A 47,611-nucleotide genomic window follows, 5' to 3' on the forward strand; every position below is an offset into this window, starting at 1 on the left:
CGACGGGGTCCTGGTCGGCGGCGGGCGGCTCGGCTGGCCCGAAGGAACGCGCGACGACGAGACGCCGGCCTGGCTCGTCTTCTCGGCCATGATCCGCACCACGGCCGGTCGCACCGGCGAACCGGGCCTGCGTCCGTTGTCTGGCGCGCTCGATGAGCTGGGCTTCGGCGCTGTGGATGCCGGCGAGGTCCTCGCCGGCTTTTCGCGCCACCTGATGGCCGGCTTCGACGAATGGAAAGAGGTCGGCTTCGCGCCGCTGGCCAGGCGATGGCTGGACCGCGTGTCGCCGAAAGGCGACGATGCACGCATCGCCGATAATGGCGACCTGCTGGTTGAGGCGAGGTCCGGCCAGGCTCCCTCCACGAGGCGGGAACTGGCCGGGGCACTCGCATCCTGCTCCTGGCTCGATCCCGCGACGGAAATGCCATGGCTCTGAAGCTGCCGCGCACCATTCGCCTCGACCCTTCCGACACGTTCGTCTATGCGCGCGCGGCCGAGCCGGGCGAATGGGCGGTGACGGGCACCTTCCTTTTCTTCGGCATCGATCCCGAAACCCTCGCCGGCAAGGAGCGGCAGGCCTTTCGCGCCGGCTTCCTCGGCATCGACAGTTTCGGCTGGTCGACCCTCGCGGTCGTGACCGAAGCAAGCGCGGAAGAACGCGCCGCGGCCGTCGAGCGGCTGGCCAAGCAACTGGTCGCGCATTGCGGGGCACCCGATCTGCAAGCCGCGCGCCCGGCCGCCGAGGAAGAGATCGCTTTTGCGCAATCGCTTTGCGATCATCCGCCCAACACCCTGCTTGCCCTGCACCGCGCCGGCGAGCAAAGTGGCATCAGGGAGTCGTTTCGCACCCTGCACCAGAAAGTGGGCCGCCTCGATACGGCAACGGCATTCCGCATCATCGAGGTCGACGACGAGGAGGACGGCCCGGCGGAAGAACTCGATATCCGGACATTGGCGGGAAAGCGTTAAGTGAAAGATTTCTGGATTTCCTGCGGCCACCACTTGCTCGACCGGGACGAGGCGGGGCGCCTGACGGTGACCGACGCGTTCCTCAAGGCCTATCTCGCGCGCCCCGAACTGGTCCCGCCGCAGGAGGCGTGCGAAACGGAATTGCGGCTGCACCACGAACTTCTCATGCATCATCCGCGCCGCCCGGTCGGGCCGGACGAGATCGCCGCGATAAGCGATGCGGATGCACGCGAAAACTGGACCTTCATGATCGCCTTCCGCGACCGCCTGCTGGCCGCGCCGTCGCTGGAGGCCGCCTATCTGCAGTTGGCGCGCGGCTCGGCCGCCGACACACCGCCCCTGTTCATGAACCAGCTTGCGCAGGTGGTGCTGCGCAATGCGCTCGACGCCGAGGCCGACCCGGCCGTCTTGCGCGCGGCCGAACTGTTCTATCGTCCGCAGCGGGCGAGCTTCCACGAGGGAACGCTGCTGCTGGCCGACGCCGAGACCATCGAGGTGCATGAGCAGAACCGTCACTCTTCGCCGCTCTTGAACATGCTTGGCGGGCCGGCCGTCACTGAACTCGAAATCCTCGACGAGGAAAACGCCAGCGCCTATTTCGACAGGAGCGACGCCTTCGACATGGTGCTTCGTCTCGGCCCGGTCGACAGCCCTGCAAGGCGCGGCTTGGCCGCCGCGATGGAGGCATGGATACGCCATCTGCTTGCGGTCAAGGTCAGGATCGAGTCGGTCGAGCGGATCGAAGAGGAGAACTGGGCGTGGTTCGTCGGCCTGGATGCGGAGGCCACGCGCATCGGCAATGCGCTGTGGCGGGGGGATGGCCTTGACGCCGAGACGGCGGAGCGTATCGTCGCCCTGTTCCGGCTCGACTTCTCCGACGCCGGCGACGTCAGGCTGGACGTGGGTGCGCAGCCGGTCTGGCTGATCATGGCGATGACGCCGGACCGCATGATCCGCATGAAGCCGCAGAATCTCGTCGCCGGGCTGCCGCTGCGCGCCACGGCGCCGGCGAGCTAGGAGCGCCCGCGATGGTACGCGAAACGGCAGAGGTCGGCGTCGTCGTGGAACGGCGGGTTCTCGACAACCCATGGGTCGACCACGCCTGGGTGCCCGTCGCCGTTCTTGCCGGGGCGCCCGTCGCGACGCCATGGACGATCCTGGAACAGACGGCCAGGCTGGTACGGTATTATGCGGGGACGTTCGAGGTCGAATTCTTCGGGACGGACACGACGATGTACAGGGAGAACCTGCGCTCGGGGCAACCCAGCCTCTGGATCGCCCTGCGGCAGACGGCTGCGCCCCCCGGGATCGCGGTGCAACTGGTGACGGCGGATTCTTCCGAAGCCGAGGCGATGACCGGAACCAACTCGGACATCATAGATGTCGTACCCATGCCGGCCGAGATACAGCACAAGCTCGCCGCATTTGTGGAAGCGCATCACGTCGAACATCCGTTCGTCAAGCGCAAGCGCGACCGTGCCGACCCCGAGGCCATGGCCCGGCGCGCGCTTCACGCGCAGCCGAGGGACGATAAAAAATGAGCGACGACGGCATCCTTGCCCGGTGGTCGCGCCGCAAGCTTGCGGCACGGCTGGAGGAAGCGCCAGCGGCCCCTGAAGCCGAAACCGGCGAAACCGCCGCAATGGACGATACTGCGGTTCCAGAGCCCTGCTCGCCCGAGGCGGAGGCAGCGGAGACCGACGAAGCGGAACTGGTGGCGTCCCTGCCGCCGATCGAGGACCTCACTGCCGAAAGCGACATCACCGCCTTCCTGAAGAAGGGGGTCCCAGCGGCGTTAAAGCACGCGGCGTTGCGCAAGGTATGGTCGCTCGATCCCAAGATTCGCGATTATATCGGCCCTTCGGAATATGCTTGGGACTTCAACCAGCCGGGCTCGATGGCGGGGTTCGGTCCACTCGATGCAGGGAAAGCCGTCGTCGGCTTCCTGTCGAAGGCAGCGCGCGCCGTCGATAACATCATCGAATCCGCTGAAGAGGCGCATAAACGGCCCGCTGCCGCCCCCGCCGCCGAGGAACAGGGCGCGCCACCGGAAGGATCACCTGAAGGCGAGCCACCGGAGACGGCCGCGGCGGATTCCGCAGCCGCAACGACGGTGGCCCTGACGGACGCAATGCCCCCTGTCACGCAGCAAGCCCGCGCTTCTTCTGTGCCTGCCGAGCGTACCGCGCGTCCCCGCCATGGCACGGCGATGCCACGCTGACCTGCACGCGCCGTCGCCCTTTCCTTACGAGCGCAAACAGCAAAAGCGTTATATGCAGCAATATGCAACAGATTGCAGGCTGTACTCTTGCATTCATTCTCTGCGGGGTTACTATGGGTCACCCAATCTCAGGCAATACGGTCAAGGTCAGATAATGAACCCAGACTTGCCTCAAGGTCAGGCACAAGAACGGCCAGACGAAGTGGCAGCTTCGATCTTGGGTGTGGATACGCCTGCTCTCGACGAGATCGACAAGGCCCGGGCCGACGAATACGCGCTTCTTGCTTCGTTGCTGGTCACGCCGCCCGATAGCGACTTGCTTCTCCGGCTTTCAAATCTGCACAGCGATGGCGACACACCGCTCGACCGCGCCCATGCGGGGCTGGCACATGCGGCAATATCCTGCACGGCAGAAGCGGTCGACCGCGAATATTTCGAGCTGTTCATCGGCGTCGGGCGTGGAGAGCTTCTTCCCTATGCCTCTTATTATCTTACCGGTTTCCTCAACGAGAGGCCGCTCGCGCGCCTGCGCACCGACATGATCCACCTTGGCATCGCCCGCGCCGAGGGTCGTTGCGAACCCGAGGACCACCTCGGCAGCCTGTGCGAAATGATGAGCGGCTTTGCCGGCAACCATTTTACGGTTCGACATAGCGAAGAGCGCGATTTCTTCGAACGCCATCTCGAGCCGTGGGCCGGACGTTTCTTCACTGACCTGGAAAGCGCCAAGGCCGCGAAGTTCTATCGGTCGGTGGGCACGGTCGGACGACTTTTCATGAACATCGAAAGCGAAGCCTTCACGATGGAGGCTCGGCTGGGCGCCTAGACGCAGGCCCGGGCGTGAAGCCCGCAGGGAGGAGGATGGAAGATGCAGGACAAGCAACAGGCGGCTTTCAGCCGACGCAACTTCCTTCGTGCCTTCGGCGGCGCGTCCACCACCGCCGTCGCTGCCGTCGCGCTCAATCCCACCGAGGCGCTGGCCTATGACCCCGGCAAGGAAGAGGACCGGGCCCGCTATCAGGAAACGGACCACATCAAGGCCTACTATAGCGTCAATCGCTACCCAAAGCATAAGTGAGGTTGCCATGCTGACGAAGCGCAAGGGTGGACAGGCGAACCGCACGCGATTGCAGGCCTTCGCCGATGGCCTGGCAGCAGGCTCCGTGGACCGGCGAACATTCCTGCGCCGTTCGGGCCTCGTCGCCGGCGGACTGGCGGCAGCGGGCACTTTCCAGCTCGGGACGGTCCGCAAGGCGGCGGCGATCAGCCATCCGGAACCGGGCGTCCCGATCGAACTGAAGAAGAGCATCTGCACCCATTGTTCAGTGGGATGCACCGTGACCGCCGAGGTCCAGAACGGCGTATGGACCGGCCAGGAGCCCTCCTGGGACAGCCCCTTCAACCGGGGCTCGCATTGCGCCAAGGGCGCCAGCGTGCGCGAACTGGTGCACAGCGACCGGCGCCTGAAATATCCGATGAAGCTCGTCGATGGCCAGTGGGAGCGCACCACCTGGGACGAGGCAATCAACAGCATCGGCGACAAGCTGCTTGAAATCCGCAAGAAATCCGGACCGGAATCGACCTACTGGATGGGGTCGGCCAAGTTCTCCAACGAAGGCACCTATCTGTTCCGTAAATTCGCCGCCCTGTGGGGAACCAACAACCAGGACCATCAGGCGCGTATCTGCCATTCGACGACGGTTGCCGGCGTAGCCAATACCTGGGGCTACGGGGCCATGACGAATTCCTACAACGACATCCGAAACTCCAAGACCATGCTGGTGCTCGGCGGGAATCCGGCCGAGGCGCATCCGGTGGCGATGCAGCACCTGCTCGAAGGCAAGGAACTCAATAACGGCAACCTCATCGTCATGGACCCGCGCTTCACGCGCACGGCGGCCCATGCCACGGAATATGTCCGTTTCCGCTCCGGCACCGACATTGCGCTGCTGTGGGGCATGCTCTGGCATATTTTCGAGAACGGCTGGGAGGACAAGGAATTCATCGCCCAGCGCGTCTACGGGATGGACGAGGTGCGCAAGGAGGTCGCCAAATACACGCCCGAGGAGGTGGAGACGATTACCGGCGTGCCCGGCGAGCAGTTGAAGCGCGTCGCCCAAACGTTCGCGACGCAGAAGCCGTCGACGATCATCTGGTGCATGGGCCAGACCCACCACACGGTCGGAACGGCCAATACCCGCGCAAGCTGCATCCTGTGCCTCGCGACCGGAAATGTCGGCAAGCCGGGCACCGGCGCCAACATCTTCCGCGGCCATGACAACGTCCAGGGCGCGACGGATATCGGGCTCGATGTGGTGACCCTGCCCTTCTACTACGGGTTGACGGAAGGCGCCTGGAAACACTGGGCGCGCGTCTGGGAAATCCCTTATAACGACCTGGTGGGCCAGTTCTCCTCCAAGGAACTGATGGAAACGCCCGGCATCCCGCTGACCCGGTGGTTCGATTCGGTTTCGCTGCCGAAGGGCGACGTCGCCCAGCCCGACACCATGCGCTCCATGTTCGTACAGGGCCATGCCAGCAACTCGATCACGCGCATCCCCGAATCGATCAAGGGCCTGGCCGGGCTCGAACTGCTCGTCGTGGCCGATCCGCACCCCACGACCTGGGCCTCGCTGGCTGTCGAGGCAGGGCGCAAGGACAACACCTACCTGCTGCCGGTCTGCACGCAATTCGAGACCTCGGGATCGCGGGTCGCTTCCAATCGCGCGCTGCAGTGGGGCGAGCAGATCGTCCCGCCAAGTTTCGAGCAGAAGGACGATTACCAGGTCATCTACCTGCTTTCGAAGAAACTCGGCCTTGCCGACTGGATGTTCAAGAAAATCAAGGTGGAAGGCGACCGGCCGGTGCCGGAAGACGTGTTGCGAGAGATGAACCGCGGCAGCTGGTCGACGGGCTATTGCGGCCAGTCGCCGGAGCGGCTCAAGGCGCATATGCGCAACCAGCACAAGTTCGATCTGGTCACGCTGCGCGCGCCGAAGGACGACCCGGAGGTCGGCGGCGATTATTACGGCCTGCCCTGGCCCTGCTGGGGCAAGCCGGAAATCCGTCATCCGGGAACCTCGAACCTCTACAGCACCGGCCTGAACGTCATGGACGGCGGCAGCCCGTTCCGCGCCCGTTTCGGCGTCGAGCGCAATGGCGAGACGCTGCTTGCTGAAGGGTCCTACACGAAGGGTTCCGAGCTCACCGACGGCTATCCGGAGTTCACCATGGCGGTGCTCCAGAAGCTCGGCTGGGACCGGGACCTGACGCCGGAGGAACTCAGCGTCATCCAGACGATCGGCGACGACATGGGCGATATCGGCAAGGTGTCGTGGTCGACCGACCTGTCGGGCGGCATCCAGCGGGTGGCGCTCAGCCATGGCTGCCATCCCTACGGCAACGGCAAGGCCAGGGCGCTTGCCTGGAACCTGCCCGATCCGGTGCCGGTGCATCGCGAGCCGATCTACACGCCCAAGGTGGACCTGGTGGCGAAATATCCGACCTATCCGGACGCCCAGCAGTTCCGCCTGCCGAACATCGGCTTCACCGTACAGAAGGAAGCCGTCGACAAGGGTATCGCCAAGTCGTTCCCGATCATCCTGACGACTGGCCGTCTCGTGGAATATGAAGGCGGCGGCGAGGAAACGCGCTCCAACCGCTGGCTTGCCGAGTTGCAGCAGGACATGTTCATCGAGATCAACCCCGACGACGCGGCCGCGCGCGGCATCGGCGACGGCGGCTGGGTCTGGGTCACCGGTGCCGAAAACAACGTCAAGGCGAGGGTCAAGGCGCTGGTCACCGAGCGGGTGGGCAAGGGGGTCGCGTTCATGCCCTTCCATTTCGGCGGCTGGTTCCAGGGCAAGGACCTGCGGGCCAACTATCCCGAAGGGGCAGATCCCTACGTGCTTGGCGAGAGCGCCAACAGCATCACTACCTATGGCTACGACCCGGCGACGGGCATGCAGGAGCCGAAGGTCACGCTCTGCCAGATCGCGGCGGTGTAGGGAGGAACGACGATGGCCCGGATGAAATTCCTTTGCGATGCCGAACGCTGCATCGAGTGCAACGCCTGCGTCACCGCCTGCAAGAACGAGAACGACGTGCCGTGGGGCATCAACCGGCGCCGCGTCGTCACCATCAACGACGGCAAGGCCGGGGAGCGCTCCGTCTCCATGGCCTGTATGCATTGCACCGACGCGCCCTGCGCGGCGGTCTGCCCCGTCGATTGCTTTTATACCACGGCGGACGCGGTGGTCCTGCATTCCAAGGATCTGTGCATCGGCTGCGGCTACTGCTTCTACGCCTGCCCGTTCGGCGCACCGCAATATCCGCGCACCGGCAATTTCGGCTCGCGCGGCAAGATGGACAAATGCACCTTCTGCGCGGGCGGACCGGACCCCGACTCGAGCGAGACGGAGTATGACAAATACGGCGGCAACCGGCTGGCCGAAGGCAAGCTTCCGCTCTGCGCGGAAATGTGCTCGACAAAATCGCTTCTCGCGGGAGACGGCGAGATCATCGCCGAAATCTACAAGGAGCGGGTAACGCAGCGCGGTTACGGCTCCGGTGCGTGGGGCTGGCAGACGGCCTATCGGGAGACGGTCAGCGTATAGACTACCACGCGTCCTTGCGGACGCACGAAGCGCACATGCTTCGATCGAGCATCGGGACGCCGGAACCTCGTCTGAAAATTTCGGTCCGATGCGACAGCAACTCGAGACGGCAGGCGGTGGTCAGCCTGCAGCGAAATAAGTTCGGGAGGACGGAGCAAATGCGGATCTGGAGCCTTGATCGACTGATTTCGCCGGCTGTCGCAGCCTTGGCTTTGGTGCTCTGCCTGCTGACGGTCCCTGCCGGAGCGCAGGAGAACGCAGCCGCCGGCGACCCTGCCGCACAGGCCGTGAGCGAGCAGCAGCTTCTCGACGAGTTCGGCAAGATTCGGGGCCGCATCACCATACCGGACAACAAGGCCGCGACGTTGCAACAGCCTCAGGGGCGCGACTATCAAAGCTTCCAGCGAAGCACGCTACCGTGGGTCGGCGCCATCGCCATTATCGGCATGCTGGTCGCGATTGCGCTTTTCTTCTTCGTCAGGGGCCGCGTTCGCACCCAGGCAGGTGAATCGGGGCAGAAAATCCTTCGCTTCAATACGCTGGAGCGACTTATGCACTGGATGACGGCTACCGCTTTCATCATCCTTGCTATCACCGGCCTGAACCTGATCTTCGGCCGGCGTCTGGTGTTGCCGCTGATCGGGCCGGAGGCATTTTCGACCTGGTCGAGCTGGGCCAAGAGCGCGCACCATTTCGTGTCCTGGGCATTCATGCTCGGCGTGCTGGCGATGCTTGTCGTATGGGTCTGGCACAACCTGCCGGATCGCTACGATGCGAACTGGCTGAAGTCCGGCGGCGGTCTTTTCGACAAGTCGAACCGCACACATCCCCCTGCCGGGCGATTCAACACCGGGCAGAAGCTCATCTTCTGGTCCGTCGTGCTGGGCGGAGGGGCGCTGTCGGTCTCGGGCTTGTACATGCTGTTTCCATTCGCCTTCACCGACATCACCGGCATGCAGACGGCGCAATATGTCCACGCCATCGTCGGCGTGCTGATGGTCGCGGTCATCATAGCGCATATCTATATCGGCACGCTCGGCATGGAAGGCGCATACGAGGCCATGGGATCCGGATCGGTGGACATCAACTGGGCCAGGGAACACCACAGCGCCTGGGTGGAGAAGCAGCAAGCCAAACTCGATGGTCCAGCGCCGCCGCATGCTGCGGCCGAACCCGCGGAGTAGCGCAAGCAGCGGCTGCCATCGGCACGTCAAAGCGGTGGGAAATGCCTGCAATCAGGCTGCGCAGGACCGGGAAAACACAGGCCTCGTAGGCGCGGCGTGGCTTGGCGTGAGGCCTTCAAGAACCGGGGTGAGAGCTGCGTTGCTGCGCAGCCGGGCGAGCGCGAGGGTCAGCTTGGCAGTCAGCTTGAGCGGTCGGCCCAATGCATCGACCGCCATGATCTTCCGGCATTGCACAAACGCAGCCAGAGCGAAGAGGCAGAACGGGCGGCCTTGGCTATTCGATCGCCGCCCGTCGCTTTAGGAAGAGGCCTTTTCCCCGGTGCCTGCCGCAGCGTTGCCGGGATTTCCTGACCAATTCTGGCCGACGAGATTGTGGCCTGGGTCGCCCACCCGCGTGCTTTCCGTACTGAAGGTCTGCCAGGCGGTTTTCACCGGCTGTACATTCAAAAGATAATAGCCGCTACCGAAAGCGATCGCCGCTGTAACGACAATCCCCGTCAAGATCATGCCCATCCTGGTCTCCCTTCCTGCTGCCTGTCGAAACTGTCTCTAGCCGGTCTGCCGCCACGATATCCCCGGGCTACTCGTTACCGGCCGGGGCCGCAGTTCCGGCCGGTGCGACACCCGCACCTGATTTTTGCTGGTACTGCAAATCCAGCGCCGCCAGTGCGATGAGCGGTGGCGGCATGGCGACGCCGGCAACTCTCATCTGGCGGGCAGCCTTCTGGCACTGCGCGGTATCGTTTGCGTCGGCAAGCTTCTGAGCGGCCTCCATGGTCAGTACCGATTCCCTCGGCGTACTGGTCACGTCGGCCGGAGGAACCGGCGCTGCCCTCGACTCCTTCTGGGGCGCGTTGGCGACCGTGCCGGAATCCGCCTTGTCCTTGCCCGGCTTGGGAGCGTCGGTGGCAACACCGTCCTGTCCGGTGGCCGCCTGCGCCGAACCGGCGTCACCGTTTGGCGAGGCTTTCTTGTCGGTGGCGGACGTCCCCGCCAGCTTGGACGCGTCCTGCTGGGCCGGCTCTGACTTTGCAGGCGCTGCCTGTTTTTCGGCCGCCGGTTTCGCCGCGGCGGATGCCGCAGTCGCCTCCGGCGGAGGCGCCTTCATGAAGCCGAGGAGTTCCTGGCAAAGATTAGCCGCGCCCGGTTGCGAGGCGGCCGGTTGACTGGTTCCGGAAGGCGCCGGTTGCGACGGCTGGGTGGCCTGGGCGAAGCAGGTCGAGGTCGAGAGCACAAGCACTCCCGCAAGGACGATTTCTCTCATCGCTAGCTCCTTGTCTTGTTGCTCAGGCAGCGATCGCAGAATTCTCTGTGCAAGGTGCAGGATCACCGCGTTACTTGCAAGCCAGAACATAACAAGCAGGGCCGGGTTCCGTTCCGTTGCAGACCGAACCTTTGGCTCCGGCCGGCATTTTTTTGCTCGCCGCAGCCTCGCCTACAGTCCGAACGACCCGTAGGGAAGGAAGCGAACGGGATCCCCCGGGACAACCTCGCGCGCGCCGTCGGCGAGTTCGACGAGGCCGGTCGCCCACGAAAGCCCGCTGATCCGCCCCGATCCTTCCGAACGGAAAGTTTCCGCATGGCCTTCCGGCGTCAGCCGGGCGCGCAGATATTCGCGCCGGCCGGGCAGTTTGTTCTTCCTGAAGGCCGCTGGGACCAAATAGCCGGCCGGTTCTTCCCACCCGGAACCGCCCAGCATCGAGAGGGCCGGACGGCCGAATATCAGCGTACAGACGAAGGCCGCAACCGGATTGCCCGGCAGGCCGAATACCGGAACGCCCCGCCACAGGCCAAGCGCCAGCGGACGGCCCGGTTTCACCGCGATGCGCCAGCTATGCATCGTGCCTGCCTCCCGCAGCAGGGCCGAGACATGGTCCTCGTCGCCCGCCGAAGCTCCGCCCGAGGTAAAGATCACGTCCGCTTCCGCAACTCCCCCGTCAAGCCTGGCGGCAAGAGCGGCCCGGTCGTCGCCGACATGGCCGAGGTCCACGGGCACGTGGTTCCAGCACCGCGCCATCGCCAGAAGCATCGGCCGGTTGGCGTCATAGATGCGGCCGGCCTCCAGCACGGCCTCGTCGACCTCGGGCACGATCTCGTCACCCGTGGACAAGACGCCTACGCGCAACGGCCGGAAAACCATGACCCTTGCCACGCCGACGGCCGACAGAAGCGCCAAGTCGGGCGGACGCAAGCGATGGCCGGCCGGCAACCCGACATCGCCTGCGGTGACGTCCTCACCCGCCTTGCGGGTATTGGACCGCGCTTTGATCGGGCCGTGGAAGGCAACGCGCCGGCCGTCGCTGGTCGTATCTTCCTCCAGAACCACGGTGTCGACGCCTTCAGGCAGGATTGCGCCAGTCAGGATGCGGATCGCCATTCCTTCGGGCACGCGCCCCGCAAAAGGCACGCCGGCTGCCGCACGGCCTTCGAGCAGCGGCAGCATTTGCGGTCCCTCGCCTGTCGCCGCGTGGGCGAAACCATAGCCGTCGACCGCCGAATTCGCGGCGGGCGGATTCGAGCGGCGCGCCACAGTGTCCTGTGCCAGGACGCGGCCGAGCGCCTGGGAAACGGCCAGTTCCTCGGTGCCGACGACCGGCGACAGTTTCGTCCGCAGCAGGTCGAGCGCGGTGTCCACCGGGGTCCAGTCGATGCCCGCCGGCAAGGCGAAGCAATCGTTCCTAAGGCGGGGCGGCTCAAGCGGCGGCAGGTCTACCGGCACGAGTTGGCCCTGCCCGGAGTAGAAACCGCAACGCCGGTCTTTCCAGCACCGCTTTCGATCGCGCCGCAAGGATTCATGCCGCTCCTCCGTTCAGGATTGCTTCGGCGCGCATCATATCCTGTGGCGTATTGACGTTGAAGAACGGATCGAATGGCGAGGCCGCAAACAGCGCCGTCGCATAGCCGTGCCGCTCCGTCCACAAGACGATCTTGCGCAAGCCTCCGGACAGTTCGGCGCGCAGATCCTCGCGCAGGCTCACCGGCCACAGGCCGAAGGTGGGGTGGCGGCGCGGCGCCCCCGTCTCGTCCGGCGAGGCCGCCAGCGCGATCGGAACCCTCTTTTGCGCCGCCGCATCGGCAAGGCGCGCCACCAGATCGCGCGGAAGGAAGGGCGTGTCGGCCGCCGCCGTCACGATCGCATCCGCTCCGTTTTCCGCCGCCCAGTCAAGGCCGGCAAGGACACCCGCCAGGGGGCCCGGGAAATCCGGCAGCGTGTCGGCAAGCACGGGAAGCCCGAAGGCCGAAAAGCGGTCGGGATCGCCATTGGCGCTGATTGCAAGCTCTCCACATTGAGGACCAAGCCGCGCAAGCACGTGGTCGAGCAGCTTCGCGCCGCCCAGTTGCAGCATGCCCTTGTCGCCGCCGCCCATGCGGGTGGCCCGGCCGCCGGCCAGTATGACGCCTGGAATTCTAGTCAATCAACGCGCCCTTGCGACGATGGCGCTTCTCGTCTTCCGGCACGGTTTCGGGATCCGCATCCCGAATCAGGCGGTCCTCGCCCGAAAGGCAGACAAAGCGTTTGCCGCGCATCCGCCCGATCAGCGTCAGCCCTACCTGGCGCGCGATCTCCACACCCCAGGCCGTAAAGCCCGAGCGCGAGGCAAGGACCGGAATGCCCATCATCGCGGTCTTGATCACCATCTCCGAGGTGAGCCGCCCGGTGGTGTACAGGATCTTGTCCTCCGGACTTGCCTTTTCGAGAAACATCCACCCGGCAATCTTGTCCACCGCGTTATGGCGTCCGACGTCTTCCATGTAGACCAGCGGCTTGTCCTCCTTGCACAGCACCGTGCCATGCACTGCGCCCGCTTCGAGATAGAGGCTCGGCGTCATGTTGATCGCACGGGCCAGCGCATAAAGCCACGAGGTCCGCACGGGTGCCGCCGGCAGCGTCAATCCCTGCAAACCCTCCATCATATCGCCGAATACCGTGCCTACGGCGCAACCGCTGGTGCGGGTCTTCTTCCTCACCTTTTCCTCATAGGTCGTGCGGCTTTCGGTACGCACCACGACAACCTCGAGTTCCTCGTCATAGTCGATGCCGGTAACCGTTTCCGCCGGGTCCAGCATGCCCTGATTGCGCAGGAAACCCAGGGCCAGATATTCCGGATAATCGCCGATCGTCATGGCAGTGACGACTTCCTGCGAGTTAAGGTAGATGGTGAGCGGCCGTTCCTCGACAACCGAAAGCACAACAGGTTCGCCATTGTAGTCGACGCCGGTGACGGACCGCGTCAGCCGCCGGTTTTCTATGTTCGGACCTATGAGATAGTCGACCGCCATGGACCACCATCGGGAAAGCGCGTTTCGGGAATCCGGCAAAGATGCAGCAGCGCTCTCCTGTTGTCCAGCCAATCGGAAGCCGATGGATGCGCCTCTTCCTTTCAATTGAATCGAACGCGGGCAAGCGTATGGTGGCGCACATTCGCGCTCCGCCGGCTAGAGGCCCCTCTTGACCCTACCCGAGCGCACATTGCGAGAGGCAAAATGACCGGACACGGCGATCTAGTGGCGGAACTGCGCAGGTCGGTCAGTGGGGCTGTCATCTGGGACCGGAACGAACTGGCCGGCCGCGACCCGGGGTTCGACGACCGCAATTTCGGCGCCGCCGCCCTGGTGCGCCCCAGGGATGCCGAGGGCGTCTCTGCGCTGGTGCGCTTCTGCGCCGGGAAGGGACTTTCGCTGGTAGCCCAGGGCGGTCGCACCGGCCTCGCCGGAGGCGCGGCGACAACCGCCGGCCAGATCATCTGCGACCTCGGCGCGATGAACCGGATCGAAGAGATCGATCCTCGCGCACGGGTCGCCATCGTGCAGGCCGGGACGACACTTGCCGCATTGCAGGAAGCCGCGGCCGTTCATGGGCTTGATCCCGGCATCGACCTCGCCGCCCGAGGCAGTTGCACCATCGGCGGCATGATCTCTACCAACGCCGGCGGCATCATGGCGTTTCGCAACGGCACCATGCGCCACAGGCTGCTCGGACTTGAGGTCGTCCTGCCGGATGGCCGCTTGCTGCGCGACCTTACCCGCGTGCTCAAGACCAGCGCGGGCTACGACCTCAAGCACCTGTTCGTCGGTGCGGAAGGCACGCTGGGCATCGTCACACGCGCGGCGATCCGGCTCGATCCCATCGGCGGATCTTCGGCGACAGCGATAATCGGGACAAAGGACGCTGCCAGCGCCCTGCATGTCGTCGGCCATTTCCTTGGTCGGGCCGGCACAAGCCTGAGGGCCGCGGAGATCATGTGGCATGGTTTCGCTTCCGCAGTGGCCCGGACGCTGGGCATAGATTCCGGTGAACTGCCGCTCGATGCCCCATGCCTGCTGGTTCTCGAACTCGCCGCTCCGACGGCCGAGGAGGCAACCCAGGCGCTTGAGCAGGGCCTTTCCGCCCTGTGGGCGGAAGCCGACATAATCGATGGCGCCGTTGCCATGTCGCTCGAGCAGGCCCGAACCATATGGCGGCTGCGCGAGGAAAGCGAGGTGATCGAGCGCCTGCACGACCATCCACCCTCGTTCGACGTGTCGGTTCCGGGCGGGGCGATCGATGCCTACGTCACCCGCATCACCGAAGGCCTCAAGGCGATCGACGCGGACTATTCGCCGTATGTCTTCGGCCATCTGGCTGACGGAAATTTGCACATCTCGATCAATACCGACAATCCGCCACGCGAGCGCTACAGGGCGATCGAGGACGTGCTCTATGCCGGCCTGCAGGAGATCGGGGGATCGTTCTCGGCGGAACATGGCGTGGGCCTCGACAAGCGTGACGCCTATGAACGCCATGCCGATCCGGTCAAACAACAGCTTTCGCGTGCCATCAAGGCGCTTCTGGACCCTTCGGACATGCTCAATCCCGGCAAGATCGTAGGACCCGGTCCAGAAACGCGTTAAGGATTGAAACCTGTTCGCGGCCGACGATTTATGGAAAAGGTTCAGGCAAACTGGAAAGTTTCTATCCGCAGGCATGCGTGACGTTCGCAGCGACGGGTGAAGGCAAAGCTGCGCGAAGATCGACAAAGACTGCAAACCTCGGGTGGAAAGCCCAGCCGAGAGTCAGGACCAGGCCCCGAGGGTATCCGACACCGTAGAAGGCACCCGGCCGCTACTTACCCAGGACGAATTCGATCAGCCGGCTATAGATGTCGTTGTGATCGTCGCGGAGTTTGCGCCCGACACTGTGCCCGTAGCCTTCGTAGGTTTCCACGGGGAAGCCTGCCGAGATGAAGACCTGGCGCTGCCATTCATCTTCATCCGCTCCGAATATGATTTTGATCCCTGCGTTTCCTGCAGGGAGCGCGAAATTCGGCCACCGATGTTCCTGGATACGGATGCGATAATTCATCCATCGATCATCTTCTGCCGACAGGCTTACATCCGCTTGCGGCGCGATAGCGAGGCATCGATCAATCCTGTGCTCGATATGAGCCGCGACAAGCGCTCCGCTCCCACCCATCGAATTACCGATCGCTCCGAAAGTGGCGTCGGGCCTGCGATCAAGCGCATGCCGGATCGCAGCCTGGATGGCGTCTTCGATCCGTCCGTCGTTCCACCAGGAACGCTTGAGATCGGCGATGAAGTAGGTGGAACAGTTCTCGCCAAGTGACGTGCGAAATTCCTCGGTTTGGAGGCCGCCAAGGCTCAACTGGGCTCCGCAAAAGGCAAGTACCACACGCTGGCCGCGCCCGGGCCTGAACGAAATACGGTAATCCGATGTGGAGTAGATAATTTCGCCAAGGGACGACGTCGGGTCGGTCTTTTTTCTCGCCAGCAATCTTCCAAACATTACACCGAATCCCGACTTCCGCAGCGTAGCAAGTGTGATCAGCGTGCGGGAAGTCGACCAGATCGTCCATGCCGCCGACATCGCGACCGTTCCAACGATTCCCAGCGAGACAAACAGGCCAGGACTCTCATGAACAGGACGCCCGCTGCAACGCATAAACAGTACGGATCTCCCAACGTCAACGACAGGGTCGGCATCATCCACGGAGGGATCGTTCGCAGTGGCTCGGACCATAGGCTGCAGCGGCCGCGGTTCCCTTTAGCCATATCGTCGACGTGATCGTCGGCAACCGCGAGGCCAAGCGCAACAGCGGGCAAAGCGCGGTCGAATGCATATTGCGCTTTTCCGCGGAAGCCGAGCCACGACACGCGCAAAATTGATCCGCTCCGGCTCCGTCGGTGATCCGTCGAGATCGATCCATATGCCCTCGGATCCAATGGAGCCGCTAGGCGATTATTTCTCGCGGAAGGCCTGGTCGAAGGATTGCACCAGCGGGCCCACGAGATAGTCGAGGGCGCTTCTCGCATGCGTGGTGACCGTGATTCTCGCCGGCATGCCCGGATACAGCTTGATCTCGGGATTGGCCTTCAGGTCGTCCTGGTCCACGTCGACGGAAACAACGTAATAGGATTGCCCCGTGCGTTCTTCGGTCAGCCGATCGGCTGAAATATGCGCGACGGTTCCGTGGATCGATGGCGTCGTGCGTTGCTTGTAGGACGTGAAATGCACCTCCGCAGCCATGCCCGGCTGCAGGTCGCTGATGTCTTCCACCCGCACGCGTGCTTCGACGACCAGCGCCGTCTGGTCGGGCACGACGTCGAGGATTTTTTCCCCGCGGCCGATGACGGCGCCGACCGAGAACACCCCGAGACCAACCACTTCGCCCGCATAGGGGGAGCGGATTTCCGAGCGCGCCAGCGTCACCTTCGCATTGTGGAGGCGCGGCAGCACGTCGAGAAGCCTCGACTGCGTTTCACTAAGCTCCTTGGTGATATCCGCCGTGCGCATCTTTCGAACCTGCGCGATCTGCTGCGAATATTCGCCCATGCTCTGCAAGGCGGCGGCCGTGCTTGCCTGGCTGGCGGCGATCTGGCCCTGGAGCCCCGACATGGTGCGATCGAGTTGCAGGATGCGCGGCTTCGTCACCAGCCCGTTTTTCACCAAGTCGGAAAGGCTTTCCTTTTCGCCGCTCACCGAGGCAAGCTGCTCCATATAGGCCTTCTCCTGCGCCTGGTTTCCGGCGATCTGCTCCCGAAGCTGCGAAACCCGATAGGTGAGTATCTGCTCTTCGCCGAGCAGGGCTTCCCGCCTGCTTTCGAATTCGTGCCTCTGGGCTTCGATCGCCGCTTTCGCGTAAGGCTCGGCGCTGTCGGCCAGTTCGGCCGGGAACGCGACGCTGTCGCTGTTCGACAATTCGGCGCCCAGGCGCGCCTCGATCGCCCGCAGCATCGCATATTGCTGCGACAGGATATCGAACTCGGCGCGCGACTGGGTGTCGTCGAGCACGATCAGGACATCGCCTTCCTTCACGCGGTCTCCGTCCCTGACGCGCAATTCCTTGACGACGCCTCCGTCCAGATGCTGCACGCTCTTGCGGTTTCCCTCGACCTTGACGATGGCTTCCCCCACCACTGCGCCGTTCAAAGGCGCGAGGATTGCCCATCCGCCGCAAACGACGAAGAATACGATGAGGACAATCCAGCCCGCCAGGATGGCGCCGCGCGCGGAATCGCTCGGCAATTCGACCTGGTGGCCTGCCAGCCCGACCCGGCCCTCATATGGCGCGACCGCAGACTGGTTCACATCACCCTCCGGCAGCCGCCGGTTCGGCCTGGGGAATGCTCGGGACGGCGCGCACATGCGGATGAGGGCCAAGCTTGGCCAGCACCTCGGCGCGGTCCCCGAAAATGTCGACGGCGCCGTCGCGCAGGATGAGTATCTTGTCCATGGCGGCGATGGTCGCCGGCCGGTGGGAAATGATGACCACCGTGGTTCCCTGCTGCTTCAGCTGGAGGATGCAGTCGGTCAGCGCCTGATCGCCTGTGGCATCCAGGTTGGAGCTGGGTTCGTCAAGCACGACCAGGGCCGGCCTGTCGAACACCGCCCGCGCCAGGGCGATGCGTTGGCGGTAACCGCCCGATAGGGCAGCGCCGCCCTCGCCGACCTGGGTTTCGTAGCCATCGGGCAGCCGCAGGATCATTTCATGGACGCCGGCCATGCGCGCCGCGCGAATGACTTCCGCATCCATGCCGGTGCGAAAGCGGCTGATGTTGGCGGCGACCGTGTCGGCGAAGAGTTCGATGTCCTGCGGCAGGTAGCCGATGTAGCGGCCGGCCGATTCACGCGGCCACGTCCAGATGTCGGCGCCGTCGAGCCGGACGACGCCGCCGCTCGGCCGGCATACGCCGACGATCAACCGCGCCAGGGTGGATTTTCCGGCTCCCGAAACTCCGATGACGCCCAGCGTGTCGCCGGCCTCCAGCCGGAACGACACGTTGCGCAACAGCAGCTTCGAGTTGCCGGGCGCCATGAAATGGAGATTTTCGGCCGACAGGCTCCCCTTCGGCCGCGGCAATATCAGGCTGCGCTCGGCGGGCGGGCTGGCGAGAAGCAGGTCGCGGACCCGAAAATATGCCGAGCGCGCGGACACCAGGGCGCGCCATTGCCCTACCGTCTGTTCGACCGGCTGCAGCGCCCGCCCGAGCAGCAGGCTGGCCGCGAACATGGCGCCGGCGCTGGCCATGCGATTGATCACCAGATAGGCGCCGAGGCCGAGGATCAGCGACTGCATCGCCATCCGCAGGAACTTGATGACGCTGTGCATGGTCGCGGCGCGGTCGCTTGCCGTCGCCTGGCGCTCCACCATGCGCGCACGGTCGCGCCCCCAACGCTGCAGCAGGCCCTCGGTCATGCCCATGGCCTGGATGACCTCGGCGTTGCGCAGGCTCATGTCGGTGAAGCCATAGGTCTTGGATGTCGCCGTGCCCGCCTCGGCCTGCGGCTCGCGCACCAGCCATTCATTGGCCAGCATCATGACGACCAGGACAACCACCGATCCGAGGGCGAAGAAGCCGAGCAGCGGATGAAGAAGGAAGATGACGAGGATGTAGATCGGCGCCCATGGCAGGTCGAAGATCGCGTGGATGCCGGTGCCGGTTATGAACTGGCGGAACGCGTCGAAATCCCGCAGAAGCTGGGCGCCGAAGGCCATGCCGCCGAATTTCTCGACCATGGCCGAAACCACCCGCCCGGCGAGCAGCCGGTCCAGGCGGACGCCGACGCGGTTCAGGACGCGGGCACGAACCGTGTCCAGCCCCGCGAGCGCGGCCAAGGCGGCAAGAAGGGCGACCGTCAGCATGACCAGCGTCGTCTCGCTGCCCGAAGACACCACCCGGTCATAGACCTGCAGCATGTAGATCGGGGCGGCGAGGTAGAGCAGGTTCATCGCCAGGCTGAACAGCGCCGCGACGACGAAATAACCCCGGCACGCTCCGGAGACGTGCCGGAGTTCATCGGATTTTTGTTTCTGGGCCATGTCTTGTGCCTCAGCAGGGGCTCATGCCCGACGGCACGAGCCCCACCTGGGATACGATCAGGCCTCGTGGCTGAGTTCGAGGATGCCCTTCAGAGCCTCCAGGCTGTAAGCACCTGCAGTCCCCTCGAAAGCGTCGTGAACCTGCTGGACGAGGTCGGCCATGACGCTGTCGGCATCGAACGGATTGTCGGCCAGCGTGCCGTTGTTGTCCTTGATTGCCCGCTGGTAGATGTAGGCCGCCACGAAGTCCGCCTGGTGATCGTTGTCGTACCAGTCCGCCACTGCGGCGGCGGCCTGCTGAATGAGAGCATTTTCATTGCCAGGCAGGTCCGGGGTCGACAGAGTGTTGCCGGTCTGGGCCACGGCCTGCGCCAGGGTAATGTCCTGGACGGTTTGACCGCCGACGGTCCAGGTCCGGTTGGTAACCGGCCCTACGCCGTCGTCCAGGTTGAAGAAGTCGTCAAGGGTTTGTACCCCGGACTTGAGATCGGACGGCAGCCTTTCGGACCCGTCGAAGCCGTGCGTCTTCCAGTAGCCGGGAGAGAAGGCATCGCCGCGCCCCGGATTCTCCAGCGGATCAAGGCAGAGCGTAACCGTCGCCGTATCGGTGCCGCCATGCCCGTCCGAGATCGTGTAGGTGAATGTCGGCGACGTGTGATCCGCATTGTAGGCGCCCGTGTATTTGAAGGTGTAGTCGCCGCTTTCATTTATCTCCAGCGTGCCGATGGCGTTGTCGGCTGCGTCATGCAGGACGATGCTGGCCTTGCCGTCGACGAGTTCGGTGCCGTTCACCATCGTCACGGCGATCGCGTTGCCATCGGGATCGCTGTCGTTTTCCAGGACATTGCCCGACACGCCCGTGATCGCCGCTGCCAATTCGGTGACGCAGGCCGCGGCGTCATCATTAGCTTCCGGCGGCTGGTTAACCGGAGCAGCGACGTCGTTATCGAGAATGGTGGCGCTGCCGTCGATACACAGGAGATGTACCTCGATGACGCTGTCGCCCTGGCCCGCGATATCCGGAATGTCCGCCGTCGCGCCGGTCAGGTGCAGCGTGAAATTTTCGCTATCTTCCACAAGGGTGTCATCGACGGTCGCGATCTTGACGAGCGCGCTGAGATCGCCGGCGTGGATCGTGACCGACCCGGCCTGTTCCGCGAAATCGTCGCCGCCGGCTGTTCCCGTGACGGTCGTGTAGGTGATCGTGACGTCGTATTCGTAGGCATGCTCGAGCGTGATCGTGAACACCGCATCGTTGCCCTCGACGACCGGGGCCGCGTCCTCGACGCAAACGGTCGGTGCCGGCGTAATCTCGGCACCGGTGTCGACGCCCTTGATGCTCCCACCCGAGGTGCTCGTGCTGGTCGCGCGAACGCCAAGGGTATCGAGCGAATCCCAGTTGAGCTTGGCGTCCAGTACATAGCTCTCGCCGCTGTGCAGGTAGGTGGGCTTGGTAGCCCCGCCTTTCGCGCCAAGGCCGGTGTCCGAAAGCTTGATGCCGCCGTCCCAATCCACGCCCGAACCATTCATGTTCAGGCTGTTGTCTTTCTTGGTCCCGAGATCGAAGTTGTTTCCGTCGGGAACACCGTCGCTCCAGTAGAGCGCATTGATGTCGGCATAACCCTGCAGGCAGGTTACTTCGAAACGGACTTGCCCGTCGCCCATATCGATTGCATTGATCTGCAGGCTGAGGCCGCTGTAGACGAAGTCAAAAGTCTTGATGTCACCAATTGCCATTTTTTATTCCCCTCATGATCTATAGATCGCCCAGGAATCCCCTGGGTCGCCTATTCACACTTGCAATAAGGGGTAATCCGCCCTTCCCCAGCTCGAATTAGTATGAGGGCAGAATGTTAGAGTCAATTATGCGTTAACGGATATTTCAGATTTACGTTAATCTGAGTTTCCTGCTCAATAATGCTTCGTTGATCTACCTCTTTAGAGGTAGCGACGAAAGTTGGGCCGCCATAAAGTGCAAAAAGCCGCTACCCGGACACGTGCGACAGCCCCAGGCGGGCGCGGGCGGATTCGACCGGGGCACAGCCTGCCGATGAGCGACGGTGGAGGCGAAGTTGCACCTCGCCTGTCGTATGAACGGGCCGTCAAGAATCAGGACCGGGGTTTCCGCCAGAAGAAGGTCAGGGCATATCCCCCGACGCGGACGAGTTCCCTTTCACCGGACCTGATGGCGAAAGCAGGCTTGATCTTCAGCCGTCCCAGAAACGGTATCCAAAGCTCCAAAGGTGTTCCTTCCACGGAACCCCCCGGCCACATTAATGCATAGCCCGGCCCGCAAGGCCACCCCCCCCGCGACAGCGCAAGTCGGGAAGCGCGGCCAAGGCCACGCTACCATGGCCCTCAGGCGACAAGCACAATGGCGATTACCGTCCCGCCTGATGCGGCAATCGTTCAGTAGCCACCACCACCCATGCCGCCACCGCTGCTGTTGCCGCCGCTTGTCGTCTGTTCCGGTGGGCGCTGCGATCCGGCCGGAGTGTTGCAAGCTGCAATCCCCGTCAGGATCATCAACAGGATCGCGACTGTCGTATGTCTGCGCATCGGGTCGTCTCCTTGAGCAATCCACCCCGCCTTCGGATAACGACACGCCGCCCCGGTTTATTCCATCACAGTCGATTAACGGCATCCTCGGTTGCTTCTCACCAGCGCGAAGGCAAAAAGGGGCCGGCCCGCGAAGGTAGACGGGGGTGGGGCCAGCCCTTCTGTTCAACTCATTCCGTCACTGGTGGTTATGGGACTGCTGGAAACCGGCCACGTCGTACTGGGATACGCTTTTCGGGTTCTTCGAATTCTGCGGTTGCGTACCCGCGTAGTGGGTTCCTGCATTCCCGTCCGGGTTGAATGCCGACCCCGGAGCGGAGCTGGCATGCCCCGGCGTGGCATTCCCCGTCTGCGGCGAACCGATCGTCTGGCTGGGCTGTCCTTTCCCGTCACGGAATGCACATTGGTGGCGGAAGCCATGCCGATGGAAATTCCCAGCAAGGCCATTCCAAGCGTCATCGGCGCGATGAGATGTTTCATGGCGTTTCTCCCGGATGAGTTTGACTTCACCAGGCACTCCACCTCGGCAGCGCCCGGCGAACCGACAAGCTTGCCACCTGGCGCCCCGCGGGACCACTACCCATTGCGCGCATCGCGAAGCTGTGATCGATCGACCTGTCGGCTCCGTTTCGCGAGGACGGGCAGAAGCATCGAACTCGATTAAAATCCGCCAGTGGATATTTACGGTTTCCACCCTCCGCCGGTCTAGCCTTCCGGCGGGCGGCTTCATCGGAGAGAACATTGACCAGTGACTTCGCCGCCGCTCGCCTGCACCTGCAACGCGCCTACGACTATCTGCATGGCAACGACGAAATCAGCCACAAAACGCGCGAGGCGGTCGATCTCCTGATCGAAGCGGTGGCCGTGGCAGAGCACCGGCGCCCACCGGCGCGGGTGCTGGAATTCAAAACCGGCGCCGGAAAAAACCGCTCCCTGAAAGACGCGCCATCAATCGGCGCGCAGCAATGACCATATCCGCACTTCGCGGGGCCGCTCGAGAATCTCGTCGAGCGCCGCGTGCCACTCGGACCGGTAAGGCCGCTTGAGCTGGACCTCCAGCACGTCCTGCCGGTCCTTCCATGTCTCGTGCAACTGGAAGCGGTTCTCGTCGTCCGGATCGACATGCAGCGACGCCCCCTCGAAGGTCGCCTCATGGCGCATCGCGTCCAGGACCGGATCGAGAAGCGCCCTGAACCGGTCCCTCTGATCCGGGCGCACCTGAAAGGTGATGACGTAGGTCTCGCTCATCTCTGAAACTCCCATAAATTTGTCGGTCCTGTCCGCAGACTGGCCTCGCCCCATCGGTCCGGCCGGGGAACAGGACGACGGGATCGCCTGCTCCCCGGCCGCGGACATCCGATCGATGCCCGCCGGCCGTTTCCACGAAGGGTCGCTCACGACCCGTCTCAATTCAGGAAGCCGATGACCTCGGCGATCCGGCCGTGACTATCGACGCGCACGACGTCGGTTCCGTGCGCCACGGCTTTCGTGTCCGGCGCCGCCAGAGTCCAGTTGAAGCGCACGTAGGGGCCGTGGCCATCGACGGCTCCCGACAGCACGAAGGCGTGGCCGGGAAAGTTGACGACGGCCTGGTCCATCATCGATCCGATGGCGTCGCGGCCGCTTGCCGACATCAGCGGATCCACATAGGTGGCATCCTCGCTCCACGCCGAAAGGGTGCGGCTACGCTGCGCCGGCACGGCGTTCCAGCTTGCCAGATACTGTTCTGCAATGCGTTGCATATCGGTCATGTCCGTTCTCCTTTGAAGTTTGACGGGACGACGATGGCACGCGGCGACGGGCGTTGCGATTACGTGCGAGGTAATTGCCGATCGGGCGACCGGGCTGCTAGCCTCGGGCATGCTGAACGAAAACCAATCCGCCGGGGACCTGTTGCGCGAATGGCGGCAGCGCCGCCGGCTCAGCCAGCTGGCGCTGGCCGTCGATGCGGAAATTTCGCAGCGGCATCTGAGCTTCCTGGAATCGGGACGTTCGCAACCGAGCCGGGAGATGGTGCTGCACCTGACCGAGCGGCTCTCCGTTCCGCTGCGCGAGCGCAACATGATCCTGACCGCCGCGGGCTTCGCGCCGATCTATCGCGAACGGCCGCTCGACGCGCCGGAACTCGGCGCCGCGCGCGCCGCAATCGACCAGATTCTGAAAGGCCACGAGCCGCACCCGGCGCTTGCGGTCGACCGCAACTGGACGCTGCTGGCGGCGAACGCGGCCGTCGGCGTGCTGATGACCGGGGTGGCCGGGCATCTGGTCACCGGCGAGATCAATGTGTTGCGGCTCAGCCTGCATCCCCAGGGGCTCGCCGGCCGTATCGTCAATTTCCGCGAATGGCGCGCCCACATCCTCGCGCGCCTTGCGCATGAGATCGATGTTTCAGCCGCGCCCCGGCTGGTCGCCTTGCTGGAGGAACTGAAATCCTACCCTGTACCTCCGCAAGCCGCCTCTTCGCGAGCGGTCCCGGTCGCCGATGGCGGCATCGCCGTGCCGCTCACGCTGGCGAGCGACGAAGGGCCGCTCTCCTTCATCAGCACCACGACCGTTTTCGGCACGGCCGTCGACGTTACCCTGTCGGAGGTCACGATCGAAGCCTTCTTCCCCGCCAATCCGGAAACATCGCGGGCAATGGCGAAGCTGACCGCGCAGCGCTGAGGCCTCACCCCCAGTGCTGCGCCGCGCGGATCGCCGTTTGCCTCGGAATTTTCCGATCGCTAACGAACGACCCGCCGTCTCCGAGCGGCATTTCTCGTGCAGAACCGAAAGCCGTATTGCCGCCCTCCAGCCGGGCGTCATCTGTTGCCGTGCCAGTCGCGGTGCATGCCAGCGGGATACCATACATGGTGGTGCCCCCGCCGGAAGTGGTTGCGGTAGTGGCTCCCACCGAGGAAGACAGGGCCGGTGTCGTAATAATAGCCGTCGTAGTAATAGGCGCCATAAGGATCGACGACGTCGACGCACCCCGCCAGCCCGAGAACGGAAACCGAGAGTACGGACGCGATCAGGATTGGTTTCACCAACATCGGAATGCCTCCTCAGATGCGGCTTGGACCCAGCCTAACGCGGCCACGATGCGCGTGTTGCATCCGGTTCCATCACGTTTAGGGGAAACTTCCGTTATTGCAGGCTGTCCGGCCAGGCACGTCGAATTGATACGGAGATCTCGGGGGATTTGTGTTCCTGCTCGATTAGGCGAGGCGTATATTCCCCACCTCAGCAGGAGGTCGGGCGATGACCACGGTCGAAAGTTTGCAGGGCAGCCAGAAAAGCCTGATCCGGTGGCATTATCTCTGGTACGTGGCGGCGGCCCTGCTGGTGATGATCGTCGCGATCGCCGCCGGAAACATCTGGTTTCTCAACTGGGTCCACGTCATGAGCGGCGTGCTGTGGACCGGCATCGACCTGTTCATGGGCTTCGTCATCGGCCCGATCATCCGCAGCGTCGACGTGCCGATCCGCAAGGAGATCATCACCCGGCTGACGCCGGTGACGCTGTTCCTGATGCCGACGCTCTCCATCATCACCGGCACCGCCGGCTGGTTCCTCGCGGTCGACCTCGGCCTGACGGAACTGCCCTGGCCGGAATTCGGCTGGATCGTGGCTGCCCTGGTGCTGGTCACGCTGATGGCGATCCAGGGGCTCGGCTACCTCCTGCCGACCAGCTTGCGGGTCTGCTTCGAGCTGCAGAAGCCGCAACCCGACGGCCCCAGGATCGGGCGGATGATGAGCCGCTTCTACTATGTCGTGGCGAGCCAGGGCGTCATGCAGGTGGCGATCATCGTCGTGATGGCGAAGCTGGCGACCGGGGTCTGACCCACCCGGCCACCTATTCGAAGATCACATAGGCCTTCCGGACCGTTTCGAGGATGTTCCATTCCCCTCCGAATTCGCCGGGAAGTAGATGGCGTCGCCTGCCTGAAACCGGACCGTCTCGCCACCATCCGGGGTGAATGTCCCCTTTCCGGTGATGAAGTAGCTGTATTCGGCCTGCGGTACCCCGCGCCGGAAGCGGCCCGGCGTGCATTCCCAGAACCCGGTCGTCCCGACCGGTATCGGCTGGTCGGCAGCCACCCTTACCATCGCGACCTGCGCGCTCGTCGGCCTGGCGACCGGGGTTTGCTCACCGAAGGCACCGTTGCCTTCGAAGCGGATCAGAGTTGGCGACAAGCTGGGCTCCTCCTTGGCTCGATGCCCGCAGAAAACCAAAGACGGAGCGGGTCGGCAAGGGGCCGGAAGACGCAGCCGAAATCTACGCGCCGGGCGCTTCGGGGATGTCGCCTGAACTTATCGGCGTGGCCAGCGTTACCGCTGCTCAAAAGGAGGTTGCGATGGCCGACAATGTGGTGCTTACCGATCATGATGCGATCCGCGACTGGGCCGCCGCCCGGATGGGCTCGCCCGCCGTCGTGGACGTTTCTCCGCAGGCCGGCATCCAGCCGGAGCTTCGGATCGTCTTCGACCAGGCCGCCTATGAGGACCAGGACAGGCCCGAGCGGCCGCCGAATGCGGGGGGCTATGAGTTGGTCGAATGGGACGAATGGTTCGAACTGTTCGACGCGGCCGAGCTGGCCTTGGTGGTGCCGCCGGAACGCCCCGGTTCCCTCGACAGTACCCACGAATTCATACGACGCGACGAGACCTAGTCGGCGCCCTGTCCCGCACCGGGTGACGGCCCGTGCCCTCGTTCAGTCGGGTTTCGTATCGCGGAACTGGTCGCTTTCCGGCTCCTGGTACGGGTCGAACACGGGCACCAGGCCGGCGTCTTTTGCTATCTCCCCGATCAATTTCGCAAGCTCGGCGCTGGAAAGCGCGCAATCGGGCAACTCCTGCCGAACCCGCTCGATGACCTTGTTGGTCGACAGCACATGGTCCCGCCCGAGCCCCTCGATACAGGACAGGATGGTCCTGCGAAGGGAGTCATCGGGCCGACCGTGTGCAGCGTTTCTCAAGATGCCTCGCATGCGATCGCAAGAACCTGGGCTACGGGCCGGACGGGATAGGTGCTCGCCTGCCATTTCGTTGGCCAGAAGGAGAAACCGGGAAAATCCTCCTGTTCACCGCTACCATCGGGCCCGGTTGACACGGCCCGCAGCGAAGGGTGAACGCACCACGAGCGAAAGGGTTCAACCGGTAGCCGGCATTCCCTGCCGGTAAGCCGCGCCGGAGGCGCGCTTCCTCCTGCCCACGGCGCGCTGCCGCCATTTCCCGCGATCGATTAAACTAGTTAATTGTGCCGACCGGGAATCTGCCCGTAGCTGCCTGCTGGTTCATCGCTGAAGGGATGCGAAAATGCGGCACTACCCAGAGTTCGGTTATCTTTCGTCCCGTGACCTGGACATGCTCACAAGGGTGCTGGAGATGACCTCTCCCGAGGGGGCTTCCGAGAGCGAGCGCCAGGCGCGTGCCGCAACGCTTGTCCGTCTGTTCCAGTCCGGTCTCACGACCGAGGAAGCGCTTATAGCGGAAGTGGGAAGGCCTTCTTCCTGATTGCAGGAACAATCGAGGGGCCTCGCGCATTGGAGATCATAGCCGCGAGACGAGAATGCAATGCCCCGCTATTTCTTCGATACCTATGGTGAGGACGGTCTTTTCCGTGACGAGGACGGAATAGAGTGCAACACGAAAGCCGAAGTGCAGCGGCGCGCCATCGGTGCCCTGCCGGACATGGCGCGGGACGAACTTCCCGAAGGCCCCAACCACGATTTTTGCGTCGAGGTCCGAAACGAACGGGGCGATATCGTCTTCCGATCGCGATTTTCGCTGAGATCCGAATGGCTGGATGACGAAGACTAAGAGCAGGCCTAGCGGGTTTCCACCCGCAGGCTCAGATAGGTCGGGTCGAACTCGGCGAGCCTGGCCAGATCACCGAAATCGCGGATGACGACGATACCGCCGCGCCAATCGACCAGCCCGGACAGGCGAAGCTTCTGCAGCTTCTTGTTGACGTGCACGACAGACAGGCCGAGCAGGTCGGCCAGTTGGGATTGCGTCAACGGCAGGTGGAAGGAATTCCCGGTCGCAATTCCGGCGGCCTCCAGCCGCAAATACAATTCGCAAAGAAGATGCGCCATGCGCTGTTCGGCGGTCCGGCGACCGAGGCAGGTGACCCACGCCCGCTGGATAGCGCCATCGATCACCGTGGAGAGCCAGAGCAATCGGCCGAGATGAGGGCTTTCCTCGGTCACGCGCCGGATGGAATCGTAGGAAACATAGGCGACCTCACACGACCCGATAGCGATCACGCCATGGTCCATGACCCTTAGCAGATAGGCGTGAAGGTCGACGAAATCGCCTGGAACGTGAAGCGCGCTTATCTGGCGACTGCCGTCCCGGGAATAGTGGCTCCTTGCCGCGAAGCCTTTCAGGATCATGCAACTCTCGCCGGGCCGGCTGTCCTCGGCCACCACCTCGCCCCCGTTCAGGAACGTTTCCGTTCGCTTCGGGAGCGAATTGATCAAGGCGATTTCCTTGAGCGACAGGGTATCCCTTCGCGAGATACTGCGGATGAAGGGCAAGAACCCCTCTTCGCTAAGGACAGTGTCGGCCATGCACGCCAACGGGGGCGAGCCCTTTTGGTTCCAGCCGGCGCGGGCTTGCCGAGGCAGCATTTCACTTGGCGGCAGGGTGCAACAAACTCGGCCATTCGTCGTTTGCCTAGCAGGCGATCCCCGCCTTATGGAGAAAACCATGGACTGGAACCGCGTTGAAGGAAACTGGAAGCAGCTCAAGGGCAAGGTCAAGGAGCAGTGGGGGAAACTCACCGAAGACGACCTCGATCAGATTGCCGGGCGCCGCGACCAGTTGGAAGGCAAGATCCAGGAGAGATACGGTCTGGAAAAGGACCGGGTGCGCGAGGCCGTCGACGACTGGTACGGCCGACAGGGCTGGTAGAAATATAGATCGGCGAGCCCGCTCCGTTCCTCGGGGCGGGCTTTTGTCCCGCATGGATTGGCTGACGGCTCGTTGGAGCCGAGCCCTTTCACGCCGGTTTTCATGAAAGCGAAGGAAAACCGATGAACAAGATCATCCCCGAAAACAAAGCACGCCAGGGCCGCTGGGGCTGGCGCGTGCTCGCCGTGCTTATTGCATCGCTGGCCTTGATCGCGATCGTCTGGGCCGCGGTCGAGTTTTATGGCGAGGCTATCGAACCCGGTTCCGACATACCGCAGACCGGCGCGCAGCAGACCGGCACGCAAACCGGTACGTCGCAGACCGGCACGCAGCCAAGCGGAACTTCTGAAAAGTAGCCGCCGGCACGCCGGGCCGTTCGGCAGCCCTGCAGTAAGGCGCCCTATTTCCCCGCGCGACGGCGCGTTTTCGCCCGCTGCGGCCGCGCCTGCGGCTCTTGGGCCTGCTTTTCGTTCATGCGTTTTTCGAGTTCGTAGGACAGCCACCGGCAGAACATGCCGACAATGGAAGTCGCCGCGCCCGCCAGCAGGCACGCTGTGAGCAGCGCATCCTTTTGCGCGTTCGACCAGCTGACAACTGCGAGCAACAGTACACTCAGGGTGGAGATCAGATAGCCCAGCCCCTTCAACTTGTGGAGATCATGCCGCCCGATCACGATTGACCCTGCCATCCAACGCAAGCCGACACCTTTGCCGGCTGCCATTAAAAGAGGGAGGCGAAACGCCTCCCCCTTGTCGTCAGTGCTGGCCGCCCTTCCGGCCGGCCTCGGAAGCCCGCTCGCGATCTTCGGCAAAGTTGCCGCTGCCGCCACGATGATTGCGATCGTCGTCCCGGCTGGAGGCTTGCTGCTGTTTGCTGCCGGTGTTCTTGTGGCTCTGCTGGCCTGCCTTCACATGCTGCTCATGGGTTCCGCCTTGGTTCGCCATCTGCTTCTCCTTGGGTTGGATCGTCGCAACGGCTTGATCGCCCTTGCGCACCCTCCAACGGCGGGCGGAAGATAGCCGTTCCCTCACGTAATATTTCGTGACTTCGACGTATCTGCACAAAACACGGCCTCGCACGTTTCAGCCTTCATCATCCAGGAGGCCTTCAGATGAAAAAGAGCACCGACAAGCAGCCCGTGGCCGCTCAACGGCGAGTCCAGAAATCCGTCGAGCGCGATGACCGGGAATCCGGCAAGGCAGCCGCGAAGCCGATGCAGGCGGGCGCGAGAAAATATCCGGTCCCGCCGTTTCCCCAGCAGCACTACCCGAAACCCGGTGACGAACGCGTGCTCGATCCGGCGCCGATGTATGATGCCCCCTTCTACAAGGGGTCGGACAAGCTGGCGGGGAAAGCCGCGCTCATCACGGGCGGCGATTCAGGCATCGGCCGTGCGGTCGCCGTGCTGTTTGCGCGGGAGGGCGCCGACATTGCGATCGTCCATCTCGCGGAAAAGGGAGACGCCGAGGTCACCAGGCGGGCCGTCGAGAAGGAGGGGCGCCATTGCCTGGTCATCGCCGGCGACGTCTCCAAGCGGGCCTTCTGCGAAAAGGCCGTGGCAAAAACCGTCGACGCCTTCGGGAAGCTCGACGTGCTGGTGAACAACGCGGCCTTCCAGATACACTCGGAAAAGTTCGAGGACCTGAGCGAGGAGCACTTCGACCTCACGCTCAAAACCAATCTCTATGGCTATTTCCACATGGCCAAGGCAGCCGTTCCCCACATGGCGTCCGGTTCCGCCATCGTGAACACCGGCTCCATCACCGGCATCGACGGGTCCAAGGCGCTGATCGACTATTCGATGACCAAGGGCGGCATCCACGCCTTCACGCGCTCGCTCGCCGGCAACCTGGTTGCCAAGGGCATCCGCGTCAACGCCGTGGCTCCGGGGCCGGTGTGGACCCCGCTCAACCCGTCCGACAAGCAGGCCGAGGACGTCGCGAAGTTCGGCTCGAAAACACCCATGAAGCGGCCGGCGCAACCGGAAGAAATCGCCCCGGCCTATGTCTTCCTGGCATCGCCCCAATGCTCCAGCTACATCACCGGCGAGATACTGCCGATCATCGGCGGGTACTGAAAACGGCCGCCGTCCGGGACCTCCCGGGCTACCTGAAAAGCGTGCCATACCGTCAGCAAAATGGGTCTGTCCCGGCCCGCCGGGGTGGGTTTTTCGGGCGCCTCGAGCGGCTGCCACCTGCCGATCGCCCTGTCGAAAATCTTCGGAACCAAATGGAAATCGAGCTGTTGGGACCCCCGAGGGCCAACAGAAAAGGAGATTTCCCATGAGACATATTCTAGCTGCAAGTACGATCGCCTTGGCCATCGGCATGGGCGCTGGTATGGCCTACGCGCAGAGTGACGCGACCCAGGGCACCCAGGGCGGCGCTACCTCCGGTTGCGAGGCCGGCGCGCAAGGTTGCCCGGGTACCAAGCAGGGCGGCAGCAGTTCCGAGGAACAGGGCGGCAAGGCCATGAAGTCCCAGGGGAGCGGCGCCGAGGAACAGGGCACCCAGGGCATGAAATCCCAGGGTGGCAGTAGTTCCGGAGAGCAGACCGAGCCCGCGATGAAGGCCGAGCCCAAGACCCAGGAGAAATCCACTACCGGGCAGAGCAGCGGCCAGACCGAGCAGGGCCAGTCCAAACAGAGCCAGTCCGGCGAGCAGTCCCAGCAGAAAACACAGAGCAAGTCCGGTACTTCCCAGGAGCAGAACGCGACTGGCGGCGCCGAAAGCGGTAGCGGCACCAGCACGCAGGGCCAGACGGGCTCCGGCCAGACGCAGACCGGCACCGAGAGCGGCACGCAGGGCAGCAGCAGCTCGAAATCCGGCCAGGCTGGATCCGGTTCCAAGACCGAGATCACGGTCGAGCAGCGCACCGAAGTCCGCAACATTATCAAGCAGGAGAGCGTCGCGCCGGTAAGCCGCACGGACGTGACGATTTCCATCGGTGCCGAAGTGCCGAAGACCGTCAAGCTTTACCGGCTGCCGCCGCGTATCATCAAGATCGTGCCGGCCTACGAACACTATGAGTATTTCGTGCTCGACGATGGCACGATCGTCATCGTTGATCCGGATACCCTGGAAATCGTGGCGGTTCTCAACGCCTGAATGCGCTTCGAGCCTTGCCCGGCTCCGGCCGGGCGAGGTTCTTCGGCCTGACGGAGCCGGCGCCTGGCCGTCGCGTCCGGCTCCTGTCGCGCGTTGCGGCCAGCGCGCCAGCGACGAGCGGAACCAGTTCGTCATCAAGCCGTTACAGTGAGAATCTGGGAGGCTGCTTTGCAGCATGTTCGGCGTACCATCGAAGAACTGAGGCGTTACATTTCGACCTGTGACGCTCGTGCCGAGCTCGAAGAAGTCGATACCCTCCTGGCTGTCGCTCTCGAAGAGGTGCGGCGAAAACTGGAGCAGAAAAGGCAGGCTGCCCGGGCAAAGAAGAACTGATCGCCACGATCGTTCCATGACCGCTCTGGCAGACCAAAACAAAAGCCCCGGCAAAACACATGCCGGGGCTTCTGGTTATCCGGGGTTTCTGTCTACGCGGCTTGCGCCATCGCCTTTTCATTCACCCCGCCTTCCCCCAGTGCGCTCAAGGCTTCGTCGGTGGCGGACTCTTCTTCCAGTGTCGCCCCGAGAAGCTTCACCGCATCCTTCATGCCGAGTTGCTCGGCCCAGGCGATCAGGGTGCCGTAGCGGGCGATTTCGTAATGTTCGACCGCCTGTGCCGCCGCAACCAGGCCGGCGTCGATGGCAGGGGTTCCCTTGTATTCCTCGAGGATTTCGGAACCCTCCTCCAGGATACCGTCGATCGCCGGGCAGGTCTTGCCACGGGCCGGCTTGTCGAGAAGCTCGAAGATCTGTTCCAGCCGATCGACCTGGCCTTCCGTTTCGGTGCGATGCTTTTCAAAAGCCGCAGAGACGTCTTCGGCCTCGGCGCCCTTCGCCATTTTCGGCAGAGCCTTCAGTATCTTCTTCTCGGCATAATAGATGTCCTTCAGTCCGTCGAGGAACAGGTCTTCCAGGTCCCTGGGCTGCGATGAACGGGGCATGTATCTTCTCCTTGTGGGTTCGAATTTGTCGGGGTCGTGAAGGGTGAAGCGGCGGGAGATACGGAAAGAACCCGTTCCGGATTATCCGGGACGGGCTCCTTGCTATCAGCTTTCGCATCACCGATCGTTCTTGTGGCTCTGCTCGCCGGCTTTCACGTGCTGTTCGTGCGATCCGCCGCGCTGTCCGCCGCTTTCGTGCTCCCGACCGCCTTCCTTCCGCCGGTCATCGTTCTTGTGGCTCTGTTCACCAGCCTTCACATGCTGTTCGTGGCTTCCACCTTGGTTTGGCATAAGTTTCTCCCTATCAAAGGACGATTAGCCGTCCGCGGAGCCAACTGGCTTTTTGATCGGTCGTTCCCGCGGAAACATTAAGTGATGACCTGAAGGGACGATCGGGCCGGAACGATACCGCGCCTCGAAGAGATCGAGTGTATAGTCTTCCATCGACGGCAATTGCCCCGGGCGCCGTGGACTGTGAGCGACGACCACGCTTCCGCCCCAACGTGAAAGGGAGGAAGCCATGAAGGGGCTTTCCACTCCATCCAGCGGCATTGCCTATCCCGAAGACATGCACCGCCTGAAGCAGCTGTTCGACCTGTTTTGTAAGAGCCACCACATCGAGGCCGGCAGCTTCGATGCCGAAAAGATCGCCCAGGCCACCATGTCGCTGTTTCAGGCCGGCGTCTCCGACGAGGCAGAGATACGGGCCAGCCTGGAAATCTTTCACAAAAGGCGTATCGGCCGGGGGGGCCCCTGCCCACTGAAGGCTTAATTCTAGTTTGCCTCCAAGTCGGGCTCGGACCTCGTCCTCTTGGCCGCTTGCCGCAACAGCCGTTCCGCTTCTTCCACCGGCATGCCGCACCGACGCGCGTAGAACCGCGCCTCGGAACTGGGCTCGGCCTTCCGCGTCGGGGGCGGCGCCTTGTTTTTCTTCGTCCGGGTCATGCCGGCATAACCCCCTGCGATCCGCGATGTTCCGGTCGATGCCGTGCCTGAGCAACACTTTCAGGATTGTCAGGCCGGCCAACATCGCCTTAACTGCCCGCATTTTTGCCGGGGAGAACTACCTTGGAGCATCCCAACGCCGGAACGCTGACGCCGCGTGAGGTCGAGCTTCTGGCCAGGCTCGTGGAGCGGATCTGCCACAAGCAGGGTATCGAGCGCACGAGCCTGGCCGGCGAACTCCTGGCCGTCCAGGTGCTCCAGCTGTTCGAGCAGAACCGCGATCTCGACGAAGACGCCTTGATGGCGAAAATCAGCCGGCATGCCTGAATTCCACGGAACAAATCCGCGTTCCGCCAGTTGGTAGGCATCGCGAAGCGACACGCGATGGAGGATACCCGTCCTCTCTCTGCAGCCCGTCACCTGTCCCCTCCCGGTGGCGGGCTCGCTTTATTTGCTGCACCCGCTTGCGGTTGCCGGCGGCATGGTCGTCGATGAAGAAGTGGATGCGGCAATTGCCTGAACCTGGCGTTGCCGGAGGAAGGTTGCCCCCATCCCCGCCTAAGCCATGCCGCATCCGCTGCCAGACATACATGGGCAGCCTGCGATGTGAAGGTCCGTCCCCTTCAACGATTGTATCCTGCCTGCAATGTTCGCGCGTCCGGTCTCGGCGGGCCGGTCTCTTGCCGTAAAGAACCTTACTTTCGAAGCTTTTCGGCCGGAACGGGCCTGCCGTAGAGCCATCCCTGCCCGATGGCGGCCGGGCTGAGGCGATCGATATATTGCGCCTGTTCCTCGGTCTCGATGCCTTCGACGATCAACTGAAGGTTCAGCGCCTTGGCAACCGCGCACACGTTCTCGGCGATGGTCGAGCCCATCGCCTCCTTTCCGATCGCCTGGGTGAACATGCGGTCGAGCTTGATGCCGCTGATCGGAAGATGAGCCAGGTAGGCAAGGTTCGAATAGCCGGTGCCGAAGTCGTCCAGATAGAAGGCATAGCCGCGCTGCCGGAATTTCTCCATGCTGCCGATCAGTTGTTCCGGATCGGCCGTCGCTCGTTCCGTCACCTCAAGGACGACCTGGCTCGGTTCGAGGCCGTGGCTCTTCACTTCCCGGTCGAGGAAATCGCAGAGCGTTTCGTCCAGTATGTCGCCCGTGCTGAGGTTGATGCCGCAATGGAATCCGGCCGTTGCCTTCAGCCTCGACCGCATTTCCTTCAATGCCGTGCGGATGACGATGCGGGCAACGCGATCGATGAAGCCGCCCTCCTCGGCGACCTTGATGAAAACGTCCGGCGCGATGTCTTCCCCGTATTCGTCGGTCAGCCGCGCCAGCGCTTCCACGCCGACCATTTGCCTGTCATGGATCCTGACGAGCGGCTGGTAGACCAGCGTAAGGCGGCCGCCTTCGATCGCCTGCCTGATCTTTTCCGAAAAGGAACGCGAACCGTAGCGATACAGGAAAGCGGCAAGGCTTATGCCGCCTCCCGACAAGGCGCCCAGCATGGCAACGCTGGCGAAAAGAGCATCCAATGGCCATAGGACATTCACTGCATTCTTGGAGGCGACGACGCATATGTCCAGGCTGGCCGAGCATGTCGAAACCGCCCGATAGAGGCGCATGTCGAACCAGGAAGTCTCGGCCTTTCCAGGAGGAAGCGTCAACCCGTCCGCGCCGCCCAGCCGCCGATATGTATATTTATGGTCCTTGGTCACGATCCACGTGGCCAGCCCGTCATCGCCGTGCTGGAAGGATTGGAACGGTTTCGGCGACGTGAACACGATCGCGTTGCCGCGGCTCGAGACGTGCGTGATGATCTTGTGGTCGACATTCGGGATGTTCGCCCACAATTCGGTGCCGTTGGGCGCGACGCGCTGCGGTGGCGGCAGGACAACAGGGAGCGGCAGGCGGCCCCACAGCGCGGTGCAGAGGACGGCGCCGCTCTCGACCCGCCCGACATCCCCCGGATATTCGGAGAGAAACGATATGCGGCGTAGCGCGTCGAGGTCGGCGTCGGAACAGGGAGTCGTCTCCAGGGCATCGGCGGCGGAAAGGACACTGCTGTTGTTTTGCGCGACATGAACGGCACGCTCGAGCACGACCGAGGCGTGTCGCGCCAACTGGCGATCGGTCATCTCCACGGACACGACCTGCCCGAGCAGAAGGCCGATGACGGCGCCGATAAGACATCCCAACAAGCACCCGGCGAGGCCGACCGCCCACGCATATTTCCTCGCCGATCGCTGCATGGCCGCTCCTTTGACGACTAGATCGGCAGGCTGGTACTATCGGCGTCCATCGCTATCTCAACGCAAATTGTGTAGCACGCCGAAGAAATAGCCGGCTGTGGTTAATCGGGCGTCAACCGCCCGACCGAAGCCGGGGCGCATCGATTGCGGTAGGATCGCGCGGAACTTCCTGGTACCGTATTCGTTTACCAGTTCCGCATTTGGGACGGAACAACCAGGAAAGGCGCTGGGATGAGGCTGCACCAGAGGGGCGTGGACCTTCTTGTCGATTTGATGGATGCGGAACAGCACTTCGATACGATCAGTCACGACGAACTGCGCCGTCTCATCAGCGAGGCCGTGGTCGTCTTCGGCCAAATCCTCGAACGCGACGTTCCCCAGGAGCCCGACATAAAACCCGCCGTTCCCTATCGCTGAATCTGTCGGCTGGCCTCCGCCCGGTTGACCGCAGGCAAGGTGCGGACCATCGGAGTTCATTGCCGGCAGGCTAACCGGCGAGCGGAAATCCATACCGATCGATCATGTTCTGGATGCAGCGGTCATTGGCGCGGCCGACGACATTTTCCGAGTACAACGAAGTCGCCTGGGTTCCCGGCCATTCGAGAATGCGCAGCTTGCCGCGGAGCTTGCGTCCGACGTGGTTCTTCATCCGCCACATCCAGTAAAGCCATATGTCGTCCGCGCTCGGGCTGAGGGTCGAGAACAACGAAGCGTCGCACACGTCTTCATGGAAGGCATTCGGCGGATAGAGGACGCCGAGCACGCCGGTGGGGAAGACGGCCGCCGAGACCTCCGGCCCCTTGATCTCGGACGTCCAGTCCGAGTAGGGCGCCGGACCGCCATCCTCCGCCGTGACGACCCGGTGGGCACGCCGGCATATCACCTGCTTCTTGGCGGGGTCGTAGGCCGCCACAAGTTTCTCGATGCAATCCGCCCTGTAGTAGATGTCGTCGTCGACGGTGATGACGAAGCAGTCCTTGTAGTTTCGCAGCGTCGGGATGATTTTCGTATAGGCGCGCATGTCGGTGCATGCCGCCACCTCGAGCCCATACCTGCGCAGTTCCAGGACGCTCTCCGGCACGAGCGGGTAATCCTTGTGGGAGACCCATAGAATCGTCGTATCGGGTCGAACGGTCTGGAAGAGAATCGACTTGAGCGTAAGCGCCAGCGTATCGAAGCGGTCCCGGTAGCTTGTCAGCGAGACGATCAGCGGCTTCGGCAAGCCATGCTTGCTGGCCACGCCAACGCCGGGGTCCGGCCGACTGCCTAATTCCCGGAGCGCGTTGCGAAGCCTGATGCCTTTCTTGATTCTCCTTACACCCGACTGCCAATCCAACATGCCACTCATCTTCTCTGCAACTCGCGAATCACGATTACAACGCCGAGCGCGGCAAGGGCAATTGCCGATTGGATAGTAAATGGTAATATCTCTTTCTCTATATAGCAACCTTACACAATAGCCACTGAGTCCAACCCGAAGGGATTTGATAACAATGGAAAGAATTTTTGGTGGTTATTTATGAAAGTATTTAAGCTTTACGGACTATTCCGGTCTGGTACCAATCTGCTGAAACTTCTGATCGAGCAGAATATGGAGGCTACTTGCCGAGTCAATATTGGCGGCCACAAACATCTTTACACCCCGATAAATTTCGGGAACGACGGATACGAGCCGCCATCCGAGGACATCCTCGTTTGCGTAAAAGATCCGTACGCAAACATGCACTCGCTTTTCAAATACGCCCATACCGTCGACTTCCAGCACTTCCAGTGTGACAGTAACTGGGACGCCTTCCTTCGCTCGCGCTTTGTCGTTTCGCTTAACACGCAGCCGAAGGTCCCGGGTTTCCTGTTCCGGACGCCCGTCGATTACTGGAATTCCCATTATTTCCACATGCTTTCGTTGCCGGAAGCACGCACGATGATCATTCGCTACGAGGACGTCCTGTCCAATCCCGGCGAGGTCCTTCAACGGATCGCGTCCCGCTTTCCCGCCGCGAACCTCACCAACGAGGCGATCAAGCTTCCCTGGAGGCGGCTTCGCCGAATGGGTGAAGATCTCGGCCACAGGCCGCTCACCTACCGCCCCTTCAACATGAGCTGGTATTCCGAACGCCGCTACATGCAGGAATTTTCCGACGACAACCTGGCGGCGATGCGCGAGGCGCTCGACGCCGATGTCGTGAAGCGTCTTTCCTATTCGATCGTGTAGGGCGCCAGGCGTTTTCGGAGGCCAGCTCCTCCCGCGACCAAAAATGCTTGGGTCTGCCCGCTGGCGTCAGCGAGCAGAATCGTGGCCGTGGCGCCGCATGATCTCCACAAGCGCCTCGACCGGGATGGCCTCGACCCGGTCGCGGCCGTCGACGGTCCCCGACATGCCCTCGGCCGCCAGCATGGCGTTGACTACGGCTTCCTCCACGGCCTCCACCACCGCCATATAGACCGGGTCGAACTCGTCGTCCTCCAGCATGTCGATGCTGCGGAACGCCGGGGCCCTGGCCGCGAGCGGTCGCGGATTCGCCGTCGAGAAGGCGAGGAAGATGTCGCCGGAACTGTTGCCGCCGGGCGTTCCGTTGCGGCCGATGCCGATGGCGCAGCGCCGCGCCACCCGCTTGAGCTGGTGCGGGGCCATGGCGATATCGGTGGCGACCACGACGATGATGGAGCCAAGCTCGGCGGCCGGGGCGGCCGCCGCGCCTGGCAAATGGCGGCCGACCGGCACGCCGCACACCGTCAGCCATTCGCGCAGGCCGTGATTGGCCTGGACCAGCACGCCGACCGTGTGGTCCTTGTCCGCAATCCTGACCTGCCGCGACGAGGTGCCGGTGCCTCCCTTGAAGCCATAGGCGATCATGGCCGTGCCACCGCCACTGTTGCCCTCCGCCACCGGGCCGTTGGAGGCCGAGTTCAGGGCGGCCAGCACGTCGGCCTCCGAAAGGGCCAGGGCGTTGATATCGTTCAGGATGCCGTCGAAGGTTTCGGCGACGACCGGCATGATCCAGCGCGGCCGCTCGCCGTAATAGGTGGAAGAATAGCGTTCCAGCATCCATTTCACCGTGGCGTGGTGGGCGATGCCGACGCTGTGGGTGTTGGTGATCGTGACCGGCCCCAGAAAGTAGCCGCCGTCCTCGATCCAGTGGGTGCCGGTCATCTCGCCGTTTCCGTTGAAGCGGTGGATCCCGGCGAAGACCGGGATCGGCACGTCGGCGCGCGGATGCGGGACGATGGCGGTGACGCCGGTGCGCACCGGCAGTTTCCGGCCGGGGCGTGGCTGCGCCTCGCGAAGCGCGTGCAAGCCCACCGCCACCTCCGGCACGTCGGTTATGGCGTTGAGTGGGCCTGTCCGCCCGTTGAAAGGCAGGCCGAGATCGCGCGCGCGCGGCTTTGTGGTATTCTGCATGGTCATTTCCGGCGCGAGCGCAAATAGAGGCCGAGCGACGCGACGGCAAAGGAAAAGGTCAGCATCAGCACCGCAATGGCGTTGATTTCCGGCTTTATCCCTCGCCGGAGCATGGCGAAGATGAAGACGGGCAGCGTGGTCACGTCGGTGCCCGATATGAAATAGGTGATGACGAGGTCGTCCATGGAGATGATGAAGGCCAGCAGCGCGCCGCCGGCGACGCCGGGCATCAGTTGCGGCAGCACGACCTTGCGGAACGTCACCCATTCGTTCGCGCCGAGATCGGCGGAAGCCCGCTCCAGGCTGCGGTCCATGCCCGCCAGCCGGCTCGACACCACGATGAAGACATAAGAGGTCAGGAAGGTGCACTGACCGATGATGATGGTGCCGATGCCGAGGTGGATGCCGGCGTTGACGAAGAAGATCAGCAGCGCGATGCCGAGCACGATGTCGGGAATGAGCATCGGCATGAACATCAGCACCTGATAGTAGCGCGCCCCGAAAAAACGGTAGCGGTATATCGCCAGTGCGATCGAGGTGCCGAGCACCGTGGCGACGAGCGTCGTGCTGAACGCGATCGTCAGGCTGTTGCGCAGGGCCGCCAGAAGCTGGTCCGTCGATTCGATGTACATGGCGGCTTCCGACACGGCGGTCTTGAAGCCCAGCACCTGCAGGTACCACTCGGTGGTAAACCCGGACCATGTCATCATGTTCACCGGGTTGGAATTGAACGAATAGACCGCGATAAGCAGCAGCGGCAGGTAGATGAATGCGAAGAACAGCGCGGTGTAGGCGACCAGCCCGCGCCTGAACAGCCGGGCCATCATGCGGCCCCTCCTTCCGCGACGGCGGGACCGTGGGCGCGGTTGCGCCGCCCCGACAGGAACACGAACGCCATCATCGCGACCAGCATGATGCTCAGCACCATCATCGCCAGCGCCGACCCGAACGGCCAGTTGCGCGCGGACAGGAACTGCTGTTCGATGAGGTTGCCGAGCATCATCACCTTGGCGCCGCCGAGGATCGCCGGGACGATGAAGTTGCCCAGCGCGGGAATGAAGACGATGACCGAACCGCCGATGATGCCGGGCGCCGTCAGCGGCAGGATCACGCGCAGGAAGGTGCGGACCGGGCCGGCGCCAAGGTCCTGCGAGGCGCGCACCAGCGTCCAGTCAAGCTTCTCGACGCTGGCGTAGACCGGCATGAACATGAACGGGATGAAAATATAGACCATGCCGAGGATGATCGCCCCCTCGCTGTAGATCATCTCCAGCGGCCGGTCGATCAGCCCCGTCGCCATCAGCAGGCCGTTGATCGGGCCGGCCTGGCGCAGGATCAGCACCCACACGAAAAGGCGCACGATGAGGCTGGTGAAGAACGGCAGCGCGATGAGGAACAGGCAGAAGCCTTTCCACTTCGGCGGCATGGTGGCGATGCAGAAGGCCGCCGGATAGCAGACGAGCAGCGTCGCCACGACGGTCAGCGCCGCGATCTTCATCGAGCGGAAGAATATCTCCAGATAGACCGGGTCGAACTCCTCGAACGCCGGATCGGCAAAGCCCAGGATGCGCCCGAAGCTGTGCGGGTAGAATTCCCATTCCACGCCGCCGTAAAGACCGGGCGCCAGCAGGCTGGTGACGATCATGATGCCGAGCGGCACGAGGAAGAAGACGGCCAGGAAGACCAGGCCGGGGCCGAGCAGGAGCCCGAGCTGCAAACGGTCGCGGGCCATCATTGGGCGTCGGCCCCCTGCCCGGTCATGAGATGCACCTCGGCCGGATCGTAGGCGAGCCGCGCGCACCGCCCGGCCTCGGCCGCGGCCACCGCCTCGCGCGCCGAGGCCGGCGCCGACACGGTGATCTGGCGGCCGCCGGCCGTGCGCATATAGAGCTCGAAGGCGGCTCCCACGAAAATGACCTGGTCGAGCGTCGCCTCGATGCCGGGAAGCGAACCCCTGGCGGAGCCCAGCAGGAACTGTTCGGGCCTGACGATGGCGGTCGCCTTTCCGGTGAAGCTTGCCGCCCCACCGGCGACGCGCAGGACTTCGCCTCCGCCCAGCGCCATGACGCCGTTCTCGACATGCCCCTCGAACAGGTTGCTGGCGCCGATGAAACCAGCCACGAACGGGCTGGCGGGCCGGTCGTAGATATCGCGCAGCCTGGCGATCTGCTGGATGCGCCCATGCCGCAACACCGCGATCCGGTCCGACATGGTGAGCGCTTCCTCCTGGTCGTGCGTCACGAACACGAAGGAAATCCCCAGTTCGTTCTGCAGGGTCTTGAGCTCGATCTGCATGGAATGGCGCAAGTTGCGGTCGAGCGCGGAAAGAGGCTCATCCAGAAGCAGCAGCTTCGGCCGCGCGACGATGGCGCGGGCGAGCGCCACCCGCTGCTGCTGGCCGCCGGAAAGCTGGTGCGGCCACCTCTCCTCCAAGCCCGCCAAGCCTACCATGGCCAGCACCTCGCCTGCTTTCGCCCGCCGCTCCTTGAGCGAAACGCCCCTTACCTCGAGCGCGTAGCCGACATTCTGGGCAACCGTCATATGCGGGAACAACGCATAGTTCTGGAACACGGTGTTGACCGGCCGCCGGTGCGGCGGAACCTCGGTCATGTCGGCGCCGTCGATCAGGATCTTTCCCCTGTCCAGGCTGACGAAGCCGCCGATCGACTGCAACAGGGTGGTCTTGCCGCAACCGGACGGGCCGAGCAGGGTGAGGAACTCGTTGCGGCGAACCTTGAGATCCACATTGTCCAGCGCCCGAACCTCGCCGCCCTCCGGCGAGGCGAAGGTCTTGCCCGCCCCGGCAAGCTCCACGATGGTTTCCTGCATTATGCCCCTCCCGGGCCTGTTACAAAAGTAACGCTTGCTCCAAATTGGGATTTGGATATCTTTTCTTCGCCGATGTCAACGTGTCAAAGGCACTGGCCGGCAGCGCGGCATCGGTTGCGACTGCCGGGTGGAGGAGGAGAGATTTCATGAGGAAGATACGGTCGGCTCTGAGCCGGGCGCTGGGTGCGGCTTTGTTCGCAGGGGCGGCGCTGATGCTGCCAGCGGGCGGAGCGCAGGCGCAGCAGGAACTCAACGTCTACAACTGGGGCGATTACATCAACCCCGAGGTACTGAAGAAATTCGAGGAACAGACCGGCATCAAGGTCAACCTGTCCGTCTATTCGTCCAACGAGGAGATGCTGGCCAAGATCCGCGGCGGCGCGACCGGCTACGACATCGTCTTTCCGTCGGTCCATATGCACGACATCATGGCCAAGCTCGACCTCCTGGAAAAGACGAACATCAACCAGTACGAGGGTTTCAAGAACATCGACCCGGCGTTCCTGCGCGCCAAGAGCGATCCCAACGGCGAGTACTGCCTGCCCTACGCCTGGGGCTCGGTGGGCATCATGTATAACCGCACCCTGCTCGGCAAGGACGTCACCGGCTGGCGCGACCTGCTGGAGACCGCCAAGGCCAAGGGCCTGAAGATTTCGCTGCTGGACGACGTGCGCGAGGTCATGGGCGTCGGCCTCATCCTCAACGGCCACAGCGTCAACTCGACCGACCCCGAGGAGTTGCAGCAGGCGGCCGATACGATCATCGCCATGAAGCCGCAGGTGGCCGCGTTCACCTACAGCAACCGGCCGATGGTGGTGTCGGGCGACGTCGCGGCCGGACATCACTTCATCGGCGCCATGATCGACGTCTTCGCCCATCCGCAAGACCTCGGCTATGTCATCCCCGAGGAAGGCGCGACCATGTACCAGGAGGACATCTGCGTCCTGAAGACGGCGCCGAACAAGGAAAACGCCATCAAGTTCATGCAGTTCTACACGCAGCCGGAAATTCCCGCGCTCAACATGGCCCAGCAGACCAACGGCACGGCCAACATGAAGGCGCGCGAACTGACGCCGGAGAACATCAAGAACAGCGAGGAAATCAACCCGCCGGCCGAAACGATGAAGCGGCTGCAGATCTTCGAGGACATCGGCGACGGCATCCGCCTCTACGATCGCCTGTGGACCAAGATCAAGACCGCGCAATAGACAAGGCATCGATGTCGAAAACGATTCTCGAACGGCTGAACAGCGAGGACCTGCGCCGCTCCAGATCCGACAAGCTTCTGGCTTTGTATCTGGAGAGGCACCTGGCCGAATTGCCGTTCGAGACCGCCCGCTCGATCGCCGCCAAGGTGGGCGTCAGCCCGATGACGGTCGGCCGCTTCCTGCGACGGGCCGGCTTCGACGGGCTCGAGCCGCTCAAGCAGGAGCTTCGCCATGCCCGCTCCAACCCGGCGTGGCAGGTCAAGGGCGAGGTCGATGTCCTGCAAGCCGACATCCGTGAAGGCAAGCTGCTGGCGCGCCTGATCAACCAGCAGATCGACAATTTGCGGCAGGTCTACGAAGTGACCATCACGCCGCAATGGCAGGCCTGCGTCGACGCGCTCATCGAGGCCTCGGAAGTCTATGTCGCCGCCTACCAGAACATCCGCGGCATGGCCGACTACATGGCGGCCCAGCTTTCCTATGCGCGCCCCGGCGTTCGCTATGTAGACGGCCTGAACGGCACCTATTCGGAAGTCCTCGACGGCGCCGTCGAGGGCCGCCTGCTGTTCATGATCGAAGTGCGCCGCTTCGCCTCCAAGGCGCTGCCCCTGGCTCTGGAGGCGCGCAAGCGCGGCGTGAAAGTGGTCCTGCTGACCGACGATTTCTGTTCCTGGGCCGAAGAGGCGTCCGACATCGCCCTCATCATCCCCGGCCCGCACGGGCCGCTTTGGGACGGCTCGGCCACGATCATGGCCGTGCTCGACTTGCTGCTGTCCAACACCATCGTCGTACTGGGTGCGAAGGTCGACCAGCGCGTCGAGACATTGACGCGCCTGCAGGATATTTTCGGCGACTTCGAGAAAATCTAACCGCCTCGGGCCGCCTGCCGCCGTTCCGACAGCGATCGACCCGATTGACGGATGCCGCGCCGGCGTGCCCAATTGCGCTGAGGCACGAGGAGACAGGCCGATGCTGAACGCCGCACCGTCGAAGATCGCCAGCGACTGGCTCGCCGGATTTTCCCGCGCGCTGAAGGAAAACCCGCACGCGGCGGTGGACGGCTTTTTCCTGGAAGACTCCTACTGGCGCGACCTGCTCGCCTTCACCTGGAACATAACCACCATGGAGGGTCGCGCCGCCATCGCCGGCATGCTGGAGACGACGCTTGCTACCACCTCGCCTTCCGACTGGCGCATCAGCGGCGAGCCGACCGCCGAGGACGACGTGGTCGAGGCATGGTTTTCCTTCGAAACCGCCGTCGCCAAGTGCGAAGGCATCCTGCGGCTGCGCAACGGCCGCTGCTGGACGATGTTCACCGCCATCAAGGAACTCAAGGCGTACCCAGAGAAGAAGGGCGCCACCCGCCCGCTCGGCGTTCGCCACAAGGCCGATCCGAACCGCGAGACGTGGTCGGAGAAGAGGCGGCGCCAGCAGGCGGAATTCGGCATCAGCCGGCAGCCCGAATGCCTCATCATCGGCGGCGGCCAGGGTGGCATCGCGCTCGGCGCGCGGCTGAAGCAGCTCGACGTGCCGACCCTGATCGTCGAGCAGAACGAGCGGGCGGGCGATTCCTGGCGCCGGCGCTACCGCTCGCTCGTGCTGCACGACCCCGTCTGGTACGATCACCTGCCCTACATCCCCTTCCCCGAGCACTGGCCGGTGTTCACGCCCAAGGACAAGATGGGCGACTGGCTGGAAATGTACGTGAAGGTGATGGAGCTCGACTACTGGACATCCACGCGCTGCGTGTCGGCTTCCTATGACGCCGATGAACGCCTGTGGACGGTCGAACTCGACCGTTCCGGCGAGCGCATCACGGTCAGGCCGAAGCAACTCGTCTTCGCCACGGGCGCCTACGGCCCTGCCCGCGAGGTCGACCTGCCCGGCATGGACCGCTTCGCGGGCGAAGTACTGCATTCCAGCCGCTACAGCGACGGGAGCCGCTTCCGCGGCAAGAACTGCGTCGTCATCGGCGCCGCGAGTTCTGCCCACGACGTTGCCGTCGACCTGTGGGAAGCCGGCGCGAACGTCACCATGATCCAGCGTTCGCCGACCACGGTGGTGCGCTCCAGCACGCTCATGGAAATCGGCTTCGACACCTATTCCGAGCAGGCAATCGAGCGCGGCATCTCGGTGGACAAGGCCGACATGATAACGGCCTCGATGCCCTTCGCCCTGGTGCCGGCGGGGCAGAAGGCGCTTTACGACCGCATCCGGGAGAAGGACCGCGACTTCTACCGCAGGCTCGGCGAAACGGGCTTCCTGCTCGACTTCGGCCATGACGAAACCGGCCTGCTGATGAAGGCCTACCGGACGGGCTCCGGCTATTACATCGACGTCGGCGCCAGCGACCTGATCATGGACGGAAAGATCAGGGTCAAGAGCGGCAGCGGCATCCGCTCGCTGAAAGAAAACGGCATCCTCATGGAAGACGGCGAGGAAATCCCCGCCGACGTCGTCATCGCCTGCATCGGTTATCATTCCATGCACGAGACGGTGGCGCAGGTCGTTTCCCGCGAGGTCGCCGACCGCGTCGGCCCGTGCTGGGGCCTCGGCTCGGGAACGCGCGGCGACCCCGGCCCCTGGCGTGGCGAATTGCGCAACATGTGGAAGCCGACCGCTCAGGAAGCCTTGTGGTTCCACGGCGGCAACCTGGCGCTGTCGCGCTATTACTCGAAATTCGTCGCGCTCCAGGTCAAGGCGCGGGTGGCCGGCCTCGACACGCCCGTCTATCCGCCGCCGGCCGGATGACCCGGCAGGCGGCGCAGTTCCGTCTCCCGGTGCGGGGCGCTGCGGATCAGCCCTTGAACTGATAGCCCTCGATGGTGGCCGGCTTCATCTCGATGGAGAAGCCGGGAAGCTTGGGCGGCATATAGGCGGCATTCTCGATCACGCAGGGGTCGAGGAAATGTTCGTGCAGATGGTCGACATATTCGATCACGCGCCCTTCCTTCGTGCCGGAGACGGCGACGTAGTCGATCATCGACAGGTGCTGGACATATTCGCACAGGCCGACGCCGCCGGCATGCGGCCACACCGGCAGCCCGTACTTCGCCGCCATCAGGAGCACCGCCAGCACCTCGTTCAGCCCGCCCATGCGGCAGGAATCGATCTGCACCACGTCGATGGCGCCGCCGGCGATGAACTGCTTGAACATGATACGGTTCTGGCACATCTCGCCGGTCGCGACCTTCATCGGCGCCACCGCCTTGCGGATTCTGGCATGGCCGGCCACGTCGTCGGGGCTGGTCGGCTCCTCGATGAAATAGGGCGTGGCGAAGGCAAGGTCCTTCAGCCAGTCGACGGCCTGGTCCACTTCCCACACCTGGTTTGCGTCGATCATCAGCACGCGGTCCGGGCCGATGACCTCGCGGGCGATCCGCAGCCGGCGGATATCGTCCGCCCGGTCGGCGCCGACCTTCAGCTTGACGTGGTTAAAGCCCTGGTCGACCGCCTCCTGGCACAGCCGCCTCAGTTTCTCGTCCGAATAGCCGAGCCAGCCTGCCGAGGTGGTGTAGCAGGCATAGCCCTCGCGCTCGAGCGTGGCGATGCGCTCGGCCTTGCCGCTCTCGGCCTTCTTCAGGATTTCGAGCGCCTCCTGCGGCGTGATCGCATCGGTGAGGTAGCGGAAATCGACGATACGCACGATCTCCTCGGGGCTCATTTCGGCCACCAGCCGCCAGACCGGCTTTCCCGCCTCCTTCGCCCACAGGTCCCACACGGCGTTGACGACGGCGCCGGCCGCGAGATGGATGGCGCCCTTGTCGGGACCGATCCAGCGCAACTGGCTGTCGCCGGTCAGGTGATGCCAGAACCGGCCTGGGTCCTGCTTGATCCAGTCGAGGCCCAGCCCGACGATGCGATGCCGTAGCGCCTCGATCGCCGCGCAGCAGATCTCGTTGCCGCGGCCGATGGTGAAGGTCAGGCCGTGGCCGTCGAGGCCGTCCTTGTCGGTGTCGAGGATGACATAGGCGGCCGAATAATCCGGGTCCGGGTTCATCGCATCCGAGCCGTCGAGGCTGAGCGAGGTCGGAAACCGCAAATCGAAAGTTCGAAGGCCGGTGATGCTGGTCATGAAAATCGTCCCGCCAGGCTCAGTTGTCGTTTCGGAAAGTCTGCTTCTGCGTTCCCAGGCCCTCGATGCCGAGTTCGACGATGTCGCCGGCCTTG

Annotated in this window: 53 protein-coding genes (1 of these 53 only partly in view); 26 read left to right on the forward strand and 27 right to left on the reverse strand. The window is 63.5% G+C overall.

Going from position 1 to position 47,611, the window contains the following annotated elements; genetic code table 11:
* From ACFOHJ_RS09085 to ACFOHJ_RS09130, 10 genes are all read left to right on the forward strand, one after another.
* Window positions 1-436 carry the 3' portion of a biotin/lipoate--protein ligase family protein gene (locus tag ACFOHJ_RS09085; protein ID WP_378220169.1) on the forward strand. 311 nt of this gene lie to the left of the window's left edge, so the window shows 436 of its 747 coding nt (coding positions 312-747); its start codon lies off the left edge, out of view; the stop codon is at window positions 434-436.
* The gene (locus ACFOHJ_RS09090) at window positions 427-969 is read left to right on the forward strand and encodes a DUF6505 family protein (protein ID WP_378220170.1); all 543 of its coding nucleotides are present in this window, start codon (window positions 427-429) and stop codon (window positions 967-969) included. The genes ACFOHJ_RS09085 and ACFOHJ_RS09090 overlap by 10 nt, the downstream gene beginning before the upstream one ends.
* A complete protein-coding gene (locus ACFOHJ_RS09095; protein ID WP_378220171.1) occupies window positions 970-1,986 on the forward strand; it encodes a DUF6352 family protein in 1,017 nt (338 codons plus the stop codon).
* Window positions 1,987-1,997: 11 nt separating this feature from the next.
* On the forward strand, window positions 1,998-2,510 hold the full coding sequence (locus tag ACFOHJ_RS09100; protein WP_378220172.1) for a DUF3305 domain-containing protein: 513 nt from the start codon (window positions 1,998-2,000) through the stop codon (window positions 2,508-2,510).
* On the forward strand, window positions 2,507-3,190 hold the full coding sequence (locus ACFOHJ_RS09105; protein ID WP_378220173.1) for a DUF3306 domain-containing protein: 684 nt from the start codon (window positions 2,507-2,509) through the stop codon (window positions 3,188-3,190). The genes ACFOHJ_RS09100 and ACFOHJ_RS09105 overlap by 4 nt, the downstream gene beginning before the upstream one ends.
* 202 nt (window positions 3,191-3,392) lie before the next feature.
* Complete coding sequence (locus ACFOHJ_RS09110) at window positions 3,393-4,016, forward strand: TorD/DmsD family molecular chaperone (RefSeq protein WP_378220174.1); 624 nt, start codon at window positions 3,393-3,395, stop codon at window positions 4,014-4,016.
* A 42-nt stretch (window positions 4,017-4,058) separates the two neighbouring features.
* The gene (locus tag ACFOHJ_RS09115) at window positions 4,059-4,268 is read left to right on the forward strand and encodes a formate dehydrogenase (protein WP_378220175.1); all 210 of its coding nucleotides are present in this window, start codon (window positions 4,059-4,061) and stop codon (window positions 4,266-4,268) included.
* 7 nt (window positions 4,269-4,275) lie between these two features.
* Window positions 4,276-7,197: a formate dehydrogenase subunit alpha gene (locus ACFOHJ_RS09120; protein ID WP_378220176.1), complete on the forward strand. Its 2,922-nt coding sequence runs from the start codon at window positions 4,276-4,278 to the stop codon at window positions 7,195-7,197.
* A 12-nt stretch (window positions 7,198-7,209) separates the two neighbouring features.
* The gene (gene fdh3B, locus ACFOHJ_RS09125) at window positions 7,210-7,806 is read left to right on the forward strand and encodes a formate dehydrogenase FDH3 subunit beta (protein WP_378220177.1); all 597 of its coding nucleotides are present in this window, start codon (window positions 7,210-7,212) and stop codon (window positions 7,804-7,806) included.
* Between the two features lie 158 nt (window positions 7,807-7,964).
* On the forward strand, window positions 7,965-8,990 hold the full coding sequence (locus ACFOHJ_RS09130) for a formate dehydrogenase subunit gamma (RefSeq protein ID WP_378220230.1): 1,026 nt from the start codon (window positions 7,965-7,967) through the stop codon (window positions 8,988-8,990).
* A 297-nt stretch (window positions 8,991-9,287) separates the two neighbouring features.
* Here the strand turns inward: ACFOHJ_RS09130 and ACFOHJ_RS09135 are convergent, their stop codons facing one another.
* The 5 genes from ACFOHJ_RS09135 to ACFOHJ_RS09155 all read right to left on the reverse strand — a co-directional run bounded on the left by ACFOHJ_RS09135 (window position 9,288) and on the right by ACFOHJ_RS09155 (window position 13,271).
* Entirely contained in the window at window positions 9,288-9,503 is a 216-nt protein-coding gene (locus ACFOHJ_RS09135) for a hypothetical protein (RefSeq protein WP_378220178.1), read from the reverse strand.
* Between the two features lie 67 nt (window positions 9,504-9,570).
* On the reverse strand, window positions 9,571-10,254 hold the full coding sequence (locus ACFOHJ_RS09140) for a hypothetical protein (RefSeq protein ID WP_378220179.1): 684 nt from the start codon (window positions 10,252-10,254) through the stop codon (window positions 9,571-9,573).
* A 171-nt stretch (window positions 10,255-10,425) separates the two neighbouring features.
* Complete coding sequence (locus tag ACFOHJ_RS09145) at window positions 10,426-11,652, reverse strand: molybdopterin-binding protein (protein WP_378220180.1); 1,227 nt, start codon at window positions 11,650-11,652, stop codon at window positions 10,426-10,428.
* A 130-nt stretch (window positions 11,653-11,782) separates the two neighbouring features.
* Window positions 11,783-12,406, reverse strand: a complete 624-nt coding sequence (gene mobA / locus ACFOHJ_RS09150) for a molybdenum cofactor guanylyltransferase MobA (protein ID WP_378220181.1) — start codon at window positions 12,404-12,406, stop codon at window positions 11,783-11,785.
* Window positions 12,399-13,271, reverse strand: a complete 873-nt coding sequence (locus ACFOHJ_RS09155; RefSeq protein WP_378220182.1) for a formate dehydrogenase accessory sulfurtransferase FdhD — start codon at window positions 13,269-13,271, stop codon at window positions 12,399-12,401. Before ACFOHJ_RS09155 ends, mobA begins: the two co-directional genes overlap by 8 nt.
* Before the next feature lie 204 nt (window positions 13,272-13,475).
* Between ACFOHJ_RS09155 and ACFOHJ_RS09160 the strand changes: the two genes are divergently transcribed.
* On the forward strand, window positions 13,476-14,882 hold the full coding sequence (locus ACFOHJ_RS09160; protein ID WP_378220183.1) for an FAD-binding oxidoreductase: 1,407 nt from the start codon (window positions 13,476-13,478) through the stop codon (window positions 14,880-14,882).
* A gap of 211 nt (window positions 14,883-15,093) precedes the next feature.
* Here the strand turns inward: ACFOHJ_RS09160 and ACFOHJ_RS09165 are convergent, their stop codons facing one another.
* From ACFOHJ_RS09165 to ACFOHJ_RS09185, 5 genes are all read right to left on the reverse strand, one after another.
* The gene (locus tag ACFOHJ_RS09165) at window positions 15,094-15,978 is read right to left on the reverse strand and encodes a hypothetical protein (RefSeq protein ID WP_378220184.1); all 885 of its coding nucleotides are present in this window, start codon (window positions 15,976-15,978) and stop codon (window positions 15,094-15,096) included.
* Between the two features lie 249 nt (window positions 15,979-16,227).
* A complete protein-coding gene (locus ACFOHJ_RS09170; RefSeq protein WP_378220185.1) occupies window positions 16,228-17,577 on the reverse strand; it encodes an HlyD family type I secretion periplasmic adaptor subunit in 1,350 nt (449 codons plus the stop codon).
* Between the two features lies 1 nt (window position 17,578).
* Window positions 17,579-19,309, reverse strand: a complete 1,731-nt coding sequence (locus ACFOHJ_RS09175) for a type I secretion system permease/ATPase (protein ID WP_378220186.1) — start codon at window positions 19,307-19,309, stop codon at window positions 17,579-17,581.
* A 57-nt stretch (window positions 19,310-19,366) separates the two neighbouring features.
* Window positions 19,367-21,046, reverse strand: coding sequence for an Ig-like domain-containing protein (locus ACFOHJ_RS09180; protein WP_378220187.1), 1,680 nt, complete (start codon window positions 21,044-21,046; stop codon window positions 19,367-19,369).
* Window positions 21,047-21,718: 672 nt separating this feature from the next.
* Window positions 21,719-21,868, reverse strand: coding sequence for a hypothetical protein (locus ACFOHJ_RS09185; protein ID WP_378220188.1), 150 nt, complete (start codon window positions 21,866-21,868; stop codon window positions 21,719-21,721).
* Between the two features lie 741 nt (window positions 21,869-22,609).
* On the opposite strand from ACFOHJ_RS09185, the gene ACFOHJ_RS09190 reads away from it, so the two are divergent.
* Window positions 22,610-22,837, forward strand: coding sequence for a hypothetical protein (locus tag ACFOHJ_RS09190; RefSeq protein WP_378220189.1), 228 nt, complete (start codon window positions 22,610-22,612; stop codon window positions 22,835-22,837).
* On the opposite strand, the gene ACFOHJ_RS09195 is transcribed toward ACFOHJ_RS09190, so the two are convergent.
* A complete protein-coding gene (locus ACFOHJ_RS09195; RefSeq protein WP_378220190.1) occupies window positions 22,817-23,116 on the reverse strand; it encodes a putative quinol monooxygenase in 300 nt (99 codons plus the stop codon). The two genes, ACFOHJ_RS09190 and ACFOHJ_RS09195, sit on opposite strands and share 21 nt — an antisense overlap.
* 158 nt (window positions 23,117-23,274) lie before the next feature.
* A complete protein-coding gene (locus tag ACFOHJ_RS09200; RefSeq protein WP_378220191.1) occupies window positions 23,275-23,619 on the reverse strand; it encodes a nuclear transport factor 2 family protein in 345 nt (114 codons plus the stop codon).
* 109 nt (window positions 23,620-23,728) lie between these two features.
* Here ACFOHJ_RS09200 and ACFOHJ_RS09205 point away from each other — a divergent pair, with 109 nt between their 5' ends.
* The gene (locus tag ACFOHJ_RS09205) at window positions 23,729-24,532 is read left to right on the forward strand and encodes a helix-turn-helix domain-containing protein (protein WP_378220192.1); all 804 of its coding nucleotides are present in this window, start codon (window positions 23,729-23,731) and stop codon (window positions 24,530-24,532) included.
* Window positions 24,533-24,669: 137 nt separating this feature from the next.
* Here the strand turns inward: ACFOHJ_RS09205 and ACFOHJ_RS09210 are convergent, their stop codons facing one another.
* Complete coding sequence (locus ACFOHJ_RS09210; protein WP_378220193.1) at window positions 24,670-24,900, reverse strand: hypothetical protein; 231 nt, start codon at window positions 24,898-24,900, stop codon at window positions 24,670-24,672.
* 208 nt (window positions 24,901-25,108) lie between these two features.
* Between ACFOHJ_RS09210 and ACFOHJ_RS09215 the strand changes: the two genes are divergently transcribed.
* Entirely contained in the window at window positions 25,109-25,690 is a 582-nt protein-coding gene (locus tag ACFOHJ_RS09215) for a hypothetical protein (RefSeq protein ID WP_378220194.1), read from the forward strand.
* A gap of 24 nt (window positions 25,691-25,714) precedes the next feature.
* Here ACFOHJ_RS09215 and ACFOHJ_RS09220 read toward each other — a convergent pair whose 3' ends face one another.
* Complete coding sequence (locus ACFOHJ_RS09220; RefSeq protein WP_378220195.1) at window positions 25,715-26,044, reverse strand: cupin domain-containing protein; 330 nt, start codon at window positions 26,042-26,044, stop codon at window positions 25,715-25,717.
* Between the two features lie 161 nt (window positions 26,045-26,205).
* Between ACFOHJ_RS09220 and ACFOHJ_RS09225 the strand changes: the two genes are divergently transcribed.
* Window positions 26,206-26,520 (forward strand): hypothetical protein, encoded by a 315-nt coding sequence (locus ACFOHJ_RS09225; protein ID WP_378220196.1) that lies wholly within the window; start codon window positions 26,206-26,208, stop codon window positions 26,518-26,520.
* A 42-nt stretch (window positions 26,521-26,562) separates the two neighbouring features.
* Here ACFOHJ_RS09225 and ACFOHJ_RS09230 read toward each other — a convergent pair whose 3' ends face one another.
* Window positions 26,563-26,742 (reverse strand): hypothetical protein, encoded by a 180-nt coding sequence (locus tag ACFOHJ_RS09230; RefSeq protein ID WP_378220197.1) that lies wholly within the window; start codon window positions 26,740-26,742, stop codon window positions 26,563-26,565.
* A 682-nt stretch (window positions 26,743-27,424) separates the two neighbouring features.
* On the opposite strand from ACFOHJ_RS09230, the gene ACFOHJ_RS09235 reads away from it, so the two are divergent.
* Window positions 27,425-27,670, forward strand: a complete 246-nt coding sequence (locus ACFOHJ_RS09235; RefSeq protein ID WP_378220198.1) for a DUF6894 family protein — start codon at window positions 27,425-27,427, stop codon at window positions 27,668-27,670.
* An 8-nt stretch (window positions 27,671-27,678) separates the two neighbouring features.
* Here the strand turns inward: ACFOHJ_RS09235 and ACFOHJ_RS09240 are convergent, their stop codons facing one another.
* Window positions 27,679-28,335 carry a Crp/Fnr family transcriptional regulator gene (locus ACFOHJ_RS09240; protein WP_378220199.1) on the reverse strand — a complete coding sequence of 219 codons (657 nt, stop codon included), beginning with the start codon at window positions 28,333-28,335 and terminating at the stop codon, window positions 27,679-27,681.
* 229 nt (window positions 28,336-28,564) lie between these two features.
* Here ACFOHJ_RS09240 and ACFOHJ_RS09245 point away from each other — a divergent pair, with 229 nt between their 5' ends.
* Complete coding sequence (locus ACFOHJ_RS09245; protein ID WP_378220200.1) at window positions 28,565-28,768, forward strand: CsbD family protein; 204 nt, start codon at window positions 28,565-28,567, stop codon at window positions 28,766-28,768.
* Window positions 28,769-28,890: 122 nt separating this feature from the next.
* The gene (locus tag ACFOHJ_RS09250) at window positions 28,891-29,124 is read left to right on the forward strand and encodes a hypothetical protein (RefSeq protein WP_378220201.1); all 234 of its coding nucleotides are present in this window, start codon (window positions 28,891-28,893) and stop codon (window positions 29,122-29,124) included.
* Between the two features lie 44 nt (window positions 29,125-29,168).
* Here the strand turns inward: ACFOHJ_RS09250 and ACFOHJ_RS09255 are convergent, their stop codons facing one another.
* Both ACFOHJ_RS09255 and ACFOHJ_RS09260 read right to left on the reverse strand, forming a co-directional pair.
* A complete protein-coding gene (locus ACFOHJ_RS09255) occupies window positions 29,169-29,456 on the reverse strand; it encodes a hypothetical protein (protein WP_378220202.1) in 288 nt (95 codons plus the stop codon).
* 67 nt (window positions 29,457-29,523) lie between these two features.
* The gene (locus tag ACFOHJ_RS09260) at window positions 29,524-29,712 is read right to left on the reverse strand and encodes a KGG domain-containing protein (protein WP_378220203.1); all 189 of its coding nucleotides are present in this window, start codon (window positions 29,710-29,712) and stop codon (window positions 29,524-29,526) included.
* A 167-nt stretch (window positions 29,713-29,879) separates the two neighbouring features.
* On the opposite strand from ACFOHJ_RS09260, the gene ACFOHJ_RS09265 reads away from it, so the two are divergent.
* Window positions 29,880-30,845, forward strand: a complete 966-nt coding sequence (locus ACFOHJ_RS09265) for an SDR family oxidoreductase (protein ID WP_378220204.1) — start codon at window positions 29,880-29,882, stop codon at window positions 30,843-30,845.
* Between the two features lie 205 nt (window positions 30,846-31,050).
* Complete coding sequence (locus ACFOHJ_RS09270; protein WP_378220205.1) at window positions 31,051-31,875, forward strand: DUF1236 domain-containing protein; 825 nt, start codon at window positions 31,051-31,053, stop codon at window positions 31,873-31,875.
* 425 nt (window positions 31,876-32,300) lie between these two features.
* On the opposite strand, the gene ACFOHJ_RS09275 is transcribed toward ACFOHJ_RS09270, so the two are convergent.
* Complete coding sequence (locus ACFOHJ_RS09275; protein WP_378220206.1) at window positions 32,301-32,813, reverse strand: YciE/YciF ferroxidase family protein; 513 nt, start codon at window positions 32,811-32,813, stop codon at window positions 32,301-32,303.
* A 520-nt stretch (window positions 32,814-33,333) separates the two neighbouring features.
* Between ACFOHJ_RS09275 and ACFOHJ_RS09280 the strand changes: the two genes are divergently transcribed.
* Both ACFOHJ_RS09280 and ACFOHJ_RS09285 read left to right on the forward strand, forming a co-directional pair.
* Window positions 33,334-33,585 carry a hypothetical protein gene (locus ACFOHJ_RS09280; RefSeq protein WP_378220207.1) on the forward strand — a complete coding sequence of 84 codons (252 nt, stop codon included), beginning with the start codon at window positions 33,334-33,336 and terminating at the stop codon, window positions 33,583-33,585.
* A 296-nt stretch (window positions 33,586-33,881) separates the two neighbouring features.
* Complete coding sequence (locus tag ACFOHJ_RS09285) at window positions 33,882-34,085, forward strand: hypothetical protein (RefSeq protein ID WP_378220208.1); 204 nt, start codon at window positions 33,882-33,884, stop codon at window positions 34,083-34,085.
* Window positions 34,086-34,453: 368 nt separating this feature from the next.
* Here ACFOHJ_RS09285 and ACFOHJ_RS09290 read toward each other — a convergent pair whose 3' ends face one another.
* From ACFOHJ_RS09290 to ACFOHJ_RS09300, 3 genes are read right to left on the reverse strand one after another with little or no spacing between them, the layout of a single operon-like run.
* A complete protein-coding gene (locus tag ACFOHJ_RS09290; RefSeq protein ID WP_378220209.1) occupies window positions 34,454-36,004 on the reverse strand; it encodes an EAL domain-containing protein in 1,551 nt (516 codons plus the stop codon).
* Between the two features lie 57 nt (window positions 36,005-36,061).
* On the reverse strand, window positions 36,062-36,514 hold the full coding sequence (locus tag ACFOHJ_RS09295) for a hypothetical protein (protein WP_378220210.1): 453 nt from the start codon (window positions 36,512-36,514) through the stop codon (window positions 36,062-36,064).
* Window positions 36,492-37,244: a hypothetical protein gene (locus ACFOHJ_RS09300; RefSeq protein WP_378220212.1), complete on the reverse strand. Its 753-nt coding sequence runs from the start codon at window positions 37,242-37,244 to the stop codon at window positions 36,492-36,494. Before ACFOHJ_RS09300 ends, ACFOHJ_RS09295 begins: the two co-directional genes overlap by 23 nt.
* 279 nt (window positions 37,245-37,523) lie before the next feature.
* On the opposite strand from ACFOHJ_RS09300, the gene ACFOHJ_RS09305 reads away from it, so the two are divergent.
* Window positions 37,524-38,216: a hypothetical protein gene (locus tag ACFOHJ_RS09305; protein WP_378220213.1), complete on the forward strand. Its 693-nt coding sequence runs from the start codon at window positions 37,524-37,526 to the stop codon at window positions 38,214-38,216.
* Window positions 38,217-38,282: 66 nt separating this feature from the next.
* Here the strand turns inward: ACFOHJ_RS09305 and ACFOHJ_RS09310 are convergent, their stop codons facing one another.
* Genes ACFOHJ_RS09310 through ACFOHJ_RS09325 form a run of 4 tightly spaced genes read right to left on the reverse strand, consistent with a single transcriptional unit; the run spans window position 38,283 to window position 42,233 of the window.
* The gene (locus ACFOHJ_RS09310; RefSeq protein ID WP_378220214.1) at window positions 38,283-39,410 is read right to left on the reverse strand and encodes a DmpA family aminopeptidase; all 1,128 of its coding nucleotides are present in this window, start codon (window positions 39,408-39,410) and stop codon (window positions 38,283-38,285) included.
* A complete protein-coding gene (locus ACFOHJ_RS09315) occupies window positions 39,407-40,231 on the reverse strand; it encodes an ABC transporter permease (RefSeq protein WP_378220215.1) in 825 nt (274 codons plus the stop codon). Before ACFOHJ_RS09315 ends, ACFOHJ_RS09310 begins: the two co-directional genes overlap by 4 nt.
* The gene (locus tag ACFOHJ_RS09320; RefSeq protein WP_378220216.1) at window positions 40,228-41,139 is read right to left on the reverse strand and encodes an ABC transporter permease; all 912 of its coding nucleotides are present in this window, start codon (window positions 41,137-41,139) and stop codon (window positions 40,228-40,230) included. The genes ACFOHJ_RS09315 and ACFOHJ_RS09320 overlap by 4 nt, the downstream gene beginning before the upstream one ends.
* Window positions 41,136-42,233: an ABC transporter ATP-binding protein gene (locus tag ACFOHJ_RS09325; RefSeq protein ID WP_378220217.1), complete on the reverse strand. Its 1,098-nt coding sequence runs from the start codon at window positions 42,231-42,233 to the stop codon at window positions 41,136-41,138. The genes ACFOHJ_RS09320 and ACFOHJ_RS09325 overlap by 4 nt, the downstream gene beginning before the upstream one ends.
* 146 nt (window positions 42,234-42,379) lie before the next feature.
* Here ACFOHJ_RS09325 and ACFOHJ_RS09330 point away from each other — a divergent pair, with 146 nt between their 5' ends.
* The 3 genes from ACFOHJ_RS09330 to ACFOHJ_RS09340 all read left to right on the forward strand — a co-directional run bounded on the left by ACFOHJ_RS09330 (window position 42,380) and on the right by ACFOHJ_RS09340 (window position 46,192).
* Window positions 42,380-43,441 carry a polyamine ABC transporter substrate-binding protein gene (locus ACFOHJ_RS09330; protein WP_378220218.1) on the forward strand — a complete coding sequence of 354 codons (1,062 nt, stop codon included), beginning with the start codon at window positions 42,380-42,382 and terminating at the stop codon, window positions 43,439-43,441.
* 11 nt (window positions 43,442-43,452) lie between these two features.
* Window positions 43,453-44,310, forward strand: a complete 858-nt coding sequence (locus ACFOHJ_RS09335) for a MurR/RpiR family transcriptional regulator (RefSeq protein WP_378220219.1) — start codon at window positions 43,453-43,455, stop codon at window positions 44,308-44,310.
* A gap of 100 nt (window positions 44,311-44,410) precedes the next feature.
* Window positions 44,411-46,192, forward strand: coding sequence for a flavin-containing monooxygenase (locus ACFOHJ_RS09340; protein WP_378220220.1), 1,782 nt, complete (start codon window positions 44,411-44,413; stop codon window positions 46,190-46,192).
* A gap of 46 nt (window positions 46,193-46,238) precedes the next feature.
* On the opposite strand, the gene ACFOHJ_RS09345 is transcribed toward ACFOHJ_RS09340, so the two are convergent.
* The gene (locus ACFOHJ_RS09345; RefSeq protein ID WP_378220221.1) at window positions 46,239-47,516 is read right to left on the reverse strand and encodes an L-fuconate dehydratase; all 1,278 of its coding nucleotides are present in this window, start codon (window positions 47,514-47,516) and stop codon (window positions 46,239-46,241) included.
* Window positions 47,517-47,611 lie beyond the last annotated feature (95 nt).

Origin of the sequence: Aquamicrobium soli, assembly GCF_042646345.1 — a bacterium.
In the GTDB taxonomy this organism is placed as follows: domain Bacteria; phylum Pseudomonadota; class Alphaproteobacteria; order Rhizobiales; family Rhizobiaceae; genus Mesorhizobium; species Mesorhizobium soli_A.

Excerpts from the sequence above, each read along its gene's own strand:
- ACFOHJ_RS09115 (WP_378220175.1), top strand. The coding sequence starts at position 4,059 with ATGCAGGACAAGCAACAGGCGGCTTTCAGCCGACGCAACTTCCTTCGT.
- ACFOHJ_RS09280 (WP_378220207.1), top strand. The coding sequence starts at position 33,334 with ATGAAGGGGCTTTCCACTCCATCCAGCGGCATTGCCTATCCCGAAGAC.
- ACFOHJ_RS09160 (WP_378220183.1), top strand. The coding sequence starts at position 13,476 with ATGACCGGACACGGCGATCTAGTGGCGGAACTGCGCAGGTCGGTCAGT.
- ACFOHJ_RS09345 (WP_378220221.1), bottom strand. The coding sequence starts at position 47,516 with ATGACCAGCATCACCGGCCTTCGAACTTTCGATTTGCGGTTTCCGACC.
- ACFOHJ_RS09185 (WP_378220188.1), bottom strand. The coding sequence starts at position 21,868 with ATGCGCAGACATACGACAGTCGCGATCCTGTTGATGATCCTGACGGGG.
- ACFOHJ_RS09335 (WP_378220219.1), top strand. The coding sequence starts at position 43,453 with ATGTCGAAAACGATTCTCGAACGGCTGAACAGCGAGGACCTGCGCCGC.
- ACFOHJ_RS09180 (WP_378220187.1), bottom strand. The coding sequence starts at position 21,046 with ATGGCAATTGGTGACATCAAGACTTTTGACTTCGTCTACAGCGGCCTC.
- ACFOHJ_RS09275 (WP_378220206.1), bottom strand. The coding sequence starts at position 32,813 with ATGCCCCGTTCATCGCAGCCCAGGGACCTGGAAGACCTGTTCCTCGAC.
- ACFOHJ_RS09120 (WP_378220176.1), top strand. The coding sequence starts at position 4,276 with ATGCTGACGAAGCGCAAGGGTGGACAGGCGAACCGCACGCGATTGCAG.
- fdh3B (WP_378220177.1), top strand. The coding sequence starts at position 7,210 with ATGGCCCGGATGAAATTCCTTTGCGATGCCGAACGCTGCATCGAGTGC.
- ACFOHJ_RS09295 (WP_378220210.1), bottom strand. The coding sequence starts at position 36,514 with ATGGATTTCCGCTCGCCGGTTAGCCTGCCGGCAATGAACTCCGATGGT.
- ACFOHJ_RS09215 (WP_378220194.1), top strand. The coding sequence starts at position 25,109 with ATGACCACGGTCGAAAGTTTGCAGGGCAGCCAGAAAAGCCTGATCCGG.
- ACFOHJ_RS09135 (WP_378220178.1), bottom strand. The coding sequence starts at position 9,503 with ATGGGCATGATCTTGACGGGGATTGTCGTTACAGCGGCGATCGCTTTC.
- ACFOHJ_RS09245 (WP_378220200.1), top strand. The coding sequence starts at position 28,565 with ATGGACTGGAACCGCGTTGAAGGAAACTGGAAGCAGCTCAAGGGCAAG.
- ACFOHJ_RS09320 (WP_378220216.1), bottom strand. The coding sequence starts at position 41,139 with ATGATGGCCCGCGACCGTTTGCAGCTCGGGCTCCTGCTCGGCCCCGGC.
- ACFOHJ_RS09340 (WP_378220220.1), top strand. The coding sequence starts at position 44,411 with ATGCTGAACGCCGCACCGTCGAAGATCGCCAGCGACTGGCTCGCCGGA.
- ACFOHJ_RS09325 (WP_378220217.1), bottom strand. The coding sequence starts at position 42,233 with ATGCAGGAAACCATCGTGGAGCTTGCCGGGGCGGGCAAGACCTTCGCC.
- ACFOHJ_RS09130 (WP_378220230.1), top strand. The coding sequence starts at position 7,965 with ATGCGGATCTGGAGCCTTGATCGACTGATTTCGCCGGCTGTCGCAGCC.
- ACFOHJ_RS09105 (WP_378220173.1), top strand. The coding sequence starts at position 2,507 with ATGAGCGACGACGGCATCCTTGCCCGGTGGTCGCGCCGCAAGCTTGCG.
- ACFOHJ_RS09255 (WP_378220202.1), bottom strand. The coding sequence starts at position 29,456 with ATGGCAGGGTCAATCGTGATCGGGCGGCATGATCTCCACAAGTTGAAG.
- ACFOHJ_RS09260 (WP_378220203.1), bottom strand. The coding sequence starts at position 29,712 with ATGGCGAACCAAGGCGGAACCCATGAGCAGCATGTGAAGGCAGGCCAG.
- ACFOHJ_RS09290 (WP_378220209.1), bottom strand. The coding sequence starts at position 36,004 with ATGCAGCGATCGGCGAGGAAATATGCGTGGGCGGTCGGCCTCGCCGGG.
- ACFOHJ_RS09100 (WP_378220172.1), top strand. The coding sequence starts at position 1,998 with ATGGTACGCGAAACGGCAGAGGTCGGCGTCGTCGTGGAACGGCGGGTT.
- ACFOHJ_RS09265 (WP_378220204.1), top strand. The coding sequence starts at position 29,880 with ATGAAAAAGAGCACCGACAAGCAGCCCGTGGCCGCTCAACGGCGAGTC.
- ACFOHJ_RS09140 (WP_378220179.1), bottom strand. The coding sequence starts at position 10,254 with ATGAGAGAAATCGTCCTTGCGGGAGTGCTTGTGCTCTCGACCTCGACC.
- ACFOHJ_RS09235 (WP_378220198.1), top strand. The coding sequence starts at position 27,425 with ATGCCCCGCTATTTCTTCGATACCTATGGTGAGGACGGTCTTTTCCGT.
- ACFOHJ_RS09330 (WP_378220218.1), top strand. The coding sequence starts at position 42,380 with ATGAGGAAGATACGGTCGGCTCTGAGCCGGGCGCTGGGTGCGGCTTTG.
- ACFOHJ_RS09200 (WP_378220191.1), bottom strand. The coding sequence starts at position 23,619 with ATGACCGATATGCAACGCATTGCAGAACAGTATCTGGCAAGCTGGAAC.
- ACFOHJ_RS09305 (WP_378220213.1), top strand. The coding sequence starts at position 37,524 with ATGAAAGTATTTAAGCTTTACGGACTATTCCGGTCTGGTACCAATCTG.
- ACFOHJ_RS09225 (WP_378220196.1), top strand. The coding sequence starts at position 26,206 with ATGGCCGACAATGTGGTGCTTACCGATCATGATGCGATCCGCGACTGG.
- ACFOHJ_RS09310 (WP_378220214.1), bottom strand. The coding sequence starts at position 39,410 with ATGACCATGCAGAATACCACAAAGCCGCGCGCGCGCGATCTCGGCCTG.
- ACFOHJ_RS09250 (WP_378220201.1), top strand. The coding sequence starts at position 28,891 with ATGAACAAGATCATCCCCGAAAACAAAGCACGCCAGGGCCGCTGGGGC.
- ACFOHJ_RS09315 (WP_378220215.1), bottom strand. The coding sequence starts at position 40,231 with ATGATGGCCCGGCTGTTCAGGCGCGGGCTGGTCGCCTACACCGCGCTG.
- ACFOHJ_RS09195 (WP_378220190.1), bottom strand. The coding sequence starts at position 23,116 with ATGAGCGAGACCTACGTCATCACCTTTCAGGTGCGCCCGGATCAGAGG.
- ACFOHJ_RS09090 (WP_378220170.1), top strand. The coding sequence starts at position 427 with ATGGCTCTGAAGCTGCCGCGCACCATTCGCCTCGACCCTTCCGACACG.
- ACFOHJ_RS09210 (WP_378220193.1), bottom strand. The coding sequence starts at position 24,900 with ATGTTGGTGAAACCAATCCTGATCGCGTCCGTACTCTCGGTTTCCGTT.
- ACFOHJ_RS09205 (WP_378220192.1), top strand. The coding sequence starts at position 23,729 with ATGCTGAACGAAAACCAATCCGCCGGGGACCTGTTGCGCGAATGGCGG.
- ACFOHJ_RS09175 (WP_378220186.1), bottom strand. The coding sequence starts at position 19,309 with ATGGCCCAGAAACAAAAATCCGATGAACTCCGGCACGTCTCCGGAGCG.
- ACFOHJ_RS09155 (WP_378220182.1), bottom strand. The coding sequence starts at position 13,271 with ATGGCGGTCGACTATCTCATAGGTCCGAACATAGAAAACCGGCGGCTG.
- ACFOHJ_RS09270 (WP_378220205.1), top strand. The coding sequence starts at position 31,051 with ATGAGACATATTCTAGCTGCAAGTACGATCGCCTTGGCCATCGGCATG.